Source organism: Actinomycetospora chibensis, from assembly GCF_028737215.1.
In the GTDB taxonomy this organism is placed as follows: domain Bacteria; phylum Actinomycetota; class Actinomycetes; order Mycobacteriales; family Pseudonocardiaceae; genus Actinomycetospora; species Actinomycetospora chibensis.
Genome location: NZ_JAQZAM010000004.1, coordinates 169,401 through 225,015 on the forward strand (window position 1 = coordinate 169,401; position 55,615 = coordinate 225,015).

60 protein-coding genes and 1 pseudogene (2 of these 61 only partly in view) are annotated in these 55,615 nt (G+C 75.0%); 42 read left to right on the plus strand and 19 right to left on the minus strand.

Translation table 11 applies throughout. From position 1 onward, the window contains the following. From PH189_RS07640 to PH189_RS07665, 6 genes are all read left to right on the plus strand, one after another. Positions 1-2,010, plus strand: the 3' portion of a protein-coding gene (locus tag PH189_RS07640; RefSeq protein ID WP_274188169.1) for an ABC transporter substrate-binding protein. It extends 138 nt beyond the left edge of the window; only the last 2,010 of its 2,148 coding nucleotides appear in the window; its start codon lies beyond the left edge, outside the window; the stop codon is at positions 2,008-2,010. A gap of 153 nt (positions 2,011-2,163) precedes the next feature. Beyond that, complete coding sequence (locus PH189_RS07645; protein WP_274188170.1) at positions 2,164-3,762, plus strand: peptide ABC transporter substrate-binding protein; 1,599 nt, start codon at positions 2,164-2,166, stop codon at positions 3,760-3,762. A gap of 90 nt (positions 3,763-3,852) precedes the next feature. Continuing rightward, on the plus strand, positions 3,853-4,779 hold the full coding sequence (locus PH189_RS07650) for an ABC transporter permease (RefSeq protein ID WP_274188171.1): 927 nt from the start codon (positions 3,853-3,855) through the stop codon (positions 4,777-4,779). Next, positions 4,772-5,695: an ABC transporter permease gene (locus PH189_RS07655; protein WP_274188172.1), complete on the plus strand. Its 924-nt coding sequence runs from the start codon at positions 4,772-4,774 to the stop codon at positions 5,693-5,695. Before PH189_RS07650 ends, PH189_RS07655 begins: the two co-directional genes overlap by 8 nt. A gap of 3 nt (positions 5,696-5,698) precedes the next feature. Then, positions 5,699-6,721 carry an ABC transporter ATP-binding protein gene (locus tag PH189_RS07660; protein WP_274188173.1) on the plus strand — a complete coding sequence of 341 codons (1,023 nt, stop codon included), beginning with the start codon at positions 5,699-5,701 and terminating at the stop codon, positions 6,719-6,721. After that, complete coding sequence (locus tag PH189_RS07665; protein ID WP_274188174.1) at positions 6,718-7,725, plus strand: ABC transporter ATP-binding protein; 1,008 nt, start codon at positions 6,718-6,720, stop codon at positions 7,723-7,725. Before PH189_RS07660 ends, PH189_RS07665 begins: the two co-directional genes overlap by 4 nt. 79 nt (positions 7,726-7,804) lie before the next feature. On the opposite strand, the gene PH189_RS07670 is transcribed toward PH189_RS07665, so the two are convergent. Beyond that, the gene (locus PH189_RS07670; protein WP_274188175.1) at positions 7,805-8,362 is read right to left on the minus strand and encodes a GNAT family N-acetyltransferase; all 558 of its coding nucleotides are present in this window, start codon (positions 8,360-8,362) and stop codon (positions 7,805-7,807) included. 62 nt (positions 8,363-8,424) lie between these two features. Between PH189_RS07670 and mshB the strand changes: the two genes are divergently transcribed. The 6 genes from mshB (at position 8,425) to PH189_RS07700 (ending at position 13,503) form a co-directional block, all read left to right on the plus strand. After that, the gene (mshB, locus tag PH189_RS07675; protein ID WP_337994137.1) at positions 8,425-9,288 is read left to right on the plus strand and encodes an N-acetyl-1-D-myo-inositol-2-amino-2-deoxy-alpha-D-glucopyranoside deacetylase; all 864 of its coding nucleotides are present in this window, start codon (positions 8,425-8,427) and stop codon (positions 9,286-9,288) included. After that, entirely contained in the window at positions 9,285-9,788 is a 504-nt protein-coding gene (locus PH189_RS07680) for a hypothetical protein (RefSeq protein WP_274188176.1), read from the plus strand. The genes mshB and PH189_RS07680 overlap by 4 nt, the downstream gene beginning before the upstream one ends. Positions 9,789-9,817: 29 nt before the next feature. Beyond that, positions 9,818-10,648 carry a hypothetical protein gene (locus PH189_RS07685; protein ID WP_274188177.1) on the plus strand — a complete coding sequence of 277 codons (831 nt, stop codon included), beginning with the start codon at positions 9,818-9,820 and terminating at the stop codon, positions 10,646-10,648. 203 nt (positions 10,649-10,851) lie between these two features. Next, positions 10,852-11,172, plus strand: coding sequence for a ferredoxin (gene fdxA / locus PH189_RS07690; RefSeq protein ID WP_274188178.1), 321 nt, complete (start codon positions 10,852-10,854; stop codon positions 11,170-11,172). Positions 11,173-11,198: 26 nt separating this feature from the next. Next, positions 11,199-12,305, plus strand: coding sequence for a succinyldiaminopimelate transaminase (gene dapC, locus PH189_RS07695; RefSeq protein WP_274188359.1), 1,107 nt, complete (start codon positions 11,199-11,201; stop codon positions 12,303-12,305). Positions 12,306-12,312: 7 nt separating this feature from the next. Then, positions 12,313-13,503: an MFS transporter gene (locus PH189_RS07700; RefSeq protein ID WP_274188179.1), complete on the plus strand. Its 1,191-nt coding sequence runs from the start codon at positions 12,313-12,315 to the stop codon at positions 13,501-13,503. Between the two features lie 13 nt (positions 13,504-13,516). Here PH189_RS07700 and PH189_RS07705 read toward each other — a convergent pair whose 3' ends face one another. From PH189_RS07705 to dapD, 3 genes are read right to left on the minus strand one after another with little or no spacing between them, the layout of a single operon-like run. Beyond that, on the minus strand, positions 13,517-14,695 hold the full coding sequence (locus tag PH189_RS07705; protein WP_274188180.1) for a cation:proton antiporter: 1,179 nt from the start codon (positions 14,693-14,695) through the stop codon (positions 13,517-13,519). 9 nt (positions 14,696-14,704) lie between these two features. Next, complete coding sequence (locus tag PH189_RS07710) at positions 14,705-15,187, minus strand: cation:proton antiporter regulatory subunit (RefSeq protein WP_274188181.1); 483 nt, start codon at positions 15,185-15,187, stop codon at positions 14,705-14,707. 20 nt (positions 15,188-15,207) lie between these two features. Further along, positions 15,208-16,194 carry a 2,3,4,5-tetrahydropyridine-2,6-dicarboxylate N-succinyltransferase gene (dapD, locus tag PH189_RS07715; protein ID WP_274188182.1) on the minus strand — a complete coding sequence of 329 codons (987 nt, stop codon included), beginning with the start codon at positions 16,192-16,194 and terminating at the stop codon, positions 15,208-15,210. Between the two features lie 20 nt (positions 16,195-16,214). Between dapD and PH189_RS07720 the strand changes: the two genes are divergently transcribed. Together PH189_RS07720 and dapE are read left to right on the plus strand one after the other, a co-directional pair. Then, positions 16,215-16,892 (plus strand): DUF1275 family protein, encoded by a 678-nt coding sequence (locus tag PH189_RS07720; protein WP_274188183.1) that lies wholly within the window; start codon positions 16,215-16,217, stop codon positions 16,890-16,892. Positions 16,893-16,903: 11 nt separating this feature from the next. Beyond that, entirely contained in the window at positions 16,904-17,983 is a 1,080-nt protein-coding gene (gene dapE, locus PH189_RS07725) for a succinyl-diaminopimelate desuccinylase (RefSeq protein WP_274188184.1), read from the plus strand. A 99-nt stretch (positions 17,984-18,082) separates the two neighbouring features. Here dapE and wrbA read toward each other — a convergent pair whose 3' ends face one another. Beyond that, complete coding sequence (wrbA, locus tag PH189_RS07730) at positions 18,083-18,715, minus strand: NAD(P)H:quinone oxidoreductase (RefSeq protein WP_274188185.1); 633 nt, start codon at positions 18,713-18,715, stop codon at positions 18,083-18,085. Between the two features lie 134 nt (positions 18,716-18,849). Here wrbA and PH189_RS07735 point away from each other — a divergent pair, with 134 nt between their 5' ends. Continuing rightward, positions 18,850-19,629, plus strand: a complete 780-nt coding sequence (locus tag PH189_RS07735; protein ID WP_274188186.1) for an LOG family protein — start codon at positions 18,850-18,852, stop codon at positions 19,627-19,629. Continuing rightward, positions 19,626-20,189, plus strand: a complete 564-nt coding sequence (locus tag PH189_RS07740) for an LOG family protein (RefSeq protein WP_274188187.1) — start codon at positions 19,626-19,628, stop codon at positions 20,187-20,189. Before PH189_RS07735 ends, PH189_RS07740 begins: the two co-directional genes overlap by 4 nt. Here the strand turns inward: PH189_RS07740 and PH189_RS07745 are convergent. Further along, a complete protein-coding gene (locus PH189_RS07745; RefSeq protein ID WP_274188188.1) occupies positions 20,177-20,926 on the minus strand; it encodes a dihydrofolate reductase family protein in 750 nt (249 codons plus the stop codon). The genes PH189_RS07740 and PH189_RS07745 overlap by 13 nt on opposite strands. Continuing rightward, entirely contained in the window at positions 20,926-21,783 is an 858-nt protein-coding gene (gene folP / locus PH189_RS07750) for a dihydropteroate synthase (protein ID WP_274188360.1), read from the minus strand. The genes PH189_RS07745 and folP overlap by 1 nt, the downstream gene beginning before the upstream one ends. Positions 21,784-21,915: 132 nt before the next feature. Here folP and PH189_RS07755 point away from each other — a divergent pair, with 132 nt between their 5' ends. From PH189_RS07755 to PH189_RS07780, 6 genes and pseudogenes are all read left to right on the plus strand, one after another. Next, a complete protein-coding gene (locus PH189_RS07755) occupies positions 21,916-22,863 on the plus strand; it encodes a glucosyl-3-phosphoglycerate synthase (protein WP_274188189.1) in 948 nt (315 codons plus the stop codon). Between the two features lie 37 nt (positions 22,864-22,900). Then, positions 22,901-23,182: pseudogene (locus PH189_RS07760) on the plus strand (DivIVA domain-containing protein); the annotation flags it as partial. A gap of 253 nt (positions 23,183-23,435) precedes the next feature. Further along, complete coding sequence (locus PH189_RS07765; protein ID WP_274188190.1) at positions 23,436-23,903, plus strand: SRPBCC family protein; 468 nt, start codon at positions 23,436-23,438, stop codon at positions 23,901-23,903. Between the two features lie 7 nt (positions 23,904-23,910). After that, positions 23,911-24,516 carry a DNA-3-methyladenine glycosylase I gene (locus tag PH189_RS07770; protein WP_274188191.1) on the plus strand — a complete coding sequence of 202 codons (606 nt, stop codon included), beginning with the start codon at positions 23,911-23,913 and terminating at the stop codon, positions 24,514-24,516. Positions 24,517-24,680: 164 nt separating this feature from the next. Continuing rightward, positions 24,681-24,848 (plus strand): DUF3117 domain-containing protein, encoded by a 168-nt coding sequence (locus PH189_RS07775; RefSeq protein ID WP_274188192.1) that lies wholly within the window; start codon positions 24,681-24,683, stop codon positions 24,846-24,848. Positions 24,849-24,874: 26 nt separating this feature from the next. Next, positions 24,875-26,422: a leucyl aminopeptidase family protein gene (locus PH189_RS07780; RefSeq protein WP_274188193.1), complete on the plus strand. Its 1,548-nt coding sequence runs from the start codon at positions 24,875-24,877 to the stop codon at positions 26,420-26,422. A gap of 48 nt (positions 26,423-26,470) precedes the next feature. Here the strand turns inward: PH189_RS07780 and PH189_RS07785 are convergent, their stop codons facing one another. After that, complete coding sequence (locus tag PH189_RS07785) at positions 26,471-27,244, minus strand: O-methyltransferase (protein WP_274188194.1); 774 nt, start codon at positions 27,242-27,244, stop codon at positions 26,471-26,473. A 224-nt stretch (positions 27,245-27,468) separates the two neighbouring features. Here PH189_RS07785 and sigE point away from each other — a divergent pair, with 224 nt between their 5' ends. The 5 genes from sigE to PH189_RS07810 all read left to right on the plus strand — a co-directional run bounded on the left by sigE (position 27,469) and on the right by PH189_RS07810 (position 31,954). After that, positions 27,469-28,104, plus strand: a complete 636-nt coding sequence (gene sigE, locus PH189_RS07790) for an RNA polymerase sigma factor SigE (protein ID WP_274188195.1) — start codon at positions 27,469-27,471, stop codon at positions 28,102-28,104. After that, positions 28,101-28,775 (plus strand): hypothetical protein, encoded by a 675-nt coding sequence (locus PH189_RS07795; RefSeq protein ID WP_274188196.1) that lies wholly within the window; start codon positions 28,101-28,103, stop codon positions 28,773-28,775. The genes sigE and PH189_RS07795 overlap by 4 nt, the downstream gene beginning before the upstream one ends. A gap of 194 nt (positions 28,776-28,969) precedes the next feature. Continuing rightward, on the plus strand, positions 28,970-30,628 hold the full coding sequence (locus PH189_RS07800; protein ID WP_274188197.1) for a S1C family serine protease: 1,659 nt from the start codon (positions 28,970-28,972) through the stop codon (positions 30,626-30,628). 8 nt (positions 30,629-30,636) lie between these two features. Beyond that, positions 30,637-31,068, plus strand: a complete 432-nt coding sequence (gene tatB, locus PH189_RS07805) for a Sec-independent protein translocase protein TatB (protein ID WP_274188198.1) — start codon at positions 30,637-30,639, stop codon at positions 31,066-31,068. 94 nt (positions 31,069-31,162) lie between these two features. Beyond that, on the plus strand, positions 31,163-31,954 hold the full coding sequence (locus PH189_RS07810; RefSeq protein WP_274188199.1) for an adenylate/guanylate cyclase domain-containing protein: 792 nt from the start codon (positions 31,163-31,165) through the stop codon (positions 31,952-31,954). Here the strand turns inward: PH189_RS07810 and PH189_RS07815 are convergent. After that, positions 31,908-32,432, minus strand: coding sequence for a MarR family winged helix-turn-helix transcriptional regulator (locus PH189_RS07815; RefSeq protein WP_274188200.1), 525 nt, complete (start codon positions 32,430-32,432; stop codon positions 31,908-31,910). The genes PH189_RS07810 and PH189_RS07815 overlap by 47 nt on opposite strands. Positions 32,433-32,516: 84 nt before the next feature. Here PH189_RS07815 and PH189_RS07820 point away from each other — a divergent pair, with 84 nt between their 5' ends. Together PH189_RS07820 and rsgA are read left to right on the plus strand one after the other, a co-directional pair. Continuing rightward, positions 32,517-33,389, plus strand: a complete 873-nt coding sequence (locus tag PH189_RS07820) for a dioxygenase family protein (RefSeq protein WP_274188201.1) — start codon at positions 32,517-32,519, stop codon at positions 33,387-33,389. 236 nt (positions 33,390-33,625) lie between these two features. Beyond that, complete coding sequence (rsgA, locus tag PH189_RS07825; RefSeq protein ID WP_274188202.1) at positions 33,626-34,708, plus strand: ribosome small subunit-dependent GTPase A; 1,083 nt, start codon at positions 33,626-33,628, stop codon at positions 34,706-34,708. A 112-nt stretch (positions 34,709-34,820) separates the two neighbouring features. Here rsgA and PH189_RS07830 read toward each other — a convergent pair whose 3' ends face one another. From PH189_RS07830 to PH189_RS07840, 3 genes are all read right to left on the minus strand, one after another. Then, positions 34,821-35,957, minus strand: coding sequence for an Mrp/NBP35 family ATP-binding protein (locus PH189_RS07830; protein WP_274188203.1), 1,137 nt, complete (start codon positions 35,955-35,957; stop codon positions 34,821-34,823). Between the two features lie 191 nt (positions 35,958-36,148). Beyond that, positions 36,149-36,793 (minus strand): DUF1003 domain-containing protein, encoded by a 645-nt coding sequence (locus PH189_RS07835; RefSeq protein WP_378014930.1) that lies wholly within the window; start codon positions 36,791-36,793, stop codon positions 36,149-36,151. Next, complete coding sequence (locus PH189_RS07840) at positions 36,786-38,048, minus strand: magnesium transporter MgtE N-terminal domain-containing protein (RefSeq protein ID WP_274188361.1); 1,263 nt, start codon at positions 38,046-38,048, stop codon at positions 36,786-36,788. The genes PH189_RS07835 and PH189_RS07840 overlap by 8 nt, the downstream gene beginning before the upstream one ends. 159 nt (positions 38,049-38,207) lie before the next feature. Between PH189_RS07840 and PH189_RS07845 the strand changes: the two genes are divergently transcribed. The 3 genes from PH189_RS07845 to PH189_RS07855 all read left to right on the plus strand — a co-directional run bounded on the left by PH189_RS07845 (position 38,208) and on the right by PH189_RS07855 (position 41,128). Then, positions 38,208-39,167 carry an HpcH/HpaI aldolase/citrate lyase family protein gene (locus tag PH189_RS07845; protein ID WP_274188204.1) on the plus strand — a complete coding sequence of 320 codons (960 nt, stop codon included), beginning with the start codon at positions 38,208-38,210 and terminating at the stop codon, positions 39,165-39,167. Positions 39,168-39,290: 123 nt separating this feature from the next. Further along, a complete protein-coding gene (locus PH189_RS07850; RefSeq protein WP_274188205.1) occupies positions 39,291-40,484 on the plus strand; it encodes an acyl-CoA dehydrogenase family protein in 1,194 nt (397 codons plus the stop codon). 125 nt (positions 40,485-40,609) lie between these two features. Further along, the gene (locus PH189_RS07855; protein ID WP_274188206.1) at positions 40,610-41,128 is read left to right on the plus strand and encodes a YflT domain-containing protein; all 519 of its coding nucleotides are present in this window, start codon (positions 40,610-40,612) and stop codon (positions 41,126-41,128) included. A gap of 16 nt (positions 41,129-41,144) precedes the next feature. Here PH189_RS07855 and PH189_RS07860 read toward each other — a convergent pair whose 3' ends face one another. Continuing rightward, positions 41,145-42,260, minus strand: coding sequence for a magnesium and cobalt transport protein CorA (locus PH189_RS07860; protein ID WP_274188207.1), 1,116 nt, complete (start codon positions 42,258-42,260; stop codon positions 41,145-41,147). Positions 42,261-42,557: 297 nt separating this feature from the next. Between PH189_RS07860 and PH189_RS07865 the strand changes: the two genes are divergently transcribed. Continuing rightward, positions 42,558-43,073, plus strand: coding sequence for a MaoC family dehydratase (locus PH189_RS07865; RefSeq protein WP_274188208.1), 516 nt, complete (start codon positions 42,558-42,560; stop codon positions 43,071-43,073). A gap of 6 nt (positions 43,074-43,079) precedes the next feature. On the opposite strand, the gene PH189_RS07870 is transcribed toward PH189_RS07865, so the two are convergent. Next, the gene (locus PH189_RS07870; RefSeq protein ID WP_274188209.1) at positions 43,080-43,538 is read right to left on the minus strand and encodes an NUDIX hydrolase; all 459 of its coding nucleotides are present in this window, start codon (positions 43,536-43,538) and stop codon (positions 43,080-43,082) included. Between the two features lie 104 nt (positions 43,539-43,642). Here PH189_RS07870 and PH189_RS07875 point away from each other — a divergent pair, with 104 nt between their 5' ends. Genes PH189_RS07875 through PH189_RS07895 form a run of 5 tightly spaced genes read left to right on the plus strand, consistent with a single transcriptional unit; the run spans position 43,643 to position 46,654 of the window. Next, complete coding sequence (locus PH189_RS07875) at positions 43,643-43,801, plus strand: hypothetical protein (RefSeq protein ID WP_274188210.1); 159 nt, start codon at positions 43,643-43,645, stop codon at positions 43,799-43,801. Positions 43,802-43,814: 13 nt separating this feature from the next. Next, positions 43,815-44,366: a PH domain-containing protein gene (locus PH189_RS07880; RefSeq protein WP_274188211.1), complete on the plus strand. Its 552-nt coding sequence runs from the start codon at positions 43,815-43,817 to the stop codon at positions 44,364-44,366. Between the two features lie 10 nt (positions 44,367-44,376). Beyond that, complete coding sequence (locus PH189_RS07885) at positions 44,377-45,237, plus strand: PHP domain-containing protein (protein ID WP_274188212.1); 861 nt, start codon at positions 44,377-44,379, stop codon at positions 45,235-45,237. Positions 45,238-45,266: 29 nt separating this feature from the next. Next, entirely contained in the window at positions 45,267-46,121 is an 855-nt protein-coding gene (locus PH189_RS07890; protein WP_274188213.1) for a RecB family exonuclease, read from the plus strand. Further along, the gene (locus PH189_RS07895) at positions 46,118-46,654 is read left to right on the plus strand and encodes a hypothetical protein (RefSeq protein ID WP_274188214.1); all 537 of its coding nucleotides are present in this window, start codon (positions 46,118-46,120) and stop codon (positions 46,652-46,654) included. Before PH189_RS07890 ends, PH189_RS07895 begins: the two co-directional genes overlap by 4 nt. 1 nt (position 46,655) lies before the next feature. On the opposite strand, the gene PH189_RS07900 is transcribed toward PH189_RS07895, so the two are convergent. The 4 genes from PH189_RS07900 to PH189_RS07915 all read right to left on the minus strand — a co-directional run bounded on the left by PH189_RS07900 (position 46,656) and on the right by PH189_RS07915 (position 51,731). Further along, a complete protein-coding gene (locus PH189_RS07900; protein ID WP_274188215.1) occupies positions 46,656-47,486 on the minus strand; it encodes an oxygenase MpaB family protein in 831 nt (276 codons plus the stop codon). Continuing rightward, positions 47,486-48,484, minus strand: coding sequence for an alpha/beta fold hydrolase (locus PH189_RS07905; protein WP_274188216.1), 999 nt, complete (start codon positions 48,482-48,484; stop codon positions 47,486-47,488). Before PH189_RS07905 ends, PH189_RS07900 begins: the two co-directional genes overlap by 1 nt. 73 nt (positions 48,485-48,557) lie before the next feature. Next, a complete protein-coding gene (locus PH189_RS07910; protein ID WP_465251263.1) occupies positions 48,558-49,910 on the minus strand; it encodes an Rv3212 family protein in 1,353 nt (450 codons plus the stop codon). Positions 49,911-49,922: 12 nt separating this feature from the next. Then, positions 49,923-51,731, minus strand: a complete 1,809-nt coding sequence (locus PH189_RS07915; RefSeq protein WP_274188218.1) for a DEAD/DEAH box helicase — start codon at positions 51,729-51,731, stop codon at positions 49,923-49,925. Between the two features lie 272 nt (positions 51,732-52,003). Here PH189_RS07915 and PH189_RS07920 point away from each other — a divergent pair, with 272 nt between their 5' ends. Both PH189_RS07920 and PH189_RS07925 read left to right on the plus strand, forming a co-directional pair. Further along, complete coding sequence (locus tag PH189_RS07920; protein WP_274188219.1) at positions 52,004-52,762, plus strand: ferritin-like fold-containing protein; 759 nt, start codon at positions 52,004-52,006, stop codon at positions 52,760-52,762. A gap of 70 nt (positions 52,763-52,832) precedes the next feature. Beyond that, on the plus strand, positions 52,833-53,063 hold the full coding sequence (locus tag PH189_RS07925) for a DUF3107 domain-containing protein (protein WP_274188362.1): 231 nt from the start codon (positions 52,833-52,835) through the stop codon (positions 53,061-53,063). A 68-nt stretch (positions 53,064-53,131) separates the two neighbouring features. On the opposite strand, the gene PH189_RS07930 is transcribed toward PH189_RS07925, so the two are convergent. Next, positions 53,132-53,716, minus strand: coding sequence for a TetR/AcrR family transcriptional regulator (locus tag PH189_RS07930; protein ID WP_274193861.1), 585 nt, complete (start codon positions 53,714-53,716; stop codon positions 53,132-53,134). Positions 53,717-53,969: 253 nt separating this feature from the next. Here PH189_RS07930 and PH189_RS07935 point away from each other — a divergent pair, with 253 nt between their 5' ends. Both PH189_RS07935 and PH189_RS07940 read left to right on the plus strand, forming a co-directional pair. Next, a complete protein-coding gene (locus tag PH189_RS07935) occupies positions 53,970-55,076 on the plus strand; it encodes an alpha/beta fold hydrolase (RefSeq protein ID WP_378014941.1) in 1,107 nt (368 codons plus the stop codon). Next, positions 55,073-55,615, plus strand: partial view of a DUF3152 domain-containing protein gene (locus PH189_RS07940; RefSeq protein WP_274188222.1) — the 5' portion only. 498 nt of this gene lie beyond the right edge of the window; the window shows 543 of its 1,041 coding nt (coding positions 1-543); the start codon lies at positions 55,073-55,075; the stop codon falls past the right edge of the window. Before PH189_RS07935 ends, PH189_RS07940 begins: the two co-directional genes overlap by 4 nt.

The following is a 55,615-nucleotide window of genomic DNA, read 5'->3' on the forward strand; positions in this document are numbered from 1 at the left end:
CTCGAGCCCGACCCGACGGAGTTGCGCATCGGGGTCGACGACCTCGGCATCGGCTTCAACCCGCACCGCGTCGCCGACGACACCCCGATCGCCCGCGCGATGGCCCCGCTGGTGCTGCCCTCGGCGTTCCGGCCCGGTCCCGACGGCGAGCCGCGCCTCGACTCCACGGTGGTGACGTCGGCGCGCGTCACCGACACCGAGCCCTACACCGTGTCCTACGAGATCGCCGCGGCGGCGACCTGGTCGGACAACGCCCCGGTGGCCGCCGAGGATTTCGTCTATCTCTGGCAGCAGATGCGCAGCCAGCCCGGCGTGGTGGGCGCGGCCGGCTACCGCGCGATCAGCGACGTCAGGTCCCGCGCCGGCGGCAAGGCCGTCGACGTCGTGTTCGACCGGCCCTTCCCGGCCTGGCAGACCCTGTTCGACCACCTGCTGCCGGCGCACCTGCTCAAGGACGCGCCCGGTTCGTGGGGCGGCGCGCTGACCGACAGCATCCCGGTGTCCGCCGGGCCGTTCACGGTGCGCGTCGTCGACCGCGTCCGCGGCCAGGTCACCCTCGCCCGCAACGACCGCTACTGGGGCACGCCCTCGGTGCCCGACGAGATCGTCTTCCAGGCCGCCGAGGCGACGTCGCTCATCGACCGGGTGCGCTCCGGCGACGTCCAGGCCACGCAGTTCCGCGCCACCGGCGACGATCTCACCGCGCTGGCCACGGCGGGCCCCGGGCTGACGGTGCGCGCCCTGCCCGAGCCGGCCGTCGTCCAGCTCGCCCTGCGCAGCGACGACGGCCCCCTCGCCGACCTGCGGGTCCGGCAGGCGGTGGCGTCGGCGATCGACCGCTCGGCCCTGCGCGAGGTCGGCGCCGACGGCGGGCCCTCCGCGGACCTGCCCGCCGACGCCTTCGCCCGCGCGCCCTCGGAGGCCGGCTACCGGTCGACGCTGCCCGCCGACTCGCCCGCCGCGCAGCGGGACCTCGGCGAGTCGGCGCGACTGCTGACCGAGGCCGGCTACACCCGCGGCGAGGACGGCCAGTGGAGCCGCGCCGGGCAGCCGTTGGTCCTGCGCCTCGCCGCGCCGCCCCAGGTGGCGCCGTTCGGCCGCCTGGTCTCGACCCTCGGGACCCAGCTCCGCGCCGCCGGCATCGCGTCGGTGGTCGTGGCCGACGGCGGCTCGACGCCCTTCCAGCCCGGCCGGGGTCCGGCGTCGACGACGACGGCCGCGGTGCCCACCCCCGCGCCGACCCCGACGACGGCGGGCCCGCCCCGCCAGACCCCCGGTCAGACGCCGGCCCAGCGCTCGACCGGGGCGCCGGTCGGCGCCACCAGCTCCACCACCACGACCGTCCCGCCGACCCCCGACTCGCCGTCGGACCTCGCGGTCGCCGACATCGCCGTCGTCGCGCTCCCGGTGGGCACGGACCCGATCACCGACCTCGCGTCGGTGGTCGGCTGCCCGGGCGGTCGGGCGCCGGTGACGTCGGGCCGCACCGGCACCGACCCGGCCGTCGACCTCGCCGCGAGCGACGAAGCGCCCGCCCTCCCGGGCGCGACCGCCGCCGCCCCGAGCACGCCCGCTGCGCCGACGAGCACGTCCGCGCCCACGAGCGTCGCGCCGCCGGCGTCGGCGACGGGTGCGGCGCCGACGTCCACGGACGCCCCGGCTGCGCCGACCGAGAGCGCGGAGGCCGATCCCGACGCGATCGAGGAGCTCTCCGAGCCGCAGGCCTCGGAGGCGCTCACGCCCACCGGCTACTGCGACCCGGCGCTGCAGTCGCTGCTCGACGCCGCGTCGTCCGGCGCGGTGTCCCCGGACACGGCGCTCGCGCTCGCGGAGCCGACGCTGTGGACGGCCCTGCCGGTGATCCCGCTGTTCCAGGCCGCCTCGGTGCTCGTGGGCCCGACCGAGCGCACCGACGTCGTGATCGGCCCGCTCCCGGAGAGCCCCTTCGCCGGTGCCGACCGCTGGACGCCGCCGCCGGCGACCCAGCGCGGGGACGACGGCATCAACTGACCGGCCGCGTCACCGTGGGCCTCATCATCACGCGACGTGCATGTCTTGCCGCTGTCAACGGAATTCCCTAGGTTCCCCGCAGTCATGTCACGCGCGGTGATTGCTCGGTTGCCCCGCGCGAGCGACCGGACGGGATTCCCGAGGAGGTAGACGTTGCCGTTGCGCCGCCTGGCCACTGCCGTGGCCGCTGCTCTCGCCGTGGCCCTGGTCGCGACGGCGTGCGGCGGGGGAGGGGACGACCAGTCCGCCCAGACCGTCACCCTCGACTGGGGTGAGCCGGAGAACGCCCTGATCCCCGGCAACAACACCGAGCAGCAGGGCGGCGACGTCCTCGACGCGCTGTTCGCCGGGCTCGTCAAGTACGACGTCGACACGGCCGCGACCTCGATGGAGGCCGCGGAGTCGATCACGTCGGCGGACAACCGGGTCTGGACGATCCGCCTCAAGCCGGGCTGGACGTTCCACGACGGCACCCCGGTGACCGCGCAGAACTACGTCGACGCGTGGAACTGGGTCGCCGCCGGACCCAACGCCGCCCAGGCCCAGTCGTTCATGGAGAAGATCGACGGGTACGACGAGGTCTCGACCGAGCAGCCGACCGCGCCCACCATGCGCGGGCTGCGGGTGGTCGACCCGCAGACCTTCGAGGTCACGCTCAAGGCGCCGTTCGTCATCTTCCCGACGACGCTGGGCTACTCGGCCTACTACCCGCTGCCGCAGAAGTTCTTCACCGACCGCGCGGGCTTCGAGGCCGCGCCGGTGGGCAACGGCGAGTTCAGGTTCGAGTCCCGCACGCCGAACCAGAACCTCACCCTGGTGCGCAACGACCAGTACGCGGGCTCCGACAAGCCGCAGGTCCCGCGCCTGGAGTTCCGCGTCTACGCCGACATCCAGACCGCCTACGACGACGTCGTGTCCGGCAACCTCGACCACGTCAAGGCGATCCCGCCCGCGGCGCTCACCGGGGGCCGCTGGCGCCAGGAGCTCGGGGCCGGCGCCCACGCCAAGGACGGCCTGCAGACCACGGCGCTGGGCTTCCCCCTCTACGACCCGCGCTTCCAGAACCCGCTGGTGCGCCGGGCCATGTCGATGGCGATCGACCGCCAGGCGATCGTCGACCAGATCTTCGGCGGCACCTACAAGCCCGCCGACGGGCTCGCGACGTCGGCCGCGCAGGGCTACGTGCCCAACCAGTGCGGCGCGAACTGCCAGTTCAACCCGCAGCGGGCCCGTGAGCTGCTCGCCCAGGCCGGCGGCTTCGCGGGGCCGCTGACGCTCACGGCGAACGCGGACGGCGGTCACGCCGAATGGATGCAGGCGGTCACGAACCAGCTGCGCCAGAACCTCGGGATCGACGCGCAGTACACGCCGCTGCCGTCGTTCGCCGAGGTCCGCCAGCAGGCCAACGCGTTCCAGTTCACCGGCCTGTTCCGGGCGGCGTGGATCGGCGACTACCCGAACCTGGAGACGTTCCTGACGCAGCTCTACCGCACCGACGCGTCGTCGAACGACTACAAGTACTCCAACCCCGCCGTGGACGCGGCGCTCGACCGCGCCGACCAGGCCCCCACTGAGCAGGCCGCCGAGGCCGGCTACCAGGAGGCCGAGCGACTGATCCTCACGGACATGCCGTCGATCCCGCTGTTCACCCGGCAGATCATCTACGGGGACTCGGCGCGGCTGGCCTCGGGCGACCGCAACCCGCTCGACCGGCTCGTCACGACGTCGTTCCGGCTCAACCCCCAGGGCTGATCCCGTCACCGACCACCACCACCGCCGGCGCGGGATCCGGGTCCACCCGGCTCCCGCGCGGCGGGTCGGACCGACCGGAGGAGACCCACCGTGGGCCGCTACACGCTGCGGCGGCTGCTGCAGCTGATCCCCGTCTTCCTGGGGACGACGTTCCTCGTCTACTGGCTCGTCTGGGGCCTGCGTGAGGACCCGTTCGCCGGCAAGTGCGGGCAGCGCGAGTGCTCGCCCGCCTTCCGGGCCGCGCTGACCGAGCGCTACAACCTCGACGACCCGCTGATCGTCCAGTACCTCAAGTACCTCGGCGCCGTGCTGACCGGGGACTTCGGCCAGACGTTCTCCGGCACCGAGGTGTCGACGCTCATCGCCGACGCGTACCCGATCACGATCAAGCTCGCGATCGTCGCGCTCGTCATCGAGGCGGTCATCGGCATCATCGCCGGCGTCGTCGCCGGTCTGCGGGGACGCGGCTTCGCCGACACGCTCGTCCTGGTCTCGACGCTCTTCCTCATCGCCCTGCCGGTGTTCGTCACCGGACTGGTGCTGCGCCAGGTGCTCGGGGTGGACCTCGGGATCATCCGCACGTCGGTCCCGGCGAACCCGTCGATCGGGGAGCTGATCGTCCCGGGCTTCGTGCTCGCGAGCCTCTCGATGGCCTACGTCGCGCGGCTGACGCGCACCAGCCTCATCGAGAACAGCCGCGCCGACTTCGTGCGCACCGCCGTCGCCAAGGGCCTGCCCCGGCGCCGCGTCGTCGGGGTGCACATGCTGCGCAACTCGCTCATCCCCGTCGTCACGTTCCTCGGCACCGACATCGGCGCCCTCATGGGCGGCGCGATCGTCACCGAGGGCGTGTTCAACATCCGCGGGATCGGCGGGCTGATCTACCGGGGCCTGCAGCAGCAGGACATCGCCACGGTGGTCGGCGTCGTCGCCCTGCTCGTGATCGTCTACCTCGTCGCCAACCTCGTCGTGGACCTGCTCTATGCCGTGCTCGACCCGAGGATCCGCTATGACTGAACTCGCGACGTCGCCGGCCGCCGCGGACGAGGCCCCGGCCGTCGAGGAGACCCGAGGGCTGTGGGTCGACGGCTGGGCCGATCTGCGGCGCCGTCCCCGGTTCTGGATCGCGGCCGCGCTCATCCTGGTGCTGCTGCTGATGGCCCTGGCGCCGTCGCTGTTCACCTCGGTGGACCCGGCCGTCGGCGAGCTCTCCCGCTCGCGGCAGCCCCCGGGCGACGGCGCGATCTTCGGCTACGACCTCCAGGGCCGCGACGTCTACGCGCGGACCATCTACGGGGCGGCGCCGTCGCTCGCCGTCGGCTTCCTCGCGACCCTCGGCACGATGGTCATCGGGTCGCTGGCCGGCCTGCTCGCCGGCTACTCGCAGGGCTGGGCGGACTCGCTGCTCTCGCGGATCGGGGAGGTCTTCGCCGGCCTGCCGTTCGTCCTCGGCGGCATCGTCATCCTCACCTCGCTCAACGAGCCGGGGGAGATCGTGGGCGCCCAGGAGCTGGTGTTCCAGGTGGTGCTGACGATCGTGGTGCTGACCTGGCCGGTGGCCATGCGGATCATGCGGGCGGCCGCCATCGAGACCGCCCAGCAGGACTACGTCAAGGCGGCCCGGGCCCTCGGCGCCGGCCCGTTCCGCATCGTGCTGCGGCACATCCTGCCCAACACCCTCGCGCCGGTGCTCGTCTACGGCGCGATCCAGTTCGGCGTCTTCATCGGCGCCGAGGCGACGCTGTCGTTCCTCGGCATCGGCCTGCGCGACCCCGTCGTCTCCTGGGGTGTCATGATCGCCGAGGCGAAGGACCGGGTGCAGGACATCCCGTGGGCGCTGTTCTTCCCGGCCGGCTTCCTCGTCGTGACGGTCCTGGCCTTCGTGATGATGGGTGACGCCGTGCGCGACGCCCTCGACCCCCGGGGACGGTGAGGCATGGCCCCCCTGCTGGAGGTCGAGGACCTCCGCGTCGAGTTCGGCCGCGGACCGGAGACTGCGTCGGTGCTCAACGGCGTGAGCTACCACGTCGACGAGGGCGAGACCCTGGCCGTGCTGGGCGAGTCGGGCTCGGGCAAGAGCGTGACCGCGCAGACGGTCATGGGCATCCTCGACCTCCCGCCCGGGCGGATCACCGGCGGAGCGGTGCGCTTCCGCGGCGAGGAGCTGCTCGGCGCCGACCCGGAACGCCGGCGGCTGCTTCGGGGCGAGTCGATGGCGATGATCTTCCAGGACGCTCTGTCGGCCCTGAACCCCGTCTACACCGTGGGCTTCCAGATCGCCGAGCAGTTCCGCTTCCGCCGGGGGCTGTCGCGCAGGGACGCGACGGCGCGGGCGGTGGAGATGCTCGACCAGGTCCGCATCCCGAACGCGAAGCAGCGCGTGAAGGAGTACCCGCACCAGTTCTCCGGCGGGATGCGACAGCGCGCGATGATCGCGATGTCGCTGGCGCTCGACCCCGAGCTGCTGATCGCCGACGAGCCCACCACGGCGCTCGACGTCACGGTGCAGGCACAGATCATGGACCTGCTCGACGAGCTGCGCCGCGAGCGCGGCATGGGGCTCGTCCTCATCACCCACGACCTCGGGGTGGTGGCGGAGGTCGCCGACCGGATCGCGGTGATGTACGCCGGGCGGGTCGTCGAGCACGCCGACGCCGCCACGCTCTACGCCCGGCCCGGCCACCCGTACACGCGGGGGCTGATGGACTCGGTGCCGCGCGTGGACGATGTCGCGGGCGCCCCGCTGCGGCCGATCCCCGGCCTGCCGCCGAGCCTCGCGGCGATCCCGGACGGCTGCCCGTTCCACCCGCGCTGCGCGCACGCGGTGGACCGCTGCGTGACCGAGGTCCCGGCGTTGCGCGAGCTGGGTGGGGACCACCAGGCGGCCTGCCACTTCGCCGAGCGCTTCGTGGCCGAGGGGACCGACCGTCCGACGACGCACGAGGTGGTGTCCGGGTGACCTCTCCCATCCTGTCGGTCCGCGACCTGGTCAAGCACTTCCCGATCACGCGGGGCGTGCTGTTCCGCCGCACCATCGGGCACGTCCGCGCCGTCGACGGGGTCTCGCTGGACCTCCACCCTGGCGAGACGCTCGGGGTGGTGGGCGAGTCGGGCTGCGGGAAGTCGACGCTCGCCCAGGTCCTGATGCGCCTGATCCCCCCGACGGGGGGCACCGCGACCTTCGAGGGCGAGGACCTCTTCGCCAAGAAGGGCGCGGCGCTGACGGCCTGGCGGCGCGACATGCAGATCGTCCTGCAGGACCCGTACACGTCGCTGAACCCGCGCAAGACCGTCGGCGACATCGTCGGCGAACCCTTCGACATCCACCCCGAGGTGGCGCCGAAGGGCGACCGCCAGCGGCGGGTGCAGGAGCTGCTCGAGGTGGTCGGGCTCAACCCCGAGCACATCCGGCGCTACCCGCACCAGTTCTCGGGCGGGCAGCGCCAGCGCATCGGGATCGCGCGGGCGCTGGCCCTGCGGCCCAAGGTGATCGTGTGCGACGAGCCCGTGTCGGCGCTCGACGTGTCGATCCAGGCCCAGGTGCTCAACCTGCTCGGCGACCTGCAGCGCGAGTTCGGGCTGGCGTACCTGTTCATCGCCCACGACCTCGGCGTCGTGCGGCACCTCTGCGACCGCGTCGCGGTGATGTACCTGGGGTCGATCGTGGAGTCCGGGAGCGCCGAGGACATCTACCGGCGCGCGAGCCACCCCTACACCCAGGCGCTGCTGTCGTCGGTGCCGGTGCCCGACCCCTCGCTGCGCGGGCGCCGCGAGGCGATCCGTCTCAGCGGGGATGTGCCCAGCCCGGCCGACCCACCCTCGGGCTGCCGGTTCCGCACGCGCTGCCCGAAGGCCCGGCCCGTGTGCGCGGAGGAGCCCCCGGCGCTCGAGGTCCGGGCGGCCACCGACCACCCCGCGGCGTGCCACTTCGCCGAGCCCCCGCATCTGGTCCGGTCGGAGTAGCCCGGTTCATGTCAGCGAAGTGCCGTCGCAGACGTTGAGTGTCCGTATCGGTACTTCGATCACTCGCGCGCTGGTCCGGTCAGACGAGCTGCCCGTCGCGGGCGAACATGCGCGCGGCCGGCCACGCCGACAACGACCGGCCCGCGGCGTGGACCATCGCCGGGCCGGGGTCGACCCGGGTGCGGTGGTGGGTGTCGATCAGGTGCACGGTGACGCCGGGCAGCCGCGTCCAGCCCGCGGCGCGGTAGAAACCCTCGACGTCCGGCCCGCACGACACGAAGCCGAAGGGGACGTCGAGGTCGACGAGGGTCGCGACCACCTGCGCCATCAGCGCCCGGCCGACACCGTGCCCGTGCTGGCCGGGGTCCACCGCGACGAGGCCCACGTCCCCGACGAGGACGTCGGGCCCGTCGGGCAGCGCACGCAGGAACCGGCGGATGATCCCCGCGTGTGCCACGGGGGTCTCACCGGCGCGCGCGATTACCCGCAGCTCGGGGCGGGCGCCGGCCCAGCTCCGGCCGTCGCCGAACCGGACGGACTGCGCGGCGTAGGCGCGTCCCAGGAGCGCGGCCAGCGACGCGTGCGCCGCGTCGTCCAGCTCGGTCTCCCACGACACCGACCAGGTCACGTCCGTCACGGCGACCAGTCTCGTCCCACCCGGCGCGGACGGGCACGTCCGGACGGCCTAGCGTGCCGGGCGTGAGCCTGCTGCTCGTCCACGCCCACCCGGACGACGAGACGATCACCTGCGGCGGGTTGATGGCGCTCGCGGTCGGTGCCGGGGTGCCGGTGACCCTCGTGACCTGCAACCGCGGCGAGCTCGGCGAGGTGATCCCGCCCGGGCTCCGCCACCTCACCGGCGACGCGCTCGGCGAGTACCGCGAGGGCGAGCTCGCCCGGGCCTGCGCCGCGCTGGGCGTCACCGACCACCGCTGGCTCGGCGGCGACGGGACCGGGGTCGGACCGTGGCACGACTCGGGCATGGTGCTCGCGGGTGCGGGCATCCGCGCCGCCGCGCCCGCGACGATCGACGCCGGCGCCTTCGCCGCCCCCGAGGCGTTCGGGGCGCAGGTCGAGGCGCTGGTCGCGGTCCTGCGCGAGGTCGAGCCCACCGTGGTGATCACCTACGACGAGGGCGGCGGCTACGGCCACCCCGACCACGTCCGCGCCCACGAGGTGACGGCGGCGGCGGTCGCGGCCGTCGACCCGGACGCCGCGCGGATTGCGGTGGAGGCGACCGCGGCGGCGCACGACGAGGTCGACGCCGGCCTCGCCGCCCTGCGCCGGCGGGCGTGGCTGCCGCTGCCCGTGCCGCCGGTGGAGGACCTGCCGACGGTGCCGGACGCGACGATCACCACCCGGATCGCGCTGGGCGCCGCACGCGTGGCCAAGCTCGCCGCCCTGCGGGCCCACGCCACCCAGATCGCGGTCCACGACGACGGCCGCGAGCCGCCGGCCTACGCGCTGTCCAACGACCTCGCCCAGCCCGTCCTGCCGACCGAGTGCTTCGTGCACCTCCGGGGCCCGGCGGGCGGCCTCGACGCCCTGCTCCCGCCTCGGTGACCGCGCCCGACGAGAGCAGCGAGGGCGTCCCCGACCGCGCCGGGAGCAGCGAGGGCGTCCCTCGCTCCACCACCGGCGGGCCCCGGCGCCGCCCGGTGCTCGCCGTGGTCGTGGTGGTGATCCTCGCCGTCGACGCGATCCTGCTCGCCTGGACCGAGATGGCGTGGCTGACGGTGCGCACCGAGGCCACCGGGTTCCCGCTGCCGCTGTCCGCGCTGGTCGCGGCGGTGACGACGCCGCTGCTCGTGCTCGCCGCCGACGCCGCGATGCCCCGGTCGGCCGCCCTGTTCGCCCCGCTGGGGACGTGGACGCTCACGATCGTCGGCGCCGGGCTGTGGAGCCCGGCGGGGGCGGGGGTGCTCCCGCCGGACTGGCGCGCGATCCTGCTCCTCGCCGCCGGTGTCCTGCCCGCGCTGGTCGTCGGGATGCGCCGTCCGGGCCGGTACGACCCCCTCCCGCCCGCCCCCGGACCCGTGAGACACGGGCCCGGAGACGGTTGAGCGGCGCGGCGGTCGGGAACCGACCGGCCATGCCCGCCATCCCGGACGACCACGTCGTCCGCGTCCTGCGCCCCTTCGTGGCCGCCACCGGCCCCGTCCTGCGGGGCCTGCGTGACGCCGACCCGTTCCGGCTCGGACGCCTCGCCCGCCGCCGCGCCCTCGAACTGCAGGAGAGCGGCGGTCGAACCCCCGAGGAGGCGCCGACCAGCCGCCGGGGGCAGGCCGCACGGGTCGTGCGCACCGGACGCGCCCGGGCGCTCGACCGGCTCGCCACCTCCAAGCTCCCCGGCACCCCGCGCTGGCAGACGATGAGCCCCGAGGAGCGCGACGACTGGTGGGTGTCGCGGGTCGGGCGCTTCACCTCCGTCGTCGCCTCCATCCCCGGGATCGGGGGCGCGCTGGCCCGCCGGCTGCCGGTCTCGGACATCCTCGGCATCGCCGCGCAGGGCCTGGTGATCTGCGCGATCGCCGGTGAGCACGGGCTGAACGGCCGCGACGAGCAGGTGCGGCTCCTGGCGTCGGTGCTGTTCGGGCGCGACGTCGACCCCTCCCGCCACGGCGACCCCCACTCGGCCGACGTCGAGCGCGAGGCAGGCGAGCTCAGCGGCACGGTGGGGGAGGAGAAGGAGGAGCGGGGCCGACTCTCGGCCCTCGCCCGGGCGGTGTGGCGGATGGGGACGACGCTGTGGGGCCTGCAGTCCGAGCTCGACCGTCGCCCCAAGGGCAACCGGGCCTGGCGGACGCTGGCCAACGTGCCCGTCGTGGGCGCCGTCGGGAGCTACCGCAGCGAGCGTTCGGGGCTCAAGCGCGCGGCCCGCGCCGCAGCGCGCTGGGTCGCCCGTGAACAGGGACGACGGTGACGGTGGACAGCGCCGCACGTCGCGGGACGGTGGGGGGTGTGGCGGCCGACACGGCCCGAAGGACCAATCGGACCCTCCCCGCACGGGCGTGGGGCGGCGGCGACCGGAATACTCGCCGCAGGCGTCCCCCGTGGGCTCCGCGTGACATCACCACGCGAGGGCCGGGGCGTGCCGGACGACGCGAGTGAGGAGCAGGAGCAGACGTGACGTACGTGATCGCAGAACCGTGTGTCGACGTGCTCGACAAGGGTTGCATCGAGGAATGCCCTGTCGACTGCATCTACGAAGGGGGCCGGATGATGTACATCCACCCCGACGAGTGCGTCGACTGCGGGGCGTGCGAACCGGTCTGCCCGGTCGAGGCCATCTACTACGAGGACGACGTCCCGGACCAGTGGTCGGTCTACACGCAGGCGAACGTCGACTTCTTCGACGAGCTGGGGTCGCCGGGCGGTGCCTCCAAGGTCGGCAAGGTCGACCGTGACGTGGGCCCCGTGCCCGCGCTCCCGCCGCAGGGGGAGTGAGCCCGAGGGGGTCCGTCGGCGTGGGGGTGCGTTTCCCCGCGCTGCCGGACTTTCCGTGGGACAGCCTGACCGCGGCGGCGGCCGTGGCCCGCAGTCACCCCGACGGCGTGGTGGACCTGTCGGTCGGGACGCCGGTCGATCCGGTGCCGACGGCGATCGGCGAGGCCCTCGGCGCCGCGTGGAACTCCCCGGGCTACCCGCAGACGTGGGGCACCCCTGCCCTGCGGGAGGCGGCCGTCGACGCGCTGGCCCGCCGCCACGGCGCAGGGCTCTCCGACCGCGAGGGTCTCGACCCGGACGCCGTGCTGCCCACGATCGGCTCGAAGGAGCTGGTGGCCTGGCTCCCGACACTGCTCGGCCTGGGGCCCGGCGACATGGTCGCCTTCCCGGACCTCGCGTATCCCACCTACGAGGTCGGTGCGCAGCTCGCCGGCGCGGAGCCGGCACGGGTCGGTGACGACGAACCACTGCCCGAGAGCACGCGGCTGGTCTGGCTGAACTCGCCGTCGAATCCCACGGGCCGTGTCCTCGAGGCCGGCGCGCTGGCCGCGCGCGTCGAGGAGGCCCGAGGCCTGGGCGCGGTGGTGGCGTCCGACGAGTGCTACCTCGCCCTGCCCGGGCGCGGTGTCGTCACGACGTCCGTGCTGGACCCGGTCGTGCACGGTGGCAGCGTCGGGGGCCTGCTCGCGGTCCACTCGCTGTCGAAGACGTCGAACCTCGCGGGCTACCGCGCCGGGCTCGTGCTCGGCGACCCCCACCTCGTGGCCGGCCTGCTCCAGGTGCGCAAGCACGCCGGGATGATCGTGCCGCGCCCCGTCCAGGAGGCGATGACGGTCGCGCTGCGCGACGACGAGCACGTCGCCGCGACCCGCGCGCGCTACGACGCCCGCCGCGACGTCCTGCGCCCCGCGCTCGAGGCCGCCGGCCTGCGCGTCGAGCACTCCCGGGCGGGCCTGTACCTGTGGGCCACCGCGGACGAGCCCTGCCGCGCCACCGTCGACCGCCTCGCCGGGCGCGGCATCCTCGTGGCCCCCGGCGAGTTCTACGGCCCCGCCGGCGGGGCGCACGTCCGCGTGGCCCTCACCGCCTCCGACGAGCGCATCGCCGCGGCCGCGGAGCGCCTGGCGGGGTGATCCCGTCGTGACGGACACCCCGCTGACCGGGACCCGACCCGCCGTCCGCCCGGTCGTCGTCCTCCTCGCGGTCCTGGCGCTGGGCGTCAACCTGCGAGCAGCGCTCTCGGTCTACCCGCCGCTGCTGGAGACGATCCGCGCCGACCTCGGGCTCTCCGCCGGGTTCGCGGGGCTCGTGCAGGCCGCGACGATCCTGATGATGGGCGCCGGGTCCTTCGCCGCGCCGACCCTCGCGCGGCGCGTCGGCCGCGAGCAGGCTGCGGCCCTGGGCATCGCGGCGATCGCGCTCGGCACGGCGACCCACGGGGTGCCGGCGGCCGTGACCCTGGTCGTCGGCAGCCTCGCGATCGGGCTCGGCATCGGTGTCGTCGGGGTGGCCATCACCGGCGTCGTCCGCGACCACCTGCCCGAGCGGGCCGGCGCCGCCACCGGCCTGTACACGGTGTCGATGATGGGCGGGGCGACGGTCGCCTCGCTCACCGCGCTGCCCCTGCAGGACGCGCTCGGCGGCTGGTGGTGGGCGCTGGCGGCGTGGACGGTGCCGGCCGTGCTCGCCCTCGTCGTGTGGTGGCCGGCGACCCGGCGCCTCCACGACATCCCCGCGGCGGCGCCGGTGCGGCTGCCGTGGCGCAACCGTTTCGCCCGGCTCGCGGTGCTGTTCCAGGCGATGTCGTCGGTGCAGTTCTACGGGTGGCTGACCTGGCTCGCCCCCTTCTACGAGGCGCAGGGGTTCTCGCCGGCCCGCGCGGCGGTGCTGCTCTCGGTGTGGAACGTCGTGCAGATCCCCGCCGCCCTGCTGGTGCCGCTGGCCGCGGAGCGGCGCCGCGCCTGGGCGCCGTGGGCGGCCTTCTGCGTGGCCTGCGCGGCGATCGGCGTCACCGGGACCCTCGTCACCCCGGTGCTGCCCGTCGTCGGGCCCTGGGTGTGGGTCGTCCTCGCCTCGGTCGCCGTGGGCGCGGGGTTCCCGCTCGGTCTCGCCGTGGTCGCGTGGCGCACGCCGGACGGGGCCACCTCGGCGTCGGTGTCGGCGCTGACCCTCGGCTCGGCCTACCTCCTCGCCGCCGTCGCCCCACCCGTGATGGGTGTGCTCATCGACCTCGCCGGCTTCCGCGCGGCCCTGGGCGTCATCGCCGCGGGCGTCGTGGTCCAGGGCGTCGCGGTGGTGCGCCTCGGACCGCGCCGGGTCACCTACACCTGACCGGCCCCCGTGGCTACGAGGTCGACGGCCGCAGTGGGCGGGTGAGCCGGGCGTGCACCGGCTCGACGACCCGGGCCGCGATCGGCCCGAGGATCGCCATGAGCAGTACGTAGGTGGTGGCCAGGGGGGCCAGGCCGGGGTCGACGGTCCCGCTGGCCAGCGCCAGCCCGGCGATGACGATCGAGAACTCCCCGCGCGCGACGAGCGCGGCCCCCGCTCGCCATCGGCCGAGGCGCCCGACCCCGATCTGGTGCGCCGCGAACCAGCCGGCGCCGAGCTTCGTCGCCGTCGACACGATCGCGAGCACGATCGCGGCCGGCAGGACGGCGGGGATCTGGCGCGGGTCGGTGTTCAGGCCGAACACCACGAAGAAGATCGCGGCGAACAGGTCGCGCAGCGGGGCGAGCACCCGCGTCGCGTTCTCGGCGGTGTCCTCGGAGATCGCGATACCGAGGAGGAACGCCCCGACGCCCGCGGAGACCTGCAGCTGCGAGGCGATGCCGGCGACGAGCAGGGCGATGCCGAGCACGCGGAGCAGGAAGACCTCGGAGGACGGCGACTCGACCACCGCCGACACCGCCCGCCCGAACCGCAGCGCGACGACGAGCACGACGATCAGCAGGCCGACGGCGATCGCGACCGTGCGCAGCCCGGCGACCAGGCCGAGCGCGGCGAGCGCGGCGGTCGTGATCGGCAGGTAGAGGGCCATCGCCAGGTCCTCCATGACCAGCACGGAGAGCACCGCCGGGGTCTCCCGGTTGCCCAGCCGGCCCAGATCCTCGAGGACCTTCGCGACGATCCCGGACGACGACACCCACGTCACGCCGGCCATCGCGAGCGCACCGAGGGGACCCCAGCCGAGGATCAGCGCCGTGATCGCGCCCGGTGCGGCGTTGAGGACCATGTCGACGATCCCGGCCAGCCAGGACCGCTGCAGGCCGCCGACCAGGTCGGAGGCGGAGTACTCGAGACCGAGGAGCAGGAGCAGGAGGACGACCCCGACCTCGCTCGCCACGCCCGTGAACGGCTCGATGCCCTCGAGGGGCAGGACGCCGCCCACACCGAACGCGAGCCCGCCGAGCAGGTAGAGCGGCACCGGCGAGATGCCGATGCGCCCGGCCACGCGACCGAGGATGCCGAGCCCGAAGAAGAGCGCGCCCAGCTCGATGAGCGAGAGGGCGGTCGTGTGCACGGGTGGAGGTCAGCCGTCCTCGAGGATCGCGGCGGCCCGGCCGAGACCCTCACCGGTGCCGACGACGACCACCAGGTCGCCCGCGCGGAACACGAACTCCGGCCCCGGGGACGGCGACACGACGTGGTCGCGGATCACGGCCACGATCGACGTGCTGGTGCGGGTCCGCATGGCGGTGTCGCCCAGCGTGCGGCCGTCGTAGGGCGACCCTGCGCCGATCGGGAACTGCGCGGTCATGATGCCCTCGACCTCGCGCTGCTGGTCCTGCAGCTGCGCGACGAGGTTCGGCGCGCCGAGCAGTGTGCCCAGGGCCTGGCCCTCGGCGTCGGTGAGCCCCACCGAGGCGCTGCAGGAGTCCGGGTCCTCGCGCCCGGACACCAGCAGCTCGCGGTGCCCGTCGCGGTGGGTCAGCACCCCGATGCGGCGCCCCGACGTCGTCGCGAACTCCTGCTTGGTGCCGATCCCGGGCAGACGGGTGACCTCGACGTCCACGATCGTCAGGTTACGTCGGCCTAATCGTTCGCGTGGAGCGCGGCGTTCAGCTCCACCTTCGCGCCCTGGGTGCGCGGCAGGGCGTGCACCGCGCCGGTGACCGAGTCGCGGCGCAGCAGCAGCCCCGAGCGCCCGGAGAGCTCGGCGGCCTTGACCACCCCGCCGTCCTCGAGGGTCACGCGGGTCCCGGCGGTGACGTAGAGGCCCGCCTCGACGACGCAGTCGTCACCGAGCGAGATCCCGATGCCGGCGTTGGCGCCGAGCAGGCAGCGCTCGCCGATCGAGATGACCTCCTTGCCGCCCCCGGACAGCGTCCCCATGATCGACGCACCACCGCCGACGTCGGAGCCGTCGCCGACGACGACGCCGCCGGAGATGCGTCCCTCGACCATCGAGGCGCCCAGCGTGCCGGCGTTGAAGTTGACGAAGCCCTCGTGCATGACCGTGGTGCCGGACGCGAGGTGCGCGCCGAGGCGCACGCGGTCGGCGTCGCCGATGCGCACGCCGGAGGGGATGACGTAGTCGACCATGCGTGGGAACTTGTCGACCGCGTAGACGGTGACCGGGCCGCGGGCGCGCAACCGCGCGCGCACCCGCTCGAACTCCGGCACCGGGCACGGGCCGTGGTTGGTCCAGACGACGTTCGCGAGGTGGCCGAAGATCCCGGTGAGGTCGACGCCGTGCGGCGGCACGAGCCGGTGGGAGATCAGGTGCAGCCGCAGGTAGACGTCGTAGGCCGAGGCCGGCGGGCCGGTGAGGTCCGCGACGGTGCGCACGGCGACCACCTCGACGCCGCGGGCCTCGTCGCTGCCCAGCGCCTCGACCAGGGACGGCTCGAGATCGCCGGCCGGCACCAGGACCGTGCCCGGCTCCTCGGCCATCCCGTCGGCCGCGTCCGAGAGCTCGGGCAGCGGGTACCAGGTGTCGAGGACGGTGCCGTCGGCGGCCACGGTGGCGAGGCCGACGCCGACGGCACGGGAGGAACGCGGGGCGGCGGGGGTGCTCATCGTCCGCCAGGCTATCGGGCGTGGCTGACGCCGGTACCGAGCGCGGGGTGGCCCGGGTCGCCACCGCGACGACGCTGCTCGCCGGTGCCTCCGGCGCCGTCGACCTCTGGGCCGTCACGAGCCTCGGCGGCCCGTTCGCGGGCGTCGTCACGGGCAACCTCGTCACCGTCGGCGGCGCTGCCGGGCGGGGTGACGCGGCGGACCTGTGGCCGCCGTTGGTCGCGGTGCTCGGGTTCGCCCTCGGCGCGGCGGCCTGGGCCTTCGCCTGGCGTCGCCGGCCCGCCGCCGTCGCGCGGCCGCTGCTCGCCGAGCTCGTCCTGCTCGCCGCGCTCGCCGTCGCCTGGATCGTGACCGGGACGGCGCCGCAGGTGGCGACGATGATCGTGCTGCTGGGCGTCGCCGCGCTCGCGATGGGCGCGCAGAGCAGCACGGCGTTGCGGCTCGGGGAGTCGACGACCTACCTGACCGGCACGCTCACCGGGGCGACGGTCGCTCTCGTCACGGGCGGCTCGCGGCGCCGGGTGGCGGGGTTGCGTCAGCTCGTCGCGCTGGTCGTGGGGGCGACGGTGGCCGCGGTGCTGCTCGGCGTCCTGCGCTGGTCGGTGCCGGTGCTCGCCGTGCTCCTCGTGGTCGCGGCGCTCGCCGTGCTGGGACGGCCGGCGCACGTACCTCGCACAGCAGACCGCACACCCGGTTAGCCTCGCGGGTCGTGAGCGCCCCACCCGTGACCCTCGACCTGCTCGCCGACCCCGTCACGCTGACCGCGGCCCTCGTCGACGTGCCGAGCGTGTCCGGCGACGAGCGGGCCCTGGCCGACGCGGTCCAGGCGGCGCTGGCGGTCCAGGCGCCCCACCTCGAGATCCTGCGCTCCGGGGACGCGGTGCTGGCGCGCACGCGCCTGGGCCGGGCGCGGCGGGTGCTGCTGGCGGGGCACCTGGACACGGTGCCGATCGCCGACAACGTGCCGTCGCGGCGCGAGGGCGGGACGCTGTACGGCTGCGGGACGAGTGACATGAAGTCCGGGGTCGCGGTGATGACCCACCTCGCCGCCGCCGTCCGCGAGCCCGCGCACGACGTCACGCTCGTGCTCTACGACTGCGAGGAGATCGAGTCGGCGCGCAACGGGCTCGGCCGGCTCGAGCGCGAGCACCGCGACTGGCTCGACGCCGACCTCGCGCTGCTCGGCGAGCCCACGTCCGGGCAGGTCGAGGCGGGGTGCCAGGGCACGCTGCGGGTCGTCGTGAGGACCACCGGCCGGCGCGCGCACTCGGCGCGCTCGTGGCTGGGCGAGAACGCGATCCACGCTGCGGCCCCGGTGCTGGCCCGCCTGGCGGACTACACCGCGCGTGACGTCGACATCGACGGGTGCCGCTACCGCGAGGGCCTGCAGGCGGTCCGGATCGCGGGCGGCGTCGCCGGCAACGTCGTGCCCGACGCGTGCGAGGTGACGGTCAACTTCCGCTTCGCCCCCGACCGGTCGCTCGACGACGCCCGCGAGCACGTGGCCGGAGTGCTCGACGGCTTCGACCTCGTCGAGACCGACGCCGCCGCGGGCGCGCTGCCCGGCCTCGCCGCGCCGGCTGCGGCGGACTTCGTCGCGGCGACGGGGACGACGCCGGTGGCCAAGTACGGCTGGACCGACGTCGCCCGCTTCGCCGCGCTCGGCATTCCGGCGCTGAACTTCGGCCCCGGCGACCCGAACCTCGCGCACACCCGCGAGGAGTCGGTGCCGGTCGAGGCCGTCACCGCCGCGTGCGACGTCCTGCGCGGGTACCTGACCCGCGCCTGACCCTGCGCCGGAAGCGCGCGAAGGGCACCTTCAGCCGGATAGAGCGGCGAACGGTGCCTCTCGCCGGAACGGCGCGAGCGGGTCGCCCGCCGGGGACGGTCAGATCGCCGCGACCTCGCCGCGCCCGGCGACGATCTGCCGTGTGACGGTTGCGACGCGCTGGCCGGCGTACTGCGTGGCCTGGCGCGTGTCGTCCGAGATCGGGATCGAGCCCTGGCCGTCGACGTGCGACGGGCCGTAGGGGTTCCCGGTGGTGAACTGGATCGGGTCGGTGTAGCCCGGAGTCACGAGGATGCCGCCGAAGTGGTGGATCGTGTTGTAGAGCGCGAGCAGCGTCGACTCCTGGCCGCCGTGGGCGGTCGAGGTCGAGGTGAACCCGGAGTAGACCTTGTCGGCGAGCTGGCCCTGCGCCCACTGCGGGCCGAGGGTGTCGATGAACTGCTTGAGCTGCGCGGTGACGTTGCCGTAGCGCGTCGGCGTGCCGAACACGACGGCGTCGGCCCAGAGCACGTCGTCGGCCGTGGCCTCGGGGACGTCCTGCGTCGCCTCGGCGTGCTGCGCCCAGGCCTCGTTCGCGGCGATCGCCTCGGGCGGCGCCAGCTCGTGCACCTTGCGGATCCGGACCTCGGCACCTGCGTTCTCCAGGCCCTTCGCGTAGTCCTGGGCCATCGCGTGGATCGTGCCGGTGGAGCTGTAGTAGATGATCGCGACCTTCGGGGTGACCGTGGCCATGGGGAGCCTCCAGAGCAGTAGTTGTCGATTCAACTTCGGGTGCCACGCCCCGTCCCGTGCGAAACCGGAGCCGTCGTGCCGGCCGTCACCCCACGGACCGGCCCCGTTCGTGGGGTGCTCCTAGGCTCGTCGGCATGCTCCACGACGACCCGGCCGGCCGGGATGCCACGGCCCCGCGCCCGACCACCATCGACCGCCGCCGATCCGAGCACCGGGACCCGGCGCGCCTGTCGTCGACCACCGACCAGCGCCTGCTCGACTCCCGCGGGCCGGTCGACTGGGTGCACTCCGACGCCTGGCGCCTCCAGCGCATCCAGGCCGAGTTCGTCGAGGGCTTCAGCGTGCTCGCCGAGATCCCGCGGGCGGTGACGGTCTTCGGCTCCGCGCGCACGACGACCGACCACCCCGAGTACCTCCGCGGGGTCGAGCTGGGCGCGGCGCTGGCGCAGGCGGGCTATGCGGTGATCACCGGCGGGGGGCCGGGTGTCATGGAGGCGGCCAACCGCGGGGCCTCCGAAGCGGGTGGCCTGTCCGTCGGCCTGGGCATCGAGCTGCCGTTCGAGCAGGGTCTGAACCCCTGGGTCGACCTCGGCGTCGGGTTCCGCTACTTCTTCGCCCGCAAGACGATGTTCGTCAAGTACGCGCAGGCCTTCGTCTGCCTGCCGGGCGGCTTCGGCACGCTCGACGAGCTGTTCGAGGCGCTCGTGCTCGTGCAGACCGGCAAGGTCACCCGCTTCCCGGTCGTCCTGCTCGGACGCGACTACTGGGGCGGGCTGGTCGAGTGGCTCGCCGGCCCGGCGCTGGCCGCCGGCACCATCAGCCAGCGCGACGTCGACCTCATCCACCTCACCGACGACATCGACGAGGTCGTGACCATCGTCGAGGAGGGCTTCCGCGAGGCGGTGGGTTCTTGAGCGACGGGTCCGGGACGCTCGCCGTCTGCGTGTTCTGCGCCTCCGGGCCGGTACCCGAGGCTGCCGTCGCGCTCGCCGCCGAGGTCGGCACGGCGATCGCCGCGCGGGGCTGGAGCCTGGTCTCGGGCGGCGGGCGGGTGTCGATGATGGGCGCGGTGGCCCAGGCCGCGCGCGAGGGCGGCGCCCGCACCGTCGGCGTCATCCCCGAGGCCCTCGTGGCCCACGAGGTCGCCGACGACGAGGCCGACGACCTGGTGGTCGTCAGCGACATGCGCACCCGCAAGGGCGAGATGGACGCGCGCAGCGACGCGGTCCTCGCCCTGCCCGGCGGGCTCGGGACGCTCGAGGAGCTCTTCGAGGCGTGGACCTCGCGGTCGCTGCGGATGCACGACAAGCCCGTCGTCGTGCTCGATCCCGACGGCCACTACGACCCCCTGTTCGCCTGGCTCGACGGCCTGCGCGGCACCGGCTACGTCTCGGAGCGCGGCATGGCGGGCGTGGTGCGGACGAGCACGGTCGGCGACGCGCTCGACGCCCTCGGAGCCGTTCAGCGCACGTAGCGGACCAGCAGCGTGCTGTCGTCGACCAGCAGCGACGCGACCTCGAACGCCGCCGGGGGGCTCAGCGCCGCCGGGCCGGACGCCACCCGCGCCGCCCGGCCCGCCACGGCCAGCGGGGCGATGCTCAGCCGGATCTCGTCGACGAGGCCGCGGGCGAGCAGGCTGCCGACGAGCCCGGGCCCGCCCTCGCAGTCGATGCGCCGCAGGCCCGCGTCCGCGAGCTGCGCGACCGCGTCGGCGAGGTCCACCTCCTCCTCACCGGCCAGCACGACGTGGGCGCCCGCGTCCTGCCAGGCGCGCCGCCGGTCCTCGGGGGCGCTCGCGCAGGTGATCACGATCGAGGGGACTTCGACGTCGGTGACGCTCGTGGCGTCGGCGGGCAGCGACGCCCCCGACGTGACGAGGGCGAGCGGCGCGACGGGCGACAGCCCGTGGCGCTCGCGGCGCGCGGTGGTCGTGGCGTCGGGCCGCAGCCCCGGGTAGTCCTCGGCGACGGCCGTCCCCGCCCCGAGCAGGACCACGTCGGCCAGGTCGTGCCCGAGCGCGAACACCCGTCGGTCCGCCGGGGTGGACAGCCCGGCGGACGTCCCCTCGACCTCGATGCCGCCGTCGAGGGAGCTGACGAAGTTGACCGCGAGCCAGTGGTCCCTGTCCTCGTCGCCGGCCGGGTACGTGTAGAGCTCCTCGAGCGCGGCCTCGTCGAGATCCCGCGCGGGCAGCGGCCAGACCTGCTGCATCAGCTCATCCAGCGCTCGGCGCGGGACGGCGGCCGGTGCCCGGCGATGCTCGCCACCATCTCCAGCGTCTGGCGGGTCTCCTCCACCTGGTGCACCCGCACCATGGCCACCCCCGCCTGCGCGGCCAGGGCCGTGGCGGCGAGCGTGCCGGTCAGCCGGCCGTCGAGGGGCACGTCGAGCGTCTCGCCGACGACCCCCTTGTTCGACATCGCGAGCAGGACGGGCGTCCCGGTGGCGATGAGCCGCGGCAGGCCGCGCAGGACCTCGAGGCTCTGCAGGGTGTTCTTCCCGAAGTCGATGGTCGGGTCGAGCAGGATGCCCTCGGCGGGGACCCCGGCGGCGATCGCGCGCTCGGCGAGAGCCGTGGTGTCGTCGATGACCGAGGCGACGACGTCGGTGTAGGTGGGCCGCACCGGGTCGGTGCGCGGCGTCAGGCCTCCGGTGTGGGCGCACACGTACCCGGCCCCGTGGGTGGCGGTGGCGGCCAGGATCTCCGGATCCCAGCCCGCCCAGCTGTCGTTGACCAGGTCGGCGCCGGCGGCGAGGCACGCGTCGGCGACCTCGGCGCGGTAGGTGTCTATGCTGATCACGAGGTCGGGGAACCGCTCCCGGGCCCAGCGCAGGGTGGGCACCACCCGGTCGAGCTCCTCCGCGACGGAGACGTCCTGACCGGGGCTCGCGGGGACACCGCCGAGGTCCACGACGTCCGCGCCGGCGGCGACGGCGTCCTCGATGGCGGCCTGCGCCGCCTCCGGTGACCACGTGGCGCCGTTGTCGTAGAACGAATCCGGGGTGCGGTTGACGATCGCCATGATCAGGGCGCGGTCCCGGCTCAGACGCCGGCCGCGGATCACCATCTGCGTCGGTGCGGACGGCCCGGCCACGACGTTCACGACCCGGACACCGTCCCCACGCCGCGGGCCACGTCCCGGTGCTCGGTCACCATGCCGTCTTGATACACGATCTCCGCGACACGCTCAGGACCGTCGGTGAGGGACGCGACCGAGCACTGGTTCCCGCGGCGGACGTGGGCCCGCCCGACGTGGACCGCGGCGGAGCTCACCGCGGCCCGCGCCGGGCGGACGGTGTCGGTGGTCCTGCCGGCGCTCGACGAGGAGGCGACGGTGGGCGGAGTGGTCGCCGCGGTGCGGCCCCTGCTCGGCACGCTGGTCGACGAGATCGTCGTCGTCGACTCCGGGTCCACCGACGCCACCGCCGCCCGTGCCCGCGAGGCCGGCGCCCGCGTCGTCCGACGGGACGCCGTGCTGCCCGACGTCCCGGTCCGGCCGGGCAAGGGCGAGGTGCTGTGGCGCTCGCTCGCGGCCACGTCGGGCGACCTGGTCGTCTTCCTCGACTCCGACCTCGTCGACCTCGGCCCCGATTTCGTCGTGAACCTGCTCGGGCCGCTGCTCACCGTCGACGGCGTGGCGCTGGTCAAGGGCTTCTACCACCGGCCCCTGCGGCTTCCGTCCTCCGGGATGGCCGACACCGACGCGGCCCTCACCGGCGGCGGCCGGGTCACCGAGCTGACCGCCCGCCCCGCCCTCGCCGCGCTGCGCCCCGAGCTCGCCGGCGTCGTGCAGCCCCTCGGCGGGGAGTACGCCGCGACCCGCGAGCTGCTCGAGTCGCTGCCCTTCGCGGCGGGCTACGGCGTCGAGATCGGCCTGCTCCTCGACACCCACACCACGCGCGGGCTCGACGCGATCGCCCAGGTCGACCTCGGCGTGCGCAAGCACCGCCACCGCAGCCTGAGGGCCCTCGGCGCCACGGCCGCCGAGGTGCTCGACGCCGTGCTGCGCCGCTGCGTCCCCGGGCACCCGGGGGCGGACCCGCTGACGCAGTTCGTGCCCGTCGACGGCGACTGGCTGCCCGACGAGCAGGCCGTCGCCACCGCCGACCGCCCGCCGCTCGCGACACAGCGGGCCACCGGGAGCTGACGGAGAGCATCGGTCGGCACCCCTACGATCGAGGGTCATGGGCAGCGCGCTGGTGTACGTCATCGTGGTGGGCCTCGTGGCCGCCGCGGTCTACCTGCTGGCGGCCTTCGTCTTCGGCCGGGGTGAGGAGCTCGCCCCGATGCCGCCCGGCGCCACTCCCACGCGGCTGCCCGCCCGCGACCTCACCGCGGGCGACGTGCGCGACCTGCGCTTCCAGCAGGCCCTGCGCGGCTACAAGTGCAGCGAGGTCGACTGGGCGCTCGAGCGTCTCGCGGCCGAGGTCGACGCCCTGCGCGCCCGCATCGACGCCATGGAGGCCGACGGCGAGGCACCCCCGGCGACGCTCAACGGCCACGCCGAACCCGCGAGCGACCTGGCCGACCTGGCCGACCCGACACCCACCGACCCCACCGCGACGGGCCGGGACGCGCCCGGCCCGTCACAGGCCGCGGGGCAGGCTGCGGCAGCGGCTGCGTCACACGGGGCGTCGTCCGGTGCCGGGCGGGGAATGTCCGGCGTCGACGGCCCCGGACGCTGACGCGGGTCCCGACAGCACGCGGAAGGAACGCCGGATGGCGCGACGGGAGATCACGGTGTCGGTCGACGTCGACGCACCGGTCCAGACGGTGTGGGGCGAGGTCACCGACTGGGAGTCCCAGGGGGAGTGGATGCTCGGCACCGCCGTGAAGGTCACCCGCGGCGACGGCACGAGCGTCGGGTCGGAGCTCGCCGCGACCACCGGCGTCGGTCCCCTCGGGGTCACCGACACGATGGAGATCGTCGGCTGGGACCCGCCGCACCGGGCCACCGTCCGCCACACCGGCCGCGTCGTGCGCGGCAGCGGCGTGTTCACCGTCCTGGAGCGCCGCACCGACGACGGTCGCGAGGCGTCGACGTTCGTGTGGAGCGAGCAGCTCGACCTGCCGCTCGGCGCCCTCGGGGCGCTGGGCTGGCCGGTGGTCAAGCCGGCCTTCGCCTGGGGCGTCAAGCGCTCGCTCGACGTCCTGGCCCGCCGGTGCGAGGAGAGCTGGTCGCGGTGACGGGGCGGTGAGCGCCCCGGGGGATGCCGCGATCGTCGGTGACGACGGGATCGGCCGCTGCCCGTGGGGCGCGGGGAGCGAGCTGCTCGGCGAGTACCACGACCGCGAGTGGGGCCGCGTGCTCCACGGTCGCGACGCGCTCTACGAGCGGATCAGCCTCGAGGCGTTCCAGTCCGGCCTCTCGTGGTTGATCGTGCTGCGCAAGCGGCCCGCGTTCCGGGAGGCGTTCGCCGGGTTCGACCCCGAGGCCGTCGCCCGCTTCGACGGGACCGACACGGCACGCCTGCTGGCCGACGCGGGCATCGTCCGCAACCGCGCCAAGATCGAGGCGACGGTGGCGAACGCCCGCGCCGTGCTGGCCCTGGCCGACCGCGGGGAGGACCTCGACACCCTGCTCTGGTCGTTCGCCCCGCCCCCGCGGGAGCAGCCGCCGAGCGGGTTCGAGGACGTGCCCGCGACCACCCCCGCGTCGACCGCGATGGCGAAGGCGCTGCGGGCCCGCGGCTTCCGGTTCGTGGGCCCGACGACCTGCTACGCGCTCATGCAGGCGACCGGGATGGTCGACGACCACGTGGCCGGATGCTTCCGCGCGATCGGCGCACCGGGGGGCTGACCGGCCGCGTGACCGGGGCGGACACGCCCGGATGATCGCTCCGGTGTCGTGCCGGTCGGTCGCATGGTGAAGAATCGTCGCCTGTCACACGGCGCTCGCTCTCCGGACGCCCACGCGGGCGACGCGGGGAACGGGGACGACGCAGCTCGCGGAGGGAGCACGCTATGGCGGCCATGAAGCCCCGGACCGGAGACGGTCCCCTCGAGGTCACCAAGGAGGGGCGCGGCATCGTGATGCGCGTGCCGCTCGAAGGTGGGGGGCGCCTCGTCGTCGAGATGACGGCGGACGAGGCGGGCGACCTGCGGGAGGCTCTGACGGGCGTGGTCGGCTGAGCACCGCGACCGCCGGGCAGGACGCCGTGACCGGGGACGCGCCCTTCGCGTCCCCGGCGCTGCCCACCCCGCTCGCCACGCTGACCACCGCGGTGCCGGACGGCCCGGTCGCCGTCGTGCGGTGGCGCCGACGCGACGGCGCAGACAGCGCGGACGGCACCTCCGACGAGACGACCGAGACCGCCGCGAGCGCCACCGACGACGGGGGCGGGGCGGTCGAGGGCGCGCCCCCGGGCTGGCGCCCGTCGGCCGGCTCCGTCGCCGCACTCCCCGGCCCGGCCCCCGCGCAGTGGCTGGTGGGCGTCGGCGAGGGACGTCCCCGCGACTGGCGCGCCGCCGGGGCCGCCGCCGTGCGCGCGCTGCGGGACGCCCCGGGCGCGGCCGTGGGTGCCGGCGACGGCCCCCGCGTGGCCACCCTGGCCCCCGCGCGCCCCGAGGACCTCCCCGGGACCGCCGATGACTGGGCGTCGCTGGCGCTCGGCGTCGTCCTGGGCTCGCACCGGTTCGCGATCCGCTCCGAGGCCCCGGCCCGCCTGTCGGTCCACCTCGACGTGCCCGCCGAGCACCACGAGACGGTCGAGCGGGCCGTCGAGCTCGCCACGGCGACCGCCCGTGCCCGCGACCTCGCCGACACCCCGTCGGGCACCAAGTCGCCGGACTGGTTCGCCACGACCGCGACCGACCTCGTCGCCGACGCCCGGGGCCTCGAGGTGACGGTCCGCGACGAGACCTGGCTCGCCGAGCACGGGTTCGGCGGCGTCCTCGCCGTCGGCGGCGGCTCGTCGCGCCCGCCGCGCTTCCTCGAGCTGCGCTGGTCACCAGGCCAGGCCGCACCGGACGCGGGCCACGTCGTGCTCGTCGGCAAGGGCATCACGTTCGACACCGGCGGTATCTCGATCAAGCCGAACGCCGGGATGGCGGACATGCGCACCGACTGCTCCGGCGGCGCCGCCGTGGTCGCCGCGATGCGGGCGGTGGCGCGCCTGGGCGTGCCGGTCCGGGTCACCGGCCTCGTGCCGCTGGCCGAGAACCACGTGTCCGGCTCCGCCTACCGGCCCGGCGACGTCGTGCGGCACCGCGGGGGCACCACCTCGGAGGTCACCAACACCGACGCCGAGGGCCGGATGGTGCTCGCCGACGCGATCGCGTTCGCGCTCGAGGAGCTCGCGCCGGACGTCGTCGTCGACGTCGCCACCCTCACCGGGGCCATGAAGGTCGCGCTCGGCGTGCGCACCGGCGGGGTGTTCGCGAGCTCGCCCGACCTGCGCACCGCGATCGTCGACGCCGGCGCCGCCGTCGGCGAGGCGTGGTGGCCGATGCCGCTGTCGGCGCACCTGGACAGCGACGTCGACTCGACGATCGCCGACGTGCGCCAGGCCCCGCCCGGCCCCGGCGGCATCGCCGCGGCACTGTTCCTGCGCCGCTTCACCGACGGCCGCCCGTGGGTGCACCTCGACATCGCGGGCCCGGCACGCTGCGACTCCCCGCACGAGGAGGTCGCCAAGGGCGCCACGGGCTTCGCCACCCGGACGCTGGTCGAGTTCTGCGCGGCGAGGGGCCTCCGGCCCACGTGAGTGATCCGGGTCGTCCGGACGATCCGGATCACTCACATGGGCGGAGCCCTAGCGTCGCGCCGCGCAGAGCAGGCCCTCGGCCACCGGGAGCAGCAGCGGGACGAGGCGCTCGTCCTCGCGCACGGCCCGCACCGTCTCGCGCAGCGCGCCGGCGACGGCCTCGCGGCGCACCGGGTCGGCGACGCGGCCCTGCCACAGCACGTCGTCGAGCACGACCACCCCACCCGGGCGGAGCAGGCGCAGCGAGGCCTCGAGGTCGCGGGGGAAGTCGGTGGTGACGCCGTCGACCACGACGAGGTCGTACCCGCCGTCGGAGAGCTTCGGCAGCACCTGCCGCGACGACCCGGTGATCATCCGCACCCGCCCCGGCCCGAAGCCCGCCTCGGCGCACGCCGCCCGGGCCCTTGCCTGCCGGCCGCCGTCGGTGTCGATGCTCGTGAGCAGGCCGTCGGAGGGCATCCCGCGCAGCAGGGCCACGGTGCCGACGCCGAGCCCGGTGCCGATCTCCACGACGGCGCGCGCCCGCGTCGACGTCGCGAGGAAGGTCAGCGCGGCCGCCGTGGCCGGCGCGACGGCGACGACGCCCTCGGCCACCGACTGCTCGCGCAGGCCGGCGAGCAGGGGGTCCTCGGCGAGGAAGGCCTCGGCGCGCTCGCCGACCCGGGAGCCCGCGCGGACGGCCGCGGCCGTCGGGGTCTCGCCGGCACCGTCGCCGTCGGTCGCCGTACCGTGCGCCGCGGGGCTGTCACGCCGGACCGCCCGCAGCGCGCGGGGCGTGCCGCGCACGCCTCCACCGCGCCCCCCGGGGCGCCCCGTCGCCATCCGAGCAGGCTAGATCGTCCGGGCGGCGCCGACGGCGTGCCGCGCCGACTCGCCGCTCACCCGGTCGGGCCCGGGTGTGACGAGCCCGCAGGATCCTCAGCCGTCTCTCAGCACGACCTCACGTCCGTGACATGACGGACCGCCATGGTGGTACCAGGTCGCCGGCACCCCCGACCGGCCGGCCGACAGACTCACGCAGGACGAGCCGAGGAGCACGCACCCCGATGCCCGACCGCCCCGCCACCGCGGTCCTCGACCGCCCCGTCGAGACCGTCACCGACGTCGAGTCGGCCTCCGACCGCGCCGGCGAGGGTGAGGTCTGGGTGCCGCCGACGTGGGACGACGTCGTGCGCCAGCACGCCGACCGCGTGTACCGGCTGGCCTTCCGCCTCACCGGCGACGCCCACGACGCCGAGGACCTCACGCAGGAGACGTTCATCCGCGTCTTCCGCTCGCTCGCCGGCTACAAGCCCGGGACCTTCGAGGGCTGGCTGCACCGCATCACCACCAACCTCTTCCTCGACATGGTGCGCCGCCGCGCCCGCCTGCGGATGGAGGGACTGCCCGAGGACACCGACCGCCTCCCCGGCGGCGACCCGAGCCCCGAGCAGGTCTGGACCGACGCCCACCTCGACCCCGATCTGCAGGCCGCGCTCGACGCCCTGGCGCCCGAGTTCCGCGCCGCCGTGGTCCTCTGTGACGTCGAAGGACTCTCGTACGAGGAGATCGCGGCGACGCTGGGTGTCAAACTGGGGACCGTGAGGAGTCGCATCCACCGCGGGCGCCAGGCGCTGCGCGCCTCGCTCGAGTCCCGCGCCGCCGAGCGCGTCGCCGCCGTCCCCGTCGGGGGCCCCGCATGATCTCGGGGCGCTCCGGGTGGTCCGGCTGGTCGGAGCGGTTCACCGAATCCGGGCACCTCGCGCTCGACGCCGTCGTCGCCTTCGTCGACGAGGAGCTCCCTCCCGGCCCGGCGCACCGCGCGGCCGCGCACGTGGACCGCTGCCTGAGCTGCGCCGCCGAGGTCGCCGCCCAGCGGCAGGCCCGGCGCCGGGTGCGGGCCGCGGGCGACCCGTGCGTGCCGAGCTCCCTGTTCAGCACCCTGTGCTCGATCCCGGACGCCGCACCGCTGCCCGGCGCGCCCGCAGGTCTCGCCGTGGCCGCGGACGGCACGCTCGTCGTGCCCGCCCAGCCCGGACGCACCGCCGACACCCCGGACACCGCGGACGTCACCGGCGGCGCGCCCAGGAACGGGCGGTCCCGCTGGGGTCGCCGACGCGCGCTCGGTCTGCCCGTCGCCGTGAGCTCCGGCGTCGTCGTCGGCGCCGCGGCCCTCGCGGCGTTCGCCGGCCCCGCCGTCGTCGCGGGCACCGCGCCGGCCGCGCCCGGCAGCGTCGCGCCGCGGGTCACGCCCACGGCGGCGGCCGCTCAGCTCGCGGCTCGAGACACCACCGGGGACTCCGCCCGCGACGCCGGTCCTCACGAGGGCCCGTCGCGCCCGGCGTCCGCACCGCGCGGCCCCGGCGCGCCCTGACCCGTTCCCCCGGCGGCTGACCGGCCCTTCACCGCACCGGTCGCACGCTGTGACGGTGTCGACGCAGGCCGCGCCCCGAGGCTCTACGGTGGTGGGGCGATGAGCACCACCCTTGAGCCCGGGACCCTCCCCGCCCACCGCTCGGGCCGCAGCGGCGGCGTCGTCCGATTTGTCCGGATCACGGGGGCGAGCCGATGAGCGGCCCCACGGAACCCCGCGGCGGGGCGGCGCCGCACACCGAGTCGGGTGCCGACGCCCCGACGAACGGCCACGCCCCGAACGGCCACGCCGCGAACGGCCACCCGTCACCGCCCACGAACGGCCACACGGGCAACGGCTCGGGCAACGGCCACCCGGGCAACGGCCACGGCTCGGGCAACGGCCACGGCTCGGGCAACGGGCACCGCTCCGCCCCGGGGGAGCGCGAGCTGGCGGCGGTGTTCGGCCGCCCCGAGGGCGTCCAGGGCGCATTCGGGCCCGGCACCGGCGCCCACGGCCATCCGGGATCCCGTCCGTCCGGACGTCACGAGCCGCCGGCCCCGGCGCTGGTCTCCGCGTTCGGGCGCCCCGGCACGAGCGACACGTCCGCGCCGTCGCTGCAGCGCCCCGACCGTCCCGCCGACGCGGACGCCGACCGCCCCGACGACTTCTGGGACGACACGTCGCCCGCCGACCCCTGGCGCAACCCGGACGCCGCCGCCGAGCTCGGCGGACCGGCGCTGGGCGAGTCGCACGGGAGCACGGCCGAGCGGCCCGTCGGCGCCCGCCTGTCCGCCCGCGAGCTGATCCTCGGCCGCCGCGTGCAGCCCACGGCCCTGGCGCTGCTCGCCGTCGTCGCGCTGGTGCTCGGCGGGGTGGGGGGCGTGGTCGGCTGGGCGGTCGCGGGCGGTGCCGACCGTCTCGTCGACCCGGGCGCCTCGCTGACCCCGGTCTCGCCGGGGCGCGAGCGTCCGCCGGGCTCGGTCGCCGACGTGGCCGGCCGGGTCGCGCCCGCCGTGGTGTCCCTCGAGCTCCAGGCCGGGTCGAGCGGCGGCACCGGGTCGGGCGTCGTGCTCAGCCCCGACGGCTACATCGTTACCAACAACCACGTCGTCGAGCTCGCGGCCACCGACCCGCGCGCCACCCTCGAGGCCGTCTTCGCCTCGGGGCTGCGGGCGCCGGCGCGGGTCGTCGGTCGCGACCCGCAGACCGACGTCGCCGTCGTCAAGGTCGAGCTGGCCAACCCCGTGGTCGCGCAGCTCGGACGCTCGTCGGACCTGCAGGTGGGCGACGGCGTCATCGCGATCGGGTCACCGCTCGGCCTCGCCGGCACGGTCACGGAGGGCATCGTGAGCTCGGTCGACCGGCCGGTGCGCCTCGACGCCGAGTCGGCCGACGCCAATCCCGTCATCGACGCCATCCAGACCGACGCGGCGATCAACCCGGGCAACTCCGGCGGCGCGCTCGTCGACACCTCGGGGGCCGTCGTCGGCATCAACACCGCGATCCGCACCCTGGGGGGCGGCGAGGGCGGGTCGATCGGGCTCGGGTTCGCCATCCCGATCGACGACGTCCGCGTCATCGCCGAGTCGATCATCCGCACCGGCGGCTACACCCACAGCGACCTCGGGGTGAACGCGAAGTCGGTCACGGACGGCGCCTCGGACGGCGCGCAGGTGCTCAACGTGCGCCAGGGTGGACCCGCGTCGCGCGCCGGGCTACTGGAGGGCGACGTGGTCCTGCGGGTCGACGACCGACCGATCGCGTCGGCCGACGAGCTCGTCGTGGCCGTGCGGGAGCACCCGCCGGGCCAGGCGGTCACCCTCGGCGTCGTGCGGCAGGGCCGTCCACTGACGCTGCAGGTCACGCTCTAGGGGACGGGATGTTCGACAACATCGGCTGGCCCGAGCTGCTCGTCCTCGCCCTCGTCGGCCTGTTCGTCCTCGGGCCCGAGCGGCTCCCCGCCGCGGCGGCCTGGGTCGCGAACACCGTGCGGACGGTCCGCGACTACGCCACCGGCGCCCGCGACCAGCTGCGCTCCGAGCTCGGTCCCGAGTTCGAGGACCTGCGCAAGCCCCTCGAGGACCTGCGCTCGGTACGTGACCTCAACCCCCGCCGGGCCGTGCGCCAGCACCTGTTCACCGACCCGCCCGTCGACGGCACCTGGAGCGGCTCGAGTGCGCCGGGCGTGCCGGCCGGCCCTTCCGCGCCGGACGTCCCGCCGGCCGCGGCCGCTGCTCCGGTGGCCCGTCGCGACGCGGACCGTCCCCTCGGGCCGGGCGAGATCGCCCCGCTGGACCCCGACGCGACCTGACGGGCCGTGACGGGGTTGCCTGCGGGGCCTCGTGTCGCTCCTCACGGGGGTGAGCCGGGAGCCGACCGGGGTTCCGCTGTTAGCGTCGATCAGCGTGATCGTGCGTCAGGGCGAGCCGATGCGCCGGCGGGTCCTCGAGGCGGCCAGCCGCCTCGACAGCGACCCGCGGCTGCTCGCGGCCGTCGAGTGGACGCGCTCGTGGCTCCCGGGTGACCCGTTCTACGGCGACCCGCTCTCGACCGGCGACGACGCGGTCGGCCGCGTGGCCGCCCAGCTCGCCCCGCTGGCCGCGACGCGCCCCAGCGTGCTGCGGGAGGTCGGTCTCACGGCGCTGCAGCTCTGGCAGGCCCACGCCGGGGTCGAGGAGCGTCCGGACGGCGACGACGTCGTCGTGCTGTTCACCGATCTCGCCGGCTTCTCGGACTGGACGCTCGAGGTCGGCGACGACCTCGCCGTGACCGCCCTGCGACGGGTCGGCGCGGCCGTCGAGCCGTTGGTGCGCCGGCGGGGACGGGTGGTCAAGCGCCTCGGCGACGGGCTGATGGCCGTCCACCCGACCGTGGAGGACGCCGTCGAGGTGGCGCTCGCGGCCCGCGACGCCGTCGAGGAGCTGGACGTCGAGGGCCACCGCCTGCACCTGCGTGCCGGCGTGCACGTCGGGCGCCCCCAGCAGCTCGGCGGCGACTACTACGGGCGCGATGTCAACATCGCGGCCCGGATCACGGACGCGGCGGGCGCCGGCGAGGTGTGCGTCTCGAGCCCGACCCGGGCGCTCCTGGACGGCTCCTACGCGACGTTCCCGCTGAGCCGCCGCCGGGGCAAGGGCGTGCCCCCGGACATCACCCCGTGGCGGGTCGGCCGCCGGCCCGCGGGGCCTCCTGGCTGAGCGGGTTCGCCCGCATCCCGCCGGAGGGGTCGAGCCGCCCGAGGATGGCGGCGGTGACACATGCCAGGGACTCGACGCCGTCGCAGTCCAGCGCGTCGAAGATGAGCCGGCGGACCTCGGCGGCGTGGCCGGGGGCGGTCTCGCGCACCTTCTCCATGCCGGCGTCGGTGAGCCGCGCGACGGTGACCCGGCCGCTCTCCGGCGAGGGCTCGCGGATCACCCAGCCCTGCTGCTCGAGCCGCGCGACCACGTGCGAGAGGCGCGAGAGCGACGAGTTGACCGTGGCCGCGAGCGCGCTCATCGGTAGCGTCCGCCCCGGCGTCTCCGAGAGCATGGCCAGCGTCAGGTAGGAGAACTGTGTCAGGCCGGCGTCACGCTGGAGCTGGGCGTCGAGCGCCGCGGGCAGCAGCGTCATCACCGCCGCCGTGCGTCGCCACGCCCGCTGCTCGTCGTCGTCCAGCCAGGGCCCGTCGGTCATGGGGCCCACATTACTTGATGCTTCAACTCTTCGCAGGTAGTGTTCGGAGTTGAAGGATCAACCACCGACTGGGAGCGTGCTGCCATGGACCCGTTCGCCACCGCCCACCCGGGAGCGGCGTTCGACGCCTTCGAGCCGGGCGCCCGTGAGCGCGCCGCCGGTCGCACGCCGTGGACGCCCCAGGACGGACCGCTGCCCGCGCTCTACCTCAGCCACGGCGCCCCGCCGCTGTTCGACGACGCGGAGTGGATGACGCGCCTCGGGGAGTGGGCCGACCGTCTGCCGACGCCGAAGGCGATCCTCATCGTGTCGGCGCACTGGGAGTCCGCGCCGCTGACGCTCACGAGCGCCGAGGCGAACACGCCGCTGGTGTACGACTTCGGCGGCTTCGCCGAGCGCTTCTACCGGATGACCTACGCGACGCCGGACGCCTCCGCGCTCGCCGCCCGCGTCGCCGCCACGCTGCCCGACGGCCGGCCGGCACACGCGTCGCGCCGGGGGCTGGACCACGGCGCCTGGGTGCCGCTCAAGGTCATGTACCCGCTCGGCGACGTGCCCGTCCTGCAGATGAGCATGCCGACCGAGGACCCGGACCGCCTGCTCGCGATCGGCGCCCGGCTGCGCGAACTGCGCAGCGAGGGCGTGCTCGTCATCGGGTCGGGGTTCATGACCCACGGGCTGCCGTTCCTGTCCCGCGAGATGCTCGCCGGGAAGGACACCCCGGGCTGGACGGGCGACTTCGACGCCTGGGCCGCCGAGGCCCTCGACCGCGGCGACCTCGAGACGCTGCACCGCTTCCGCGAGGCCCCGGGCATGCCCTACGCGCACCCGACGGCCGAGCACTTCGTGCCGCTGTTCGTCACCCTCGGCGCGGCCACCGACCCCGAGGCCCCGGTGACCACGACGATCGACGGGACCATGTGGGGCCTGTCCCGCCGGTCGCTGCAGGTGGCCTGACGGTCACGGGAAAGGGGCTGGTGCGCGCCGGCCGCGCCGGGGCATCCTGGCGCGGTCCGGGGTGAACGTCCCCGGGGACGAGTTCGAGGAGTGAACGCCATGGCGGCCCGCACGGGCGCCATGAGAGGCGCCGTCCGACGCACCGCCTGGTGACGCCGACCGGCTCGCGCTGAGTGCTGCGCACCAGGGTTCCTGACCGCCGTCACGCGACGGCGGCTGCTCGAAGGGTCCCCTCCGTGCTCCCTGCATCACCCTCCTCGATCTCGACCCTGTCCCGCTACGGCTGGGACGACGCGTGGGAGCAGCTCGCTCTCGCGCACGACGGTGCCGGCCGGCTGCCGGGCCGCATCGCCCGCGTCGACCGCGGACGCGTCGACGTCCTCACCGACGGGGGCCGTGTGCGCGCCCGCTGCCCCGTCCCGCCCGCGGTGGGCGACTGGGTGCTCGTCGATCCCGGCGGCGATCCGGGCGGTGGTCCCGGCAGCGATCCCGGCCGGGCCCCGTCCGTGGCCGCCGTCCTGCCCCGTCGCACCGCCCTGGTGCGCGCCACCGTCTCGGGACGCTCCGAGGCCCAGGTGCTCGCGGCCAACGTCGACACCGTGCTCGTCACCGTGCCGTGCGAGGCCGGCGGGCGCACCGGTCGCGTGGAGCGACTGCTCGCCCTGGCCTGGGAGAGCGGGGCGACGCCGGTGGTCGTGCTGACCAAGACCGACCGGCTCGACGCGGTCGCCGACGCCGTCGCCGAGCTCGCCCTCTCGGCGCCCGGCGTCGAGGTCCTGGCCGTCAGCGCCGTGACCGGCGACGGCCTGGACGACGTGGCGGCGGCTGCGCGCGGCACCACGGTGCTCGTCGGCCCCTCGGGGGCCGGCAAGTCGACACTCGCCAACGCCCTGCTCGGCGAGGAGGCCCTGGCCGTCGGGGAGGTCCGCGCCTCCGACGGCAAGGGCCGCCACACGACGGTGCACCGGCAGCTCGTGCCCTTCGACGGCGGCGTCCTGGTCGACACGCCGGGCCTGCGGGCCGTGGGACTCGTCGACGCCGCCGAGGGCATCGACAAGGCGTTCACCGACGTCGTCGAGCTCGCCGACGGCTGCCGCTTCGCCGACTGCGCGCACGACCGCGAGCCCGGGTGCGCGGTGCGCGCGGCCGTGGAGCTCGGCACCCTGCCGGAACGCCGGTGGGAGGCCTACCGCAAGCTCCTGCGCGAGGACGAGTGGGCGGCGGCGCGCACCGACGCCCGGCTCGCCGCCGAACGTCGGGGCCGGTCGAAGACGATCACCAAGGCCCAGCGCGCCGCCTACCGCCGGCGCGGTCGCTGAGGGCGCGCGAGACGAACGAACGGCGCTTACGCTGCCTCGGAAGCAGCGAAAGCGCCGTTCGTTCGTCCAGGGCGGGCGGCAACCGGCCGTATCGAAGCGCCCGGTCGGCGGACTACCGCCCCGCGGGCGAGATGTTCAGCGACATCCCCGCGAGCCCGCGGGAGCGCACCGACAGCTTCTCGGCGACGGCGCGCAGGGCGGCGCCGGCGGGTGACTCGGGCTGGGTGAGCACCAGCGGCATGCCGGCGTCGCCGCCCTCGCGCAGGCGCGTGTCGATCGGGATCTGGCCCAGCAGCGGGACGTTGCCGCCGACGGACTTGGCCAGCGAGTCGGCCACCTTCTGGCCGCCGCCGGAGCCGAAGAGGTCCATGCGGGACCCGTCGGGCATGTCCATCCAGGACATGTTCTCGACGACGCCCGCGAGGCGCTGGCGGGTCTGCAGCGAGATCGCGCCGGCGCGCTCGGCGACCTCGGAGGCCGCCTGCTGCGGCGTGGTGACGACGAGCAGCTCGGCGCTCGGGATCAGCTGCGCGACGGAGATCGCGATGTCGCCGGTGCCCGGGGGCAGGTCGAGCAGCAGGATGTCGAGGTCGCCCCAGAACACGTCGGCGAGGAACTGCTGCAGCGCGCGGTGCAGCATCGGGCCACGCCACACCACGGGGGTGTTGCCCGGGGTGAACATGCCGATCGAGATGACCTTCACGCCGTGGCTCTGCGGCGGGAGGATCATGTCGTCGACCTTGGTGGGCCGCTCCTCGGTGCCGAGCATGCGCGGCACGGAGTGCCCGTAGATGTCCGCGTCGACCACGCCGACGGACAGGCCGCGGTCCGCCATGGCGGCCGCCAGGTTCACCGTCACCGACGACTTGCCGACGCCGCCCTTGCCCGACGCCACGGCGTAGACGCGCGTCAGCGAGCCCGGCTGGGCGAACGGGATGACCGGCTCGTCGGCGTCGCCGCGCACCGTCTTGCGGACCTCGCGGCGCTGCTCGTCGTTCATGACGTCGAGCTCGACCGACACCGCGGTGACACCGGAGACCGCCGACACCGCCGTGGTCACCCGCGAGGTGATGGTGTCCTTCATCGGGCAGCCGGCGACGGTCAGGTAGACAGCCACCTCGACCTTGCCGTGGTCGAGGACACGGATGTCCTTGACCATGCCCAGCTCGGTGATCGGCTTGTGGATCTCGGGATCCTCGACGCCGGCCAGTGCGGCCCGGATCGCGTCGACGGACGGTGCTTCGGCCATCGGACCCTTCTCGACTTCTCGGACGTGGGGGTCCCGGGGGAGTGCCCTGCGTCGGGACCGGGGGCGGAGGCTGCGTCGGGCTCTCTCGAGCGCGCCCAGCCCCCGTCGGCTCACCGCCATGCTACGTGCCGGTCCGGTTCGCGCTGTCCGGGCCGGGCGCGTCCCACGTCACCCCCGGGTCACCGCTGAAGTCAGCGGCCGTTGCTGTGCGGTCCGCCGTCGGTGCTCGAGGCCCGTTCTGACGTCCGCTCCAGAGCCCGGACGAGCGCCTGCTCGACGACGGCGCCCAGCTGCCGGTCGACGGCCCGGTCGACGGCCTTCGTGACCGCCTTCTCCAGGGCCTTGTCGCTCCTGCCGCCGCGGTCGTCGCGCCCGTCCCGGCCGCCGCGCACCTGCTCGAGCTCGCCGCGCAGGTAGTCGCGGGTGACGACCTCGCCGAGCTGCAGGCGCATCGACGCCAGCTCGCGGGCCAGGTACTCGGTCTCGGCGGAGAGCCGGCCCGCCCGCGTGCGGTCCTCCTCGAGGGAGACGCGGTCGCGGTCGTCCTGGCGGTTCTGCGCCAGCAGGATCAGCGGCGCGGCGTACGCGGCCTGGGTGGAGAACGCGAGGTTGAGCAGGATGAAGGGGTAGGGGTCCCACTGCAGGCTGATCGCGAAGACGTTCAGCGTGATCCAGATCAGCACGATCACCGACTGCCACAGCAGGAACGTCCCGGTGCCCAGGAACCGGGCGAGGCGCTCCGCGACCTTGGCGAACCACTCCGCGTCCACGCCGAGGCGCAGGCGGCGCGTGCCGGCGGGCTGGTCGAGGCGCCGGCGGGTGCTGGGCTCAGGCATGGCCGCCACCCCGCGCGGCCGGTTCCGGGTCGGGGTGCGAGCGCCAGTCCTCGGGGAGCAGGTGGTCGAGGACGTCGTCGACGGTCACCGCCCCGACGAGGTGTCCCGCCTCGTCGATGACGGGGCCGCAGACGAGGTTGTACGTCGCGAAGTACCGGGTCACCTCGGCCAGCGACGCCTCGGGCCCCAGCCGGGTGAGCTCGGAGTCGAGCACGCCCGCCACCAGGTCCGACGGGGCCTCGCGCAGCAGTCGCTGGGCGTGCACGCAGCCCAGGTAGCGGCCGGTGGGGGTGGCCGACGGCGGCCGGGCGACGAACACCATCGAGGCCAGCGCCGGGGTGATGTCGGGGTTGCGGACGTGGGCGAGCGCCTCCGCGATCGTCGCCCCGGGCGCGAGGACGATCGGCTCCGGCGTCATGAGCCCGCCCGCGGTGTTCGACGAGTACGTCAGCAGGCGGCGGACCGGCTCGGACTCCTCGGGCTCCATGAGGCCGAGGAGCTCCTCGGACTCGGCGCCGGGCAGGTCGGCGAGCAGGTCGGCGGCGTCGTCGGGGTCCATCTCCTCGAGGACGTCGGCGGCGCGGTCGGTGGTGAGGTGGCGCAGGAGGTCCTGCTGCTCGGAGGACGGCAGCTCCTCGAGCACGTCGGCCAGCCGGTCGTCGCCGAGCCCGTCCGCGACGTCGTGGCGGCGCCGCTGCGGGAGGTCCATCAGTGCGTGGGCGATGTCCGCGGGGCGCATGTCCTCGAACGTGGCCAGCAGCTGCTCGGTGCCCTGCCCGGACTCCGAGAGCGACAGGCCCGAGACGGCGGCCCAGGGCAGCACCTGCACCGGGCCCCGCCGTCCGAGCCGTCCGACGAGCTCGCGCACCGCCAGGCGCGTGACCAGCCAGTCGCGGCTGCGCTGGTGCTCCATGAGGACGTCGACGACCTGGGCATCGGCGTCGTGGTCGACCACGCGCACCCGGGCGTCGAGCATCTCGCCGACGACGAGCACCTCGTTGGGGCGCTGGGCGAACGCGCGGAGGTTGACCTGCCCGGTGGCCAGCGTGACCGCGGCGGCGTCGACGGCGGTGACCCGCAGCATCGGCACGAAGATGCGGCGCCGCGAGCCGACGCCGACCACCAGCCCGAGCACGCGCGGCGGCCGCGGACCCACGGCCACCGCGCACACCGCGTCGCGCACACGGCCGATCCGTTCGCCGTCCGGTCCGAGGACGGGTAGCCCGACCATGCGGGCGACGAACACCCTGCTCATGGCGGTAGTCACCGGAGCAGGCTAACGGTCGGGACCTGCGGCGGGCTGTATCGAGTCGGATCCGCGCACGGGTGAGAGGGTCGCCACCTCGGCCGATGCTGCGCCGTGGCGCGTGTCAGCATCGGCCGCCAGTCACGTGGACATGGAGGTCAGCTACTCGTGAGTGTCGAGAACCGCCCCCGCCGGTCGTGTCTGGCGGTGCCCGGGTCGAGCCAGAAGTTCATCGACAAGGCCCGGACGCTGCCCGCCGACCAGATCTTCCTGGACCTCGAGGACGCCTGCGCCCCGCTGGCGAAGCCCGAGGCCCGCAAGACGATCGTGGCCGCGCTGAACGAGGGCGGCTGGGAGGGCAAGACGCGCGTCGTGCGCGTCAACGACTGGACCACCGAGTGGACCTACCGCGACGTCACCGAGGTCGTGGAGGGCGCCGGGGCCAACCTCGACGCGATCATGCTGCCGAAGGTGCAGAACGCCGAGCAGGTCCACGCGCTGGACTTCCTGCTCACCCAGATCGAGAAGACCATGGGCTACGAGGTCGGCAGGATCGGCATCGAGGCCCAGATCGAGAACGCGATGGGCCTGACCAACGTCAACGCCATCGCCGCCGCCTCGCCGCGCAACGAGACCATCATCTTCGGCCCGGCCGACTTCATGGCCTCGATCAACATGAAGTCGCTGGTGGTCGGCGAGCAGCCCCCCGGCTACGACGTGGGCGACGCCTACCACTACATCCTCATGCAGATCCTCATGGCGGCCCGCGCCTACGACCTGCAGGCGATCGACGGCCCGTACCTGCAGATCCGCGACGTCGACGGCTTCCGCCGCGTCGCGGGCCGGTCGGCCGCGCTGGGCTTCGACGGCAAGTGGGTGCTGCACCCCGGCCAGATCGACGCCGCCAACGAGGTCTTCTCGCCCGACCAGGACGACTACGACCACGCCGAGAACATCCTCGACGCCTACGAGTACTTCACCTCCGAGGCCGGCGGGAAGAAGGGCTCGGCGATGATCGGCGACGAGATGATCGACGAGGCCTCCCGCAAGATGGCCCTCGTCATCGCGGGCAAGGGCCGCGCCGCCGGGATGACCCGCGGCGAGCGCTGGACGCCGCCGGAGTCGTGAGCCGTCGCCCGCTTCTTCGCGCGAAGGGCACCTTCAGCCGGACAGAGCGGCGAGAGGCGCCCTTCGCCGGAACGGATCGACGGCATACTGGCCGGTAACCACTCACGAGCAGGAGCACGACGCATGGCACGCCTCGCCCAGACCGCCGGTCTCACCGATGTGCAGCAGGAGATCCTGTCGACCGTCCGCGACTTCGTGGACAAGGAGATCATCCCGCACGCGCAGCAGCTCGAGCACGAGGACGTCTACCCGCAGGACATCGTCGACGGGATGAAGGAGATGGGCCTGTTCGGGCTCATGATCCCGGAGGAGTACGACGGTCTGGGCGAGTCGCTGCTGACCTACGCGCTCGTCGTCGAGCAGATCGCCCGCGGGTGGATGAGCGTCTCGGGCGTCATCAACACCCACTTCATCGTCGCCTACATGCTGCGCCAGCACGGCACCGCCGAGCAGAAGGCGCACTACCTGCCGAAGATGGCGACCGGCGAGATCACCGGCTCGTTCTCGATGTCCGAGCCCGACCTCGGCTCCGACGTCGCCGCGATCAAGACCAGCGCGAAGGTCGACGGGGACGACTACGTCGTCAACGGCGCGAAGATGTGGCTGACCAACGGTGGCTCGTCGAACCTCACCGCGGTGCTGGTCAAGACCGACGAGGGCGCCGAGAAGCCCTACCAGAACCTGACGACGCTGCTGGTCGACAAGCCCCGCGGTTTCGGGAAGGTCGCCGAGGGGCTCTCGATCCCCGGCAAGATCGACAAGATGGGCTACAAGGGCGTCGACACCACCGAGATGGTGTTCGACGGCCACCGCATCCCGCAGAGCCAGGTGCTGGGCAACGCGCCCGGCAAGGGCTTCGCGCAGATGATGGACGGCGTCGAGGTCGGCCGCGTCAACGTCGCCGCCCGCGCCTGCGGCATCGCGATCCGCGCCTTCGAGCTCGGCATCGAGTACGCCCAGCAGCGCTCCACCTTCGGCAAGCCGATCGCCCAGCACCAGGCCATCGCCTTCAAGCTCGCCGAGATGGCCACCAAGGTCGAGGCCGCGCACCACATGATGGTCAACGCCGCCAGCCTCAAGGACCGCGGCGAGCGCAACGACGTCGAGGCCGGGATGGCCAAGATGCTCGCCTCCGAGTACTGCAAGGAGGTCACCGAGGAGTCGTTCCGCATCCACGGCGGCTACGGCTACTCGAAGGAGTACGAGATCGAGCGCCTCATGCGCGAGGCGCCGTTCCTGCTCATCGGCGAGGGCACCTCGGAGATCCAGAAGACGATCATCAGCCGCGGCCTGCTCAAGGACTACAAGCTGCGCTGATCACCCCGCTGGACCGATCGGCGGTACCGTTTCGTGTCACAACGCACCCGGCCCGGGCACTCCCGGGCCGGGTGGTCCGTTGACGGGATGAAGGACCGTATGCGAGGGACAGCGAGGGAAGAGTCGTGACTGCGCCGTTCACCGGGAACCGCCCCGGCGCCCAGCCCGGGCTGCCGAACCTCCCCGAGCCGCCGTCGGGCTGGCCCGTGGGCTCCTACGCCAAGTACGAGGAGGCCCAGCGCGCCGTCGACCACCTCGCGGACAACGAGTTCCCCGTTGCCGACGTGACCATCGTCGGCGTCGACCTCATGCTCGTCGAGCGGGTCATCGGCCGCCTGACCTGGGGCCGCGTGCTGCTCACCGGCGCCGCGTCCGGTGCCTGGCTGGGTCTGTTCGTCGGCCTGGTGCTCTCGCTGCTCGCGCCCGTCGGCAGCGGGTTCGGGTCGATCCTCACCGGCCTCGTCATCGGCATCATCTTCGGCGTCGTGTCCGGGGCGATCACCTACGGCGCCTCCCGCGGCCGGCGGGACTTCACGTCGCAGAGCCAGATCGTGGCCGGGCGCTACGACGTCCTCTGCCAGCCCCGCAACGCCGAGAAGGCCCGGGACATGCTGAGCAAGCTGGCGCTGGGCACCGACACCTGATCGACGGAGCGAGGGCTCACAGCCAGCGGTTGCGGCGGAAGGTCCGCCAGAGCACCGCGCAGATGGTGAGGATCACGAGGATCACCGCGGGGTAGCCGAACTCCCAGTGCAGCTCGGGCATGTAGTCGAAGTTCATGCCGTAGATGCCGGCGAGCATCGTCGGCACCGCGAGCAGGGCGGCGTAGGCGGTGATCTTGCGCATGTCGTTGTTCTGGCGCAGGGTGATCTTCGCGAGGACGGCGTCGACGAGGGTGGTGAGCAGCTCGTCGAAGGATGCGACGCGCTCGGCCACCGTCGCGAGGTGGTCGTCGACGTCGCGGAAGTAGCTGCGGACCTCCGACGGCACCAGGGGCGAGTAGCCCTCGGTGAGCCGGCGCATGGGCGTCACCAGCGGTGTCACCGCGCGCCGCAGCTCGAGGACCTCGCGCTTCATCAGGTAGATCTGCTCGGCGCCGACCTCGCTGTAGGGCGCGAAGACCTCGGTCTCCATGACGTCGATGTCGCCCTCGACGCCGTGCGCGACCTCGAGGTAGGCGTCGACGATGTGGTCGGCGACGGCGTGCAGCACGACCGCCGGGCCCTGCGCGAGGTGCTCGGGGTCGGACTCGAGCAGGTGCCGGACGCGGCGCAGACCGGAGTGCTGGCCGTGGCGGACGGTGACGACGAAGTCGCGGCCCAGGAAGACCATGAGCTCGCCCGACTCGACGATCTCGTTGGCCGTCGTGGGCGACGCGTGTGCGACGTAGCGCATGGTCTTGAACACCGAGAACAACATGTCGTCCCCGCCGCCCGGCGCTCCGCTGAAGCGCTCGATCTTCGGTCGCTGGTGCGCGTGCACCGCGTCCTCGACGGCCAGCGGGTGCAGCCCGAAGACCTCGGCGATGTCGGTGATCTGCTCGGCGTCGGGCTCGTGCAGGCCGATCCAGACGAAGCCCTCCTCGCGCCGGCGGACCTCGGCGATCGCCTCGCGGTGGGTCCACCGGCCCTCGAGCCGCTTGCCGTCGACGTACACCGCGCAGTCGACGACGAAGGCGGACAGGGGCACGTGGGGCACACGCGGGTCCTGGGTGCGGGGACGGCCGGGGCGGATCACGCGAGAACCGGCGTTGCGCAGCGTGGGCAGGCTGGGCATGGGGACCTCCGGGGACCGGACGGTGTCGAGACGGGGGCTACGGGCGGATGAGCCACCGCGTCCCTCCCCGGGCGAGCCGCGCCGGTCAGCGCGCGGCGGGCGTCCGGGAGGAGACGCGGCCCGTACTGGGCGGAAGGTCGGACCTCGAGTCGTCCACGTCTCACCTCCCTCGCGTCGCACGACACCACGTCGGTCGATCCGTCATCCTAACGGCCGCCACATCCGGCGTCGGACGGCGGACTCTCCCCGTCCCTCGTCCGACACCGTCATGACCACAGACGTTCAGGAGGCGGATTCGTGCAGTTCGGTCGGTACTTCGAGGAGTTCGAGGTCGGTGCGACCTACAAGCACTGGCCCGGCAAGACGGTCACCGAGTACGACGACCACCTGTTCTGCCTGATCACGATGAACCACCACCCGCTGCACCTGGACAACCACTACGCGTCCGGGACCCAGCAGGGCCGCAACGTCGTCGTCGGCAACTACGTCTACTCGCTGCTGCTGGGGATGTCGGTGCCCGACGTGTCCGGCAAGGCGATCGCCAACCTCGAGGTCGAGTCGCTGCGCCACGTCAAGCCGGTCTTCCACGGCGACACGATCTACGGCGAGTCGACGGTGCTGGACAAGAAGGAGTCGTCGTCGAAGAACGACCGCGGCATCGTCGCGGTCGAGACGATCGGCTACAACCAGGACGGCGTGGTGGTCTGCATCTACCGCCGCAAGGTCATGGTGCCCAAGCGGCCGGCGGCCGAGGGGTCGGACGAGGCCCTGGAAGCCGAGCAGCCCCGCCGCCCCGTCCCCCAGCGCGACTAGTCGGGATCAGAGCGGCAGGCAGTTCCACCCGCGCAGCGCGGCCGTGAGCCCGGTGACGAGCTCCCCGGCCGCGTCGAGCGCGTCGTAGGCGGCGGCGTCGACCCAGCGCGCGTCGGCGGCGTCGTCGCCGGCGCGCGGGGTCGCGGCCGGGTCGCGCGGGCGGCAGCGCAGGTCGTGGATGGCGAAGACCCGGCCGTCGGGCGCGGGTCGGCGCACCCGGCCGACCTCGTCGCCCACCTCGACGTCGAGCCCGGTCTCCTCGGCGACCTCGCGGCGGGTCGCCTCGGGCACCGTCTCGCCGGGCTCGACCTTGCCGCCCGGCAGCGACCACCGGCCGGCCTGGGGCGGGTGGGCACGGCGGATCAGGAGGAGCCGTCCGGCGGCGTCGGTGACGATGCCACCGACGCAGAGGATCTCGTCCGGGGGCGACGCGCCGGGAGCGGACCCCGGATCACGCGCTGTCACAGGAGTTCACCCTAGTATCACCCGTGACCCGATGGCCGTCCGCGCCCGGACCGGCCCATACTGCCGACGAAACGACCGTCGACCGAGCACCGCGAGGGAACCTGGTGAACGCGAAGAAGATCGGCATCATCGTGGGTGTCGCGTTCGCACTCTTCTTCGTCATCTCCCAGCCGCAGAATTCAGCCGACCTCGTGCTGAACATCCTCACTATCCTGGGTGACGCGGCCGCATCCGTGGTCGCCTTCATCCAAGCGTTGTTCTAGGTCGGAGGCCGTCGTGCTGGCACCCCGCGAGGTCGACGAGTACGTCCTGCCGACCGAACGGCGGGTGATCCGCTTCCGGCGCCACTGGGCGGTCATCGTCGGCGAGGTGCTGCAGGCCGTCATCCTGTTCGTCCTGCTCGCGCTCGGCGCCGCGTTCCTCCCGCAGAACGTCGTGCTGGACAACCTGTTCTGGTACGGCGCGCTGCTCGTGCTGCTGAAGTCGAGCTACAAGGTCAGCGAGTGGTGGGTCGAGAAGGTCGTCGTCACCGACAAGCGGGTGATGCTCACCAAGGGGATCTTCACCCACAACGTCGGCATGATGCCGCTGACGAAGGTCACCGACCTCAGCTTCATCCGCACGTTCAACGGGCGCCTGCTCGGCTACGGGACGATGGTCATCGAGTCGGCAGGCCAGATCCAGGCGCTCAACCAGATCCACTACCTGCCCGACCCCGAAGAGGTCTACGAGGCGATCTCCGAGCTGGTGTTCGGCGACAAGCGCCAGACCCGTTCGTACACGCTGCCGGGGTCCGGTTTCGGTGGGGCGCGGGGCCGCCGACGCTGATACTGGCGTCGTGATCGATCTCCACACCCACTCCACGGTCTCCGACGGCACCGAGACCCCCACCGAGCTGGTCGCGACGGCCGCCGGCGCGGGCGTCACCGTGCTGGCGCTGACCGACCACGACACCACCACCGGCTGGGCCGAGGCCGCCGCCGCGCGGCCGTCGGGCATGACGCTCCTCCGCGGTGCGGAGTTCTCCACCGTGAGCCCGGACGGGCGGGGCGGGGAGGTCACCGCCCACCTGCTCGGCTACCTGTTCGACCCCGAGGACGCCACGATCGTCGCGGAGCAGGAGCGGGTGCGGAACTCGCGTCGGGACCGCCTCCGGGCGATGGGGGAGCGGATGGCCGCCGGCGGACTGCCGATCGACGGCGAGGCGCTGCTCGCGCGGCTGCCCGCCGACTCGCCCGCCGGCCGGCCCCACATCGGGCAGGCGCTCGTCGAGGCCGGGGTCGTGGGCTCGGTGTCCGAGGCCTTCCGGGAGATCCTGCGCAAGGGCGGTCCGTACTACGTCGAGAAGTACAACACCCCGATCGCCGAGGCCGTCGCGATGATCCGTGCCGCCGGCGGCGTCGCGGTGTTCGCGCACCCGTTCGCGCGCACGCGCGGGGACGTCGTGGAGGCCTCCGTACTCCGCGACCTGGCCCGCGAGGGGCTCGACGGCGTCGAGGTCGACCACCCCGACCACGTCGGCGAGGACCGCGCGACGTTGCGGGCGCTCGCGGCCGGAACGGGCCTGCTCGTCACCGGCTCGAGCGACTACCACGGCACCAACAAGACGAACACGCCGATCGCGGGTGAGACGACCGCGCCGGCGGAGCTCGAGAAGATCGTCGAGCGCGCGAGGGGCGTCGAGGTCCTCGCGGGCTGACACCCGGGCGCCACTTAGGGTGGACGGTGATGAGCATGCAGCTGGGTCTGGAGGGCATGCCCGCCCGCCTGGTGCGCGTGACCCCGTCGCGCCTCGCCACCTGGGAGGACTGCAGGCGGCGGTACCGCCTGACCTATCTGGACCGTCCGGCGCTCCCGCGCGGCGGTCCCCGGGCGGCGAGCACGCTCGGCGCCGTCGTGCACAACGCCCTGCAGGCGGTGTACGGCGCTCCGCCCGTCCGGCGCAGCCCCGCCCGCGCGGCGGTCGAGGTCGACCGCCACTGGTCGTCCGAGGGCTTCCGGGACGACGCCCAGGCCGCCACCCACCGCGAGCGCGCCCGCACCTGGGTCGCCGACTACGTCGAGCGCCACGCCGTCGCCGGCGCCCCGGAGCCGATGGGGGAGACCGTCGGCCTCGAGCGCTGGCTCAGCGCGCCGGTCGGGGCGATGGTCGCCGAGGGCCGGGCGGACCGTCTCGACGAGCGCGACGGTGACGTGGTCGTCGTCGACTACAAGACCGGTCGGCGGGCCCCCGACGCCGACGACGCGCGCCGGTCGACCGCACTGGCGCTCTACGCGCTCGCCGCCCGCCGGACCCTGCGGCGTCCGTGCCACCGCGTCGAGCTGCACCACCTGCCCAGCGGGACCGTCGCGGGCGTCGACCACGACGAGGAGTCCCTGGCCGCGCACCGGGACCGCGCCGAGGCCGGGGCCGTCGCGCTCGGCGCCGCCGCGGACGCTCTCGACGAGGACCCGCGTCTCTCCGAGAGCCTCTTCCCGCCCGCTCCGGGACCCCGCTGTGGCTCCTGCGACGTGCGCCGCCACTGTCCCGAGGGCCGCGCCGCCGCCCCGGCCGAGCCGGCGTGGGCGGGGCTCGCGCCGTGAGCCGCGCCGCCGCGCCCGAGCCGGGCCCCGACGACGCCTGGGGTCCCTGGCGCCCCACGCCGCCGCAGGGCTGGGCCCGACACGACGGCGAGCACGACGACCCCACCCCGCCGCACGGGGGCACCGCGGCCGGGTACACGCCGGGTCGCGGCGCGCCCCGGCCCCGCCCGGCCGGGCGCCCCACCCCGCCGTCGGGGTTCCCCGGCACCGGGGGCTTCCCCACCAGCGGTCTGCCGCGCGCCTACCGCCGCGACCGGCTCGCCCGGCCCCGCCGTCGACTCGTGGCCGTCGCCCGGGTCCTCGCGGGCGGTCTCGTGGTGCTCGCGCTCGCGGTCGTCGCGGCGCCGTACGTCCTCGGCGGGCCGGGGGCGGGTGCCGACACCGTGATCGGCCACGTGGTCGCCGCCGTGCTCGCCATCGGCGCCACGGCCGTCGCCGCCCACCGGCGCACGCCGTCCGGGCCCGCTCTCGCTGCGGCCGCGGCGGTTCCGGTGATCCTCCTGGTGGTGCTCTCCACCTCGTGGTGGGCCTAGCTCAGGACGCCTCCGACAGGGCCTCGCGCTCACGGGCCAGCGCCTCGCGCGCGACCGGGCCGCGGCGCCAGTCCTCGGGCAGGGCGAGGACGGTGGTGCGCAGGGCACGCAGCGTCAGCGTCGCGGCGAGGTCCGTGGTCGGCAGGGTGGGGACGCCGTGCAGGCGGCGAGCCCAGCGCGGCTGGAGCGCGAAGCCGAGGGCGGCGAGCGCGGTCCAGGCCGGGCGGGCCGGCGTGGTGAGCGTCGTGCGCAGCGACATCGGCGGCACCAGCAGGCGCAGCGCTGCGGCGCGGCTGGTGGACGACGCGACGAGGTCCGTGCGACGGACGTCGGCGACGTAGTCGGCCACGTCCGCGCAGCTCGCGGGGACGTCGACCGCCCCGAGCAGCTGCGCGGCGACGACCTGCTCGCGGTAGTACTCGTCGGCCTCGGCGTCGCTGATCGGGGCGCCGGCGCGCCGCACCGCCTCGAGGAACGAGCTGACCTCGGTGACGTGCATCCAGCGCAGCAGGTCGGGGTCGCCGGCGGCGTAGGGACGGCCGGTGACCGGGTCGGTGCCCCGGACCCACTCGTGCGCGGCGCGCACCCGGGCGGCGGCGCCGTCGACCTTCGCGCGGTCGGCGAACGTCACCGTCATGACGTACTCCGCGGTGCGCTGCAGCCGCGGCCAGAAGGCGTCGTGGAAGTCGGAGTGCTGCTCGACCCCCGCCATCGCGAGCGGGTGCAGGGCCTGCATGAACAGCGACGAGATGCCGCCGGGGCCCGCGGCCGGGTCGGCGAGCACGCGCCAGGTGACGCTGCCGGGACCGAAGTAGCCGTCGTCGGAGCGCACTACCCGAGCATGTCGTCCCGCAGCCAGGTCCGCCACGTGGGGACGAGGACGTCGAGCAGGGCGACGGGGTTCTCGACGTTCGGGGCGTGCGCCGCGTGGGGGATGCTCGCGAACTCGGCCTCGAGGCGGTCGGCCATCGTGCGCTGCATGGTCACCGGCCAGGCGTCGTCGTCGATCCCGCAGACGATCAGGCAGGGCACCCGCCGGGCGCGCACGGCGGCGACGAGCTCGGCGGTGCGGTCGGGCTCGGAGCGCAGCGCGTCGCCCATGCCGAGCAGCCCCGCGACCGCCGAGCGGCGCAGGCGCTCGCGCAGCAGGGCCACGACCTCGGGATCGGTCGACGACCACTCGCCCGACGCGTCGCGCAGCGCCACGACCGCGTCGATGCCGCGGCGGCGCAGGACGGGCTCGACGACGTCGAGCTGGGTGCGCCGCCCGCCCATCGGCAGCTCGCCGGGCCCGGAGTCCATGAGGGTCAGGCCGTGCACCGGCGCCCCGGCCAGCACGGTCGCGCGCGCGACGAGCCCGCCGAAGGAGTGCCCGAGCAGCAGCACCCGTCGTCCGGCCGCGGCCTCGTCGCCGACGACCCCGGCCACCACCGGCCCGAGCGCCCCCGGACGGTAGTCGGCCTCGGTCTCGGGGCCGGGCGACTCGTACTGGCCCGGCAGATCGAGGGCCAGCACGCCGATCCCGGCCGCGGCAATCGCGTCGACCAGGGGCGCGAAGTCCTCCTTCGAGCCCGAGTACCCGGGCAGCAGCACGGCCGTCGCGGGCGGGCCCTCGACGGCGGCGGACTCGTCGGCGTCGGCACGCCAGGCCGTCAGTGGTCCGAGGGAGGAGTCGACGGTGACCGTCCGGGCGCCGTGCGGATGGCGCTGGGCCCTCCCACGGGCGGGGGGCAGTGCCGGAGAGGCGTCGGGCGGACGGTCCGGCGCGACCCCGTCCGCCGCCGCGGCGCCGACCGGCCGGGCGGTGTCAGGGGTCTCGGGGCGGCCCACCCACGCCACTCTGCCGCATCCGGGGCCGGTCCGGGGCGTGTCGGCGACCCCATCGGGCCCGCCCCTCCGGCCCTCAGCCCGGCGGGCGCAGCGCGACGACCGTGGAGCCGCGCAGCTCGACCACCGTGGTGCCCGTGGCGGCCACCGCGACCGGGCTGCCCGCCGGCAGGCCGCGGGCGACCGGGATCGTCGGGCCGCGCGGGGCCCCGGTCGCCGCGTCCAGCACGGCCAGGCCGTCGGGGACGGGCACGAGGGCGACGGCGGCCGGGGCGCTGCCCGGCCAGGCCGCGCCCGCACCCAGCGCTCCGGGCACGGTCCACCGCGGACGCAGGTCCCCGGCGTCGAGCGCGACGGTGGCGCTGCCGGTCCACCAGAGCAGCACCGGGCCGACGGGACGGACGGTCGCGGCCAGGTCCGGCGGGTCGGTCGTCGGCCCGGCGGCGGGACCGAGGACGTCGACCGTGCCGACCAGGTCGGCGGTGTCGGGCGAGGTGCCGACGACGTGCAGGGTGCCGTCCGGGGCCGCCCAGGCGGCCCGCTGGTCGGTGAGCGCCACGAGCCGGGCGCCGCGCACGCCGAGCAGCGTGCTGGAGCGCTCCTCGGGCTTCTCGGAGCTGGAGGGGTCGGCGTCGACCACGGTCAGGCGGTCGGAGTCGTCGCCGGGACAGCGCTGGATCATGCCGACGGTGCCGCCGCCGACCGCGATCGAGCCGTTGGTGCACTCGGCGCGCGGCTGGGCGTCGGGCGGCTGGACCGGCGTGGCGACGCGGCCCACCTCGGTGGTCAGCACCAGGTCCGAGCGCCAGGTCTCGACGTGGTCGGCGCCCGTCCCGGTGACGTGGTCGCGGTCGGCGAGCAGGCGGGTGCCCTCGCGCAGGTCGGCGTTGCGGGACGGCCCGCGGGCCCCGTTCGCCGGGTCGAGGGCGGCGACGTCGGAGCACCAGGTGCCCAGCGCGCCGTCGGTGCGGAAGACCGCGAGCACGTCGCCGAAGCCCGACCCCACCGTGCAGGGCGCCTCGGGGCGGGAGTAGCGCCACGCCTCGCGCCCCGTCGCCGGGTCGAGGCCGGCGACACCCTCCGGGCCCGCGGTGATCACGGCCGGACCGATGGCCAGCGGCGCCGGCGTCGCCGGGCTCTCCGCCCGCCACGCCTCGGTGAGCGCGGTCGGCACCGGCCCGTCGGGCGACGGCGCGAGCGGCACCGGAGCCACGCGGGCCTCGGTGTCCCCGGCGTCACCGGACGCCAGGACGAGCAGCGTGCCGACGACAGCCGCGACCGCCAGGAACGCGACGGCCACCAGGTCGCCGCGGCGCCGCCGCTCGGGCGGGGGCAGCCGGCGTCGACCGGGCGGGTCCGGTGGATCCGCCCGGTCGGCCGTCGGACCGGATGCCGGCCCTGACGTCCGCGACGACGTCGGCGAGCTCACCGCGCGCCGGGCCTACTCGCTGGTGGCGGCGGCGGGCGCCGACTCGTTCGCGGTCCCCTCGCCACCCGAGCCATTGCTCGAGCCACCACCGGAGCGGGAGCCGGAGCCCCGCCCGCCGCGACGGCGCCGGCGGCGCGGACGGTCCCCGTCCGACGCCTCCTCGGTGCGCTCGGAAGCGGCGTCGCTGTCGGTGCTGCTGTCACTGCCGCCGGCCGTGCCGCCGGCGGGGGCGTTCTCGGCGGGTGCCTCGCCCTCGGACCCCGCGACGACCTCGCCCGCACGGCGACGGGTGCGCGACCGCGAGCGGCGCCCGCCGCGCCCGGGGCCCTGCTCCTCGCTGCCCTCGGCGTCCTCGCCGGTGCCGCGGCTGGCGTCGCCGCCCTCACCGCCGCGGGGACGCCCGCGCGACCGGCCCGCGGAACGCTCGCGCCCACCGCGGCTCTCGCGCGTCTCGCGCTGGGGGCCGTCCTCGGCCTCCTCCTCGGCGGGGCGACGGCGACGGGCGACGCGCCCGGTCGCGCCCTCGGGGATGCCCATGTCGGCGTAGAGGTGCGGCGAGTTCGAGTACGTCTCCGGCGGCTCGGGCGCGCCGAGCGCCAGGTCGTCCGAGATGAGCTTCCACTTGGGGAGGTCGTCCCAGTCGACCAGCGTCACCGCGATGCCCGTGAGGCCGGCGCGACCGGTGCGGCCGATGCGGTGGATGTAGGTCTTGGCGTCGTCCGGGCACTGGTAGTTGATGACGTGCGTGACGCCCGTGACGTCGATGCCGCGGGCGGCGACGTCGGTGCAGACCAGCACGTCGATGCGCCCGTCGCGGAACGCCTTGAGCGCGTGCTCGCGGGCGCCCTGACCCAGGTCGCCGTGGACGGCGCCGACGGCGAAGCCCCGCTCGGCGAGCTCCTCGGAGACCTTGCTCGCGGTGCGCTTGGTGCGCGTGAACACCATCGTCGGGCCGCGGTCGGTGGCCTGCAGCGTGCGGGCCAGCATCTCGACCTTGTCGAGCGCGTGGGCGCGGTAGACGTACTGCGCGGTCTTCTCGCCGATGGCCGACGAGTCGACCTGCTCGGCGCGGATGTGCGTCGGCTGTGTCAGGAACGTCCGCGACAGCGTGATGATCGGACCCGGCATGGTGGCCGAGAACAGCATCGTCTGGCGCTGGTCGGGCAGCATGCCGAGGATGCGCTCGACGTCGGGCAGGAAGCCCAGGTCGAGCATCTCGTCGGCCTCGTCGAGGACGAGCCCGCCGATCTTCGCCAGCACGAGGTGTCCCTGCTGGGCGAGGTCGAGCAGGCGGCCCGGGGTGCCGACCACCAGGTCGACGCCCCGCTGCAGCGCCGCGATCTGGCTCTCGTAGGGGCGCCCGCCGTAGATCGACAGGACGCGCGTGCCGAGGTCGGCGCCGGCGGCCTCGATGTCCTTGGCGACCTGGACGCACAGCTCGCGGGTGGGGACGACCACCAGGACGCGCGGCGTGCCGTCCTCGGTGGGGCGGCCGAAGCGCTGCAGCAGCGGGACGCCGAAGCCGAGGGTCTTGCCGGTGCCGGTGCGCGCCTGGCCGATGAGGTCGTCGCCGGCGAGCGCCAGCGGCAGCGTCAGCTCCTGGATGGCGAACGTGCGCACGATCCCGGCGCGGCCGAGGGCCGCGACGATCGCGGGGTCGACGCCGAGCTCGGCGAAGGTGGGGGAGTCCTCGGCGACGGGGGCGTCGGCCTTGAGCGGCTCGACGGCCGGCTCCTCGTCGGCGTCGGGGCCTTCGGACTCGGATCGGGTGTCGGTCGTGACGGTGGTCAGGGGTCTGCCTTCCTCGCGGCTCGTGCGCACGAGGCGGGCCGGCTGGCTCGACCACGTCGGGGCGGCGACGGTGCACGGGGTGGTGCACGGTCCCGCTCCATCGTCGGAGCGCGACCCCACGTCGCCGGACGCGGGAGAGCCGGCTGAGGCGCCCGCACGCTCGGGTGCGTTCCGCGGGACATGACGGCGACCGGGAGGTCGGCGACGGTGCGTGCCACCGCGGGACACACCCATGCTACCCGCCGCCCCGGGAGGCCCGCGTCACCGCCGGTCCCGGGCGCCGGGCCCTAGGGTGGAGCGCCGTGACCGAGCCCGAGCGCGGCCGCCCTGCCACCACCGCCACGGGGGCTGCCGACGACACCCCCGGCAGCGCCCCCGACAGCAGGCCCGACAGTGCCCCCGAGAGCGCCCCCGCCGCCCCACCCGTCGACCTGCTCGGAGCCGTCGCGTACGGCGCGCTGACCGCCTTCACCCGCCTCGCGGCCGACGCCGCGCTCGCCCCCGACCTCACCGGGCGCGCCGAGATGGCGGCCCTCGCAGCCGCGGAGATGGCGCACGTCGAGCGCGTGCGCGCCCACCTGACCGACCGGGGCGTGGACCTCGTCGCGGCGATGGCGCCGTTCGCGGCCGTCCTCGACGCCTTCGCCGCCCGGACCGCCCCGCGGAACTGGGGCGAGGCGCTCGTCGGCGCCTACGTGGGCCGCACGCTGGCCGTCGACCTCGTCGCCGCGACCGGCGCGGTTCCCGACGACGGGCACGGGGGCGACGAGGCCGCCGAGCTCCTGCGGGGCCCGGACGCCGGCCGCGAGGCCGCGGGCGAGAGCGGGTTCGACGCGTTCGCGGAGCGCGCCGTCGTCGACCTCCTCGCCGACGAGCAGACCCGCGGTCACCTGGCCCTCTGGGGTCGCCGACTGCTGGGGGAGACCCTCGCCGCGGCCGCCGAGGTGCTCGACGCGCACCCGGAGGCGGCGACGGCGCTGCTCGGCGGGACGTCGCGCCAGGTCGTGTTCAAGGCGCTGAAGTCGCGCCACTCGAAGCGGCTGCACGCGCTCGGGCTGTAGGACCCGACCCCCGGCCCGCGGGTGGACTAGCCTCGCGCGGGCACCAATGACGTCCGAGGTGGAGGAACGCGTGGAGGTCAAGATCGGCGTGGCGGAGAGCCCGCGCGAGCTGGTGGTCGCGAGCGACCAGACGCCCGACGAGGTGCAGGGGCTCGTCGACGCGGCGCTCGCCTCGAACGGCGGCACCCTCGTGCTCTCCGACGACAAGGGCCGCCGGTACGTCATCCCCGCGGCCCGGATCGCCTACGTGGAGATCGCGCCGTCGGAGGGCCGTCGCGTGGGCTTCGGTGTAGGGAGCTAGTCAGGGGTCGTCGGGGGGGCCGGGGCCCGCGCCCCGCCCCCCCCCCCCCCGACCACCCCTCCCGGCCGCTATCCCTCCTGACGGGGGAAGCCGCCGATGCCGCGCCAGGCCAGCTGGGACATCAGAGTGATCGCGTCCTCGCGGGGTGGCTGCAGGCCCGCGTCGAGCCAGTAGCGGGCGGCGGTGGTGGACAGGCCCACCAGCCCGACGGCGAGCAGGCGGGCGCGTTCGGGCTCGAGGCCCGCGTCGTTGGTGACGGCCTCGGTGACCGCGTCGATGCAGTCCGACGTCGCGCGGTCGACGAGCCCGGCGATCTCGGGCGTCGCCCGGGTGTCGGTCTCGAACACCAGGCGCATCGCGCCGTCGCGCGACGAGACGACGTCGAAGTAGGCCTGGATCGTGGCCTGGACGCGCGCCTTGTTGTCGGTGGTCGAGCGGATCGCGGCGCGCACCGTGCGCACCATGTCGTCCGCGGCGCCCTGCACGAGGGCGCGGTAGAGGTCGAGCTTGCCGGGGAAGTGCTGGTAGAGCACCGGCTTGCTGACCCCGGCGCGCTCGGCGATCTCGTCCATCGCCGCGGCGTGGTAGCCGTGGGCGCCGAACACCTCGCGCGCGGCGTCGAGCAGCTGGGCACGGCGCGCGGATCGCGTCATGCGCGGACGGCCCGCGGCGGACCCGGGACTCGCCCCCGGAAGGCTCGCGCGCCCGTTCATCCCAGTCCCCCACTCGACCGCGTCGGCGGCGCGGGTGTGTCGGCCGCCCCGGACGCACGACCCTACCCATCGGGTGACGATCGTGTGGCGTTGCGCCACGCGGTCGACGCACCAGCACCTCGACCAGGAGCGGCTGCGGTCGCCCGCCGTTCACCGGTGGGTCACCGTGACGTCGCCGCAGGGACACCGCATGATGGTGTGCGTGATCGTCCGCCGCCCCGCGCCGTCCACCGGACCGGTCCCTCTCGCCGACCCCGCGGCGCTCGCGTCGATCGGCACCCCGGCGGCGCCGACGCCGTACTGGCCGGGGCGCGAGGTCGAGGCCGGCGGCGTGACGCTGCACGTCCGCGAGACGCCGGGCCCCGGGACGGGCGAGACCGCGGTCTTCGTCCACGGCCTCGGGGGTTCGTCGAACAACTGGACCGAGCTCGCCGCCGCCCTCTCGGGACGCTGCCACGGATACGCCGTCGACCTGCCCGGGTTCGGGCGCACGCGCCCGCCGTCGACGGGCGACTACCGGCCCGCGGCGCACGCGGACACGGTCGTCGCCTACCTCGAGGACCTCCGCCGACAGGGGGCCGGGCCCGTGCACCTGCTCGGCAACTCGCTTGGCGGCGCCGTGTCGTTGCTGGTCGCCGCCGCGCGACCCGACCTGGTGCGCACGCTGACCCTCGTCAGCCCGGCGATGCCCGACCTGCGCCCGCTGCCCTCACGCCTCGGCGGGCGCCGCGCGGCCCTGGCGCTGCTGCCCCTGCTCGGGGGACGCGCCCGGGCCGAGCAGGCGGCACGCACGCCCCGCGACCGGCTCGCGCACACCATGGCGCTCTGCCACGCCGACCCGGCCGCGGTCGGCCCGCACGCCTTCGCCATGGCCGCCGCGGAGGCGGAGGAGCGCGCGGAGCTCGCGTGGGCGCCCGAGGCGCTGCACCGCTCGTTCCTCGGGCTGGTGGGCACCTGGTTCGCGCCGCGGTCGCGCTCGCTGTGGGCCGCCGCCGCGCAGGTCACGGCGCCGACGCTGGTGGTGTGGGGCGAGCTCGACCGTCTCGTCGGCGTGGGACGTGCCGCCCGCACCGCCGCGACGCTGCCGGCCGGGCGGCTGCTGCGGCTGTCCGGTGTGGGTCACGTCGCCCAGATCGAGCGCCCCGAGATCGTCGCGAGGGCCGTGCTCGGGCTCCTCGACGGCGCGTCGGACGGGTCGTGGCCGGCGGCGGGACCGCCCGCGACCCGGACAGATGACGATCTCGTCCGCCCGGGCGTCGGGCGGTCGCGCCCCACCCCGTGTGGGACAGTTCCCGTGTGACCCGGCCGGCGCGGCGCCCTGCCGGCGGGGAGGACGCGTCCGCCGACTCCTCGCCCGACCTCCCGTACTCGGATGACGGTCGCGTCGCGCGAGGTCGTGCGGAGGGCCCCACGGCCACCGCCGTCCGCGAGCGCGCGGGGTCCGGGAGCCGCTCCGGGCGCGCTCCGGCGCGTGGACGCGCCCGCTCCGGCCCGGCCTCATCGGTGCTGCGCTCCTGGCGGACGTGGGTGGTCCCGGCGCTCGTGGTGCTCACCGTGCTGGCCGTCGTCGAGGCCGTGTCCCCCGACGGCGACGCCGGGTCGGCGTCGCCGCTGCTCGCGCCCCCGACGGCCGCGCCGGTGGTGGGCGAGGCCCCGCCCGGCGCCGGCCAGAACGTCGACATCCCCACCGCCGAGCTGCCCGCGGGCGGCGCGTTCCCGGTGACGGGCTCCGGCACGTGGCACGTCGTCCCGGGCACCACGCCGCAGGCCGGCACGGGGCGCGTCTACACGTACACCGTCGAGGTCGAGGACGGCGCCGTCCTCCCCGAGGGCGACCAG

Bases quoted from the DNA above. Each gene is read 5' to 3' on its own strand.
- PH189_RS07655 (WP_274188172.1), top strand. From the start codon at position 4,772: ATGACTGAACTCGCGACGTCGCCGGCCGCCGCGGACGAGGCCCCGGCC.
- PH189_RS07660 (WP_274188173.1), top strand. From the start codon at position 5,699: ATGGCCCCCCTGCTGGAGGTCGAGGACCTCCGCGTCGAGTTCGGCCGC.
- PH189_RS07685 (WP_274188177.1), top strand. From the start codon at position 9,818: ATGCCCGCCATCCCGGACGACCACGTCGTCCGCGTCCTGCGCCCCTTC.
- dapD (WP_274188182.1), bottom strand. From the start codon at position 16,194: ATGAGCACCCCCGCCGCCCCGCGTTCCTCCCGTGCCGTCGGCGTCGGC.
- wrbA (WP_274188185.1), bottom strand. From the start codon at position 18,715: ATGGCCACGGTCACCCCGAAGGTCGCGATCATCTACTACAGCTCCACC.
- PH189_RS07735 (WP_274188186.1), top strand. From the start codon at position 18,850: ATGCTCCACGACGACCCGGCCGGCCGGGATGCCACGGCCCCGCGCCCG.
- PH189_RS07745 (WP_274188188.1), bottom strand. From the start codon at position 20,926: ATGCAGCAGGTCTGGCCGCTGCCCGCGCGGGATCTCGACGAGGCCGCG.
- folP (WP_274188360.1), bottom strand. From the start codon at position 21,783: ATGGTGATCCGCGGCCGGCGTCTGAGCCGGGACCGCGCCCTGATCATG.
- PH189_RS07765 (WP_274188190.1), top strand. From the start codon at position 23,436: ATGGCGCGACGGGAGATCACGGTGTCGGTCGACGTCGACGCACCGGTC.
- PH189_RS07775 (WP_274188192.1), top strand. From the start codon at position 24,681: ATGGCGGCCATGAAGCCCCGGACCGGAGACGGTCCCCTCGAGGTCACC.
- PH189_RS07785 (WP_274188194.1), bottom strand. From the start codon at position 27,244: ATGGCGACGGGGCGCCCCGGGGGGCGCGGTGGAGGCGTGCGCGGCACG.
- sigE (WP_274188195.1), top strand. From the start codon at position 27,469: ATGCCCGACCGCCCCGCCACCGCGGTCCTCGACCGCCCCGTCGAGACC.
- PH189_RS07795 (WP_274188196.1), top strand. From the start codon at position 28,101: ATGATCTCGGGGCGCTCCGGGTGGTCCGGCTGGTCGGAGCGGTTCACC.
- PH189_RS07800 (WP_274188197.1), top strand. From the start codon at position 28,970: ATGAGCGGCCCCACGGAACCCCGCGGCGGGGCGGCGCCGCACACCGAG.
- tatB (WP_274188198.1), top strand. From the start codon at position 30,637: ATGTTCGACAACATCGGCTGGCCCGAGCTGCTCGTCCTCGCCCTCGTC.
- PH189_RS07815 (WP_274188200.1), bottom strand. From the start codon at position 32,432: ATGACCGACGGGCCCTGGCTGGACGACGACGAGCAGCGGGCGTGGCGA.
- PH189_RS07820 (WP_274188201.1), top strand. From the start codon at position 32,517: ATGGACCCGTTCGCCACCGCCCACCCGGGAGCGGCGTTCGACGCCTTC.
- PH189_RS07830 (WP_274188203.1), bottom strand. From the start codon at position 35,957: ATGGCCGAAGCACCGTCCGTCGACGCGATCCGGGCCGCACTGGCCGGC.
- PH189_RS07835 (WP_378014930.1), bottom strand. From the start codon at position 36,793: ATGCCTGAGCCCAGCACCCGCCGGCGCCTCGACCAGCCCGCCGGCACG.
- PH189_RS07840 (WP_274188361.1), bottom strand. From the start codon at position 38,048: ATGAGCAGGGTGTTCGTCGCCCGCATGGTCGGGCTACCCGTCCTCGGA.
- PH189_RS07850 (WP_274188205.1), top strand. From the start codon at position 39,291: ATGGCACGCCTCGCCCAGACCGCCGGTCTCACCGATGTGCAGCAGGAG.
- PH189_RS07860 (WP_274188207.1), bottom strand. From the start codon at position 42,260: ATGCCCAGCCTGCCCACGCTGCGCAACGCCGGTTCTCGCGTGATCCGC.
- PH189_RS07890 (WP_274188213.1), top strand. From the start codon at position 45,267: ATGAGCATGCAGCTGGGTCTGGAGGGCATGCCCGCCCGCCTGGTGCGC.
- PH189_RS07930 (WP_274193861.1), bottom strand. From the start codon at position 53,716: ATGACGCGATCCGCGCGCCGTGCCCAGCTGCTCGACGCCGCGCGCGAG.
- PH189_RS07935 (WP_378014941.1), top strand. From the start codon at position 53,970: ATGGTGTGCGTGATCGTCCGCCGCCCCGCGCCGTCCACCGGACCGGTC.